This is a genomic window from Achromobacter sp. JD417, from assembly GCF_041879325.1.
In the GTDB taxonomy this organism is placed as follows: Bacteria; Pseudomonadota; Gammaproteobacteria; order Burkholderiales; family Burkholderiaceae_B; genus Achromobacter; species Achromobacter mucicolens.
The window spans coordinates 628,153-685,562 of record NZ_CP087159.1; the positions used below are offsets into that span (position 1 = coordinate 628,153).

Annotated in this window: 49 protein-coding genes (2 of these 49 only partly in view); 22 read left to right on the forward strand and 27 right to left on the reverse strand. The window is 66.1% G+C overall.

Translation table 11 applies throughout. The annotated features are described in order from the left end of the window. The 3 genes in view from LN047_RS02820 to LN047_RS02830 are tightly spaced (each overlapping or abutting the next) and all read left to right on the forward strand, a layout consistent with a single transcriptional unit that may run on beyond the window. A protein-coding gene (locus LN047_RS02820; RefSeq protein ID WP_373981124.1) for an aspartate carbamoyltransferase crosses the window boundary here: on the forward strand, nt 1–84 show its final stretch. Its footprint begins 837 nt before the window's first position; the window shows 84 of its 921 coding nt (coding positions 838–921); its start codon lies off the left edge, out of view; the stop codon is at nt 82–84. After that, nucleotides 81–1,370, forward strand: coding sequence for a dihydroorotase (locus LN047_RS02825; RefSeq protein WP_373981125.1), 1,290 nt, complete (start codon nt 81–83; stop codon nt 1,368–1,370). Before LN047_RS02820 ends, LN047_RS02825 begins: the two co-directional genes overlap by 4 nt. Further along, the gene (locus tag LN047_RS02830) at nt 1,367–2,107 is read left to right on the forward strand and encodes a 1-acyl-sn-glycerol-3-phosphate acyltransferase (protein WP_152383320.1); all 741 of its coding nucleotides are present in this window, start codon (nt 1,367–1,369) and stop codon (nt 2,105–2,107) included. Before LN047_RS02825 ends, LN047_RS02830 begins: the two co-directional genes overlap by 4 nt. A gap of 1,358 nt (nt 2,108–3,465) precedes the next feature. Here the strand turns inward: LN047_RS02830 and LN047_RS02835 are convergent. From LN047_RS02835 to mpl, 13 genes are all read right to left on the reverse strand, one after another. Beyond that, on the reverse strand, nt 3,466–4,299 hold the full coding sequence (locus LN047_RS02835; RefSeq protein ID WP_062841565.1) for a symmetrical bis(5'-nucleosyl)-tetraphosphatase: 834 nt from the start codon (nt 4,297–4,299) through the stop codon (nt 3,466–3,468). After that, nucleotides 4,296–5,474, reverse strand: a complete 1,179-nt coding sequence (gene lptG / locus LN047_RS02840; protein ID WP_373981126.1) for an LPS export ABC transporter permease LptG — start codon at nt 5,472–5,474, stop codon at nt 4,296–4,298. The genes LN047_RS02835 and lptG overlap by 4 nt, the downstream gene beginning before the upstream one ends. A gap of 93 nt (nt 5,475–5,567) precedes the next feature. Continuing rightward, the gene (gene mtgA / locus LN047_RS02845; RefSeq protein WP_056327793.1) at nt 5,568–6,302 is read right to left on the reverse strand and encodes a monofunctional biosynthetic peptidoglycan transglycosylase; all 735 of its coding nucleotides are present in this window, start codon (nt 6,300–6,302) and stop codon (nt 5,568–5,570) included. A gap of 5 nt (nt 6,303–6,307) precedes the next feature. After that, nucleotides 6,308–7,171 (reverse strand): shikimate dehydrogenase, encoded by an 864-nt coding sequence (gene aroE, locus LN047_RS02850; RefSeq protein ID WP_373981127.1) that lies wholly within the window; start codon nt 7,169–7,171, stop codon nt 6,308–6,310. Continuing rightward, a complete protein-coding gene (locus LN047_RS02855; protein WP_056327795.1) occupies nt 7,168–8,040 on the reverse strand; it encodes a TonB family protein in 873 nt (290 codons plus the stop codon). The genes aroE and LN047_RS02855 overlap by 4 nt, the downstream gene beginning before the upstream one ends. Nucleotides 8,041–8,148: 108 nt before the next feature. Beyond that, nucleotides 8,149–9,237 carry an ABC transporter ATP-binding protein gene (locus LN047_RS02860; protein ID WP_373981128.1) on the reverse strand — a complete coding sequence of 363 codons (1,089 nt, stop codon included), beginning with the start codon at nt 9,235–9,237 and terminating at the stop codon, nt 8,149–8,151. Then, nucleotides 9,230–11,008 carry an iron ABC transporter permease gene (locus LN047_RS02865; RefSeq protein ID WP_062841569.1) on the reverse strand — a complete coding sequence of 593 codons (1,779 nt, stop codon included), beginning with the start codon at nt 11,006–11,008 and terminating at the stop codon, nt 9,230–9,232. The genes LN047_RS02860 and LN047_RS02865 overlap by 8 nt, the downstream gene beginning before the upstream one ends. 137 nt (nt 11,009–11,145) lie before the next feature. After that, nucleotides 11,146–12,243 (reverse strand): ABC transporter substrate-binding protein, encoded by a 1,098-nt coding sequence (locus LN047_RS02870; RefSeq protein ID WP_056327798.1) that lies wholly within the window; start codon nt 12,241–12,243, stop codon nt 11,146–11,148. Nucleotides 12,244–12,392: 149 nt separating this feature from the next. Next, on the reverse strand, nt 12,393–14,930 hold the full coding sequence (locus LN047_RS02875; RefSeq protein WP_373981129.1) for an extracellular solute-binding protein: 2,538 nt from the start codon (nt 14,928–14,930) through the stop codon (nt 12,393–12,395). Then, nucleotides 14,917–15,588, reverse strand: a complete 672-nt coding sequence (locus tag LN047_RS02880; protein ID WP_056327800.1) for a response regulator transcription factor — start codon at nt 15,586–15,588, stop codon at nt 14,917–14,919. The genes LN047_RS02875 and LN047_RS02880 overlap by 14 nt, the downstream gene beginning before the upstream one ends. A 1,227-nt stretch (nt 15,589–16,815) precedes the next feature. Then, nucleotides 16,816–18,711 carry a ribonuclease catalytic domain-containing protein gene (locus tag LN047_RS02885; protein ID WP_223574178.1) on the reverse strand — a complete coding sequence of 632 codons (1,896 nt, stop codon included), beginning with the start codon at nt 18,709–18,711 and terminating at the stop codon, nt 16,816–16,818. A gap of 75 nt (nt 18,712–18,786) precedes the next feature. Next, nucleotides 18,787–19,386, reverse strand: coding sequence for a YqiA/YcfP family alpha/beta fold hydrolase (locus LN047_RS02890; protein WP_373981130.1), 600 nt, complete (start codon nt 19,384–19,386; stop codon nt 18,787–18,789). A 110-nt stretch (nt 19,387–19,496) separates the two neighbouring features. Continuing rightward, nucleotides 19,497–20,867: a UDP-N-acetylmuramate:L-alanyl-gamma-D-glutamyl-meso-diaminopimelate ligase gene (mpl, locus tag LN047_RS02895; RefSeq protein WP_373981131.1), complete on the reverse strand. Its 1,371-nt coding sequence runs from the start codon at nt 20,865–20,867 to the stop codon at nt 19,497–19,499. A gap of 97 nt (nt 20,868–20,964) precedes the next feature. On the opposite strand from mpl, the gene LN047_RS02900 reads away from it, so the two are divergent. The 13 genes from LN047_RS02900 (at nt 20,965) to LN047_RS02960 (ending at nt 32,702) form a co-directional block, all read left to right on the forward strand. After that, a complete protein-coding gene (locus tag LN047_RS02900; RefSeq protein WP_373981132.1) occupies nt 20,965–21,498 on the forward strand; it encodes a TlpA family protein disulfide reductase in 534 nt (177 codons plus the stop codon). Between the two features lie 89 nt (nt 21,499–21,587). Continuing rightward, nucleotides 21,588–22,022: a type II 3-dehydroquinate dehydratase gene (gene aroQ, locus LN047_RS02905; RefSeq protein ID WP_056327805.1), complete on the forward strand. Its 435-nt coding sequence runs from the start codon at nt 21,588–21,590 to the stop codon at nt 22,020–22,022. Between the two features lie 88 nt (nt 22,023–22,110). Next, a complete protein-coding gene (gene accB / locus LN047_RS02910) occupies nt 22,111–22,566 on the forward strand; it encodes an acetyl-CoA carboxylase biotin carboxyl carrier protein (RefSeq protein WP_063951929.1) in 456 nt (151 codons plus the stop codon). Between the two features lie 9 nt (nt 22,567–22,575). Further along, entirely contained in the window at nt 22,576–23,922 is a 1,347-nt protein-coding gene (accC, locus tag LN047_RS02915) for an acetyl-CoA carboxylase biotin carboxylase subunit (RefSeq protein ID WP_217618991.1), read from the forward strand. 111 nt (nt 23,923–24,033) lie between these two features. Then, complete coding sequence (gene prmA, locus LN047_RS02920) at nt 24,034–24,966, forward strand: 50S ribosomal protein L11 methyltransferase (protein WP_152383328.1); 933 nt, start codon at nt 24,034–24,036, stop codon at nt 24,964–24,966. A 24-nt stretch (nt 24,967–24,990) separates the two neighbouring features. Further along, nucleotides 24,991–26,457, forward strand: coding sequence for a DUF3426 domain-containing protein (locus tag LN047_RS02925; protein ID WP_373981133.1), 1,467 nt, complete (start codon nt 24,991–24,993; stop codon nt 26,455–26,457). Between the two features lie 12 nt (nt 26,458–26,469). Continuing rightward, a complete protein-coding gene (locus tag LN047_RS02930; protein ID WP_152383330.1) occupies nt 26,470–27,411 on the forward strand; it encodes a carbohydrate kinase family protein in 942 nt (313 codons plus the stop codon). A 205-nt stretch (nt 27,412–27,616) separates the two neighbouring features. Then, nucleotides 27,617–28,120: a glycine zipper 2TM domain-containing protein gene (locus LN047_RS02935; RefSeq protein ID WP_056327811.1), complete on the forward strand. Its 504-nt coding sequence runs from the start codon at nt 27,617–27,619 to the stop codon at nt 28,118–28,120. 407 nt (nt 28,121–28,527) lie between these two features. Continuing rightward, nucleotides 28,528–28,767 (forward strand): acyl carrier protein, encoded by a 240-nt coding sequence (locus LN047_RS02940; RefSeq protein ID WP_008159625.1) that lies wholly within the window; start codon nt 28,528–28,530, stop codon nt 28,765–28,767. Continuing rightward, complete coding sequence (locus LN047_RS02945) at nt 28,745–29,932, forward strand: D-alanyl-lipoteichoic acid biosynthesis protein DltD (protein WP_175236551.1); 1,188 nt, start codon at nt 28,745–28,747, stop codon at nt 29,930–29,932. The genes LN047_RS02940 and LN047_RS02945 overlap by 23 nt, the downstream gene beginning before the upstream one ends. Further along, a complete protein-coding gene (locus LN047_RS02950; protein ID WP_128829895.1) occupies nt 29,929–30,102 on the forward strand; it encodes a hypothetical protein in 174 nt (57 codons plus the stop codon). The genes LN047_RS02945 and LN047_RS02950 overlap by 4 nt, the downstream gene beginning before the upstream one ends. 7 nt (nt 30,103–30,109) lie before the next feature. Then, nucleotides 30,110–31,237, forward strand: a complete 1,128-nt coding sequence (locus tag LN047_RS02955) for an MBOAT family O-acyltransferase (protein WP_062841582.1) — start codon at nt 30,110–30,112, stop codon at nt 31,235–31,237. Nucleotides 31,238–31,253: 16 nt separating this feature from the next. Continuing rightward, entirely contained in the window at nt 31,254–32,702 is a 1,449-nt protein-coding gene (locus LN047_RS02960) for a D-alanine--poly(phosphoribitol) ligase (protein WP_373981134.1), read from the forward strand. A gap of 4 nt (nt 32,703–32,706) precedes the next feature. On the opposite strand, the gene LN047_RS02965 is transcribed toward LN047_RS02960, so the two are convergent. From LN047_RS02965 to LN047_RS02985, 5 genes are all read right to left on the reverse strand, one after another. After that, entirely contained in the window at nt 32,707–33,267 is a 561-nt protein-coding gene (locus LN047_RS02965; RefSeq protein WP_056327927.1) for a YggT family protein, read from the reverse strand. A gap of 188 nt (nt 33,268–33,455) precedes the next feature. Further along, complete coding sequence (locus LN047_RS02970; RefSeq protein ID WP_062841584.1) at nt 33,456–34,184, reverse strand: histone H1-like DNA-binding protein; 729 nt, start codon at nt 34,182–34,184, stop codon at nt 33,456–33,458. 350 nt (nt 34,185–34,534) lie between these two features. After that, complete coding sequence (locus LN047_RS02975; protein WP_056327816.1) at nt 34,535–35,734, reverse strand: ribonucleotide-diphosphate reductase subunit beta; 1,200 nt, start codon at nt 35,732–35,734, stop codon at nt 34,535–34,537. 20 nt (nt 35,735–35,754) lie between these two features. Further along, nucleotides 35,755–38,685 carry a ribonucleoside-diphosphate reductase subunit alpha gene (locus tag LN047_RS02980; protein WP_373981135.1) on the reverse strand — a complete coding sequence of 977 codons (2,931 nt, stop codon included), beginning with the start codon at nt 38,683–38,685 and terminating at the stop codon, nt 35,755–35,757. Between the two features lie 304 nt (nt 38,686–38,989). After that, the gene (locus LN047_RS02985; protein WP_373981136.1) at nt 38,990–42,496 is read right to left on the reverse strand and encodes an indolepyruvate ferredoxin oxidoreductase family protein; all 3,507 of its coding nucleotides are present in this window, start codon (nt 42,494–42,496) and stop codon (nt 38,990–38,992) included. 130 nt (nt 42,497–42,626) lie between these two features. On the opposite strand from LN047_RS02985, the gene LN047_RS02990 reads away from it, so the two are divergent. Then, nucleotides 42,627–43,076, forward strand: coding sequence for an Lrp/AsnC family transcriptional regulator (locus tag LN047_RS02990; RefSeq protein ID WP_008159001.1), 450 nt, complete (start codon nt 42,627–42,629; stop codon nt 43,074–43,076). Between the two features lie 63 nt (nt 43,077–43,139). On the opposite strand, the gene LN047_RS02995 is transcribed toward LN047_RS02990, so the two are convergent. Further along, nucleotides 43,140–44,105 (reverse strand): tripartite tricarboxylate transporter substrate binding protein, encoded by a 966-nt coding sequence (locus LN047_RS02995; protein WP_226848001.1) that lies wholly within the window; start codon nt 44,103–44,105, stop codon nt 43,140–43,142. 66 nt (nt 44,106–44,171) lie between these two features. Next, nucleotides 44,172–45,011: an alpha/beta hydrolase gene (locus tag LN047_RS03000; protein ID WP_373981137.1), complete on the reverse strand. Its 840-nt coding sequence runs from the start codon at nt 45,009–45,011 to the stop codon at nt 44,172–44,174. 84 nt (nt 45,012–45,095) lie between these two features. On the opposite strand from LN047_RS03000, the gene LN047_RS03005 reads away from it, so the two are divergent. From LN047_RS03005 to LN047_RS03015, 3 genes are all read left to right on the forward strand, one after another. Continuing rightward, the gene (locus LN047_RS03005; protein WP_056327821.1) at nt 45,096–45,980 is read left to right on the forward strand and encodes a LysR family transcriptional regulator; all 885 of its coding nucleotides are present in this window, start codon (nt 45,096–45,098) and stop codon (nt 45,978–45,980) included. A gap of 204 nt (nt 45,981–46,184) precedes the next feature. Then, complete coding sequence (locus tag LN047_RS03010) at nt 46,185–46,691, forward strand: hypothetical protein (RefSeq protein WP_056327822.1); 507 nt, start codon at nt 46,185–46,187, stop codon at nt 46,689–46,691. A 98-nt stretch (nt 46,692–46,789) separates the two neighbouring features. After that, nucleotides 46,790–47,989 (forward strand): MFS transporter, encoded by a 1,200-nt coding sequence (locus LN047_RS03015; protein ID WP_373981138.1) that lies wholly within the window; start codon nt 46,790–46,792, stop codon nt 47,987–47,989. 123 nt (nt 47,990–48,112) lie between these two features. Here LN047_RS03015 and gltX read toward each other — a convergent pair whose 3' ends face one another. Beyond that, nucleotides 48,113–49,519, reverse strand: a complete 1,407-nt coding sequence (gene gltX, locus LN047_RS03020; protein WP_373981139.1) for a glutamate--tRNA ligase — start codon at nt 49,517–49,519, stop codon at nt 48,113–48,115. A gap of 134 nt (nt 49,520–49,653) precedes the next feature. On the opposite strand from gltX, the gene LN047_RS03025 reads away from it, so the two are divergent. Further along, a complete protein-coding gene (locus tag LN047_RS03025; RefSeq protein WP_373981140.1) occupies nt 49,654–52,095 on the forward strand; it encodes a GNAT family N-acetyltransferase in 2,442 nt (813 codons plus the stop codon). Nucleotides 52,096–52,117: 22 nt separating this feature from the next. Here the strand turns inward: LN047_RS03025 and LN047_RS03030 are convergent, their stop codons facing one another. From LN047_RS03030 to yjgA, 6 genes are all read right to left on the reverse strand, one after another. Next, nucleotides 52,118–52,810: an isochorismatase family protein gene (locus tag LN047_RS03030; RefSeq protein WP_373981141.1), complete on the reverse strand. Its 693-nt coding sequence runs from the start codon at nt 52,808–52,810 to the stop codon at nt 52,118–52,120. Nucleotides 52,811–52,819: 9 nt separating this feature from the next. Then, on the reverse strand, nt 52,820–53,656 hold the full coding sequence (locus tag LN047_RS03035) for an ABC transporter permease (RefSeq protein ID WP_056327827.1): 837 nt from the start codon (nt 53,654–53,656) through the stop codon (nt 52,820–52,822). Between the two features lie 3 nt (nt 53,657–53,659). Next, complete coding sequence (locus LN047_RS03040) at nt 53,660–54,475, reverse strand: ABC transporter ATP-binding protein (protein ID WP_056327928.1); 816 nt, start codon at nt 54,473–54,475, stop codon at nt 53,660–53,662. Then, nucleotides 54,475–55,479, reverse strand: coding sequence for an ABC transporter substrate-binding protein (locus LN047_RS03045; RefSeq protein WP_373981142.1), 1,005 nt, complete (start codon nt 55,477–55,479; stop codon nt 54,475–54,477). Before LN047_RS03045 ends, LN047_RS03040 begins: the two co-directional genes overlap by 1 nt. A gap of 367 nt (nt 55,480–55,846) precedes the next feature. Further along, entirely contained in the window at nt 55,847–56,521 is a 675-nt protein-coding gene (locus LN047_RS03050) for an alpha/beta hydrolase (RefSeq protein WP_056327829.1), read from the reverse strand. Nucleotides 56,522–56,538: 17 nt separating this feature from the next. Beyond that, entirely contained in the window at nt 56,539–57,090 is a 552-nt protein-coding gene (gene yjgA / locus LN047_RS03055) for a ribosome biogenesis factor YjgA (RefSeq protein WP_056327830.1), read from the reverse strand. Between the two features lie 58 nt (nt 57,091–57,148). On the opposite strand from yjgA, the gene pmbA reads away from it, so the two are divergent. After that, nucleotides 57,149–57,410 carry the 5' portion of a metalloprotease PmbA gene (gene pmbA / locus LN047_RS03060; RefSeq protein ID WP_056327831.1) on the forward strand. 1,103 nt of this gene lie beyond the right edge of the window, so the window shows 262 of its 1,365 coding nt (coding positions 1–262); the start codon lies at nt 57,149–57,151; the stop codon falls past the right edge of the window.

Genomic DNA, 57,410 nt, shown 5'->3' on the forward strand with positions numbered 1-57,410 from the left:
GAACCCACCGAGGCGGGTGTCGCGGCGCTTGAACAACCGCTGCGCACGGCGGTGTTGCGCGTGCTGGCCGGAGCGGCGCCATGAGACTGCACATTGCCAATGGCCGGTTGATCGACCCCGCAAATGGCGTGGACGGTCAGCACGATCTCTACATCGCATCGGGCCGCATCATTGCGGTCGGCGCGGCGCCGGACGGATTCCAGGCCGATCGCCGCATCGACGCCAGCGGTTTGGCGGTGCTGCCGGGCCTGATCGACCTGTCCGCGCGCGTGGCGCAGGCGGGCCACACCGGATTCGCGCCCGCCGAGTTGCGCGCGGCGCTGGCCGGTGGCGTGACACGCCTGGTGCTGCCGCCGGACGCGGAAAGCCCGCTGGATGAGCCCACGAAGGTCGAGGCGCTGATGCGTCACGCGCAGGCCGGGCAGTGCGCCGTCCACCCGCTGGGCGCGATGACCGTGGGTTTGGCGGGCGAAACGTTGACGGAAATGGCGCTGCTGGCGCGCGCGGGCTGCATCGGCTTTTCGCAAGGCGAGTCCATCATGGCCGACACGCGCGTGCTGTGGGGGGCGATGCGATACGCAAGCGGACTGGACCAGACGTTGTGGTTGCGAGCGCAGGATCCGTGGCTGGCGCGCGGCACGTCGGTGGCAAGCGGTCCGTACGCGGAGCGTCTGGGCCTGGATGGGATGCCCGCCCAGGCGGAAACCGTGGCGCTGCACACGATCTTCGAATTGCAGCGCGCAACGGGCGCGCGGATTCATCTGGCGCGCCTGTCGAGCGCCGCCGGTATCGACCTGCTGCGCAAGGCCCGCCGCGAAGGCTTGCCGGTCACGGCAGACGTGTCGGTGAACAGCCTGCTGCTAACCGACGTGGACATCGGCTTCTTCGACACGAATCACCACCTGACGCCGCCGCTGCGGGGGCAGCGCGACCGCGATGCGATCCAGTCGGCGCTGGCTGACGGCGTGATCGACGCGCTGTGCTCGGATCACACGCCGGTTGACGCCCGAGGCAAGGCAGAACCGTTCGCGGCGTCCACGCTGGGCGCGACGGGGCTCGAACTGCTGTTGTCGCTGGCATTGAAATGGTCGCGCGACAGCCGCCGTCCCATCGGCGACGCCCTGGCGCGCGTGACGTCCGGCCCGGCCGCGGTGCTTGCCGCCGTCGCCCCGCAGCTCGGCCCGTGCGGCCATCTGGGCGTGGATGCGCCGGCGGACCTGTGCCTGGCGGACCTGGACGCGGAATGGATGGTGATGCCCGCGGCGCTGCAAAGCCGCGGCGTCCATACACCTTTCGCAGGTATGATGCTGCCCGGTCGAGTACGAGCCACCATGGTTGGTGGCCAACCGGCCTGGGAGACTCCAGTTTGAAGCTGCTGCGCTTTGTCCTACGGCTGAGCCTTGTCCTGCCCCTGATCATTTTCGGCCTGCTTTGCGTGGGCCTGGCCTTCCCCCTGATGCGCCCCGCCGCCCGCGCGCGGCTGAACCGCCGCTGGTCGCGCTGGCTGATGGCAGCCTGTGGCCTGCAGGTGATCCTTAAAGGCGAGCCGCGCCTGGAAGGCCCGGTGCTGCTGGTGGCGAACCACGTGTCCTGGATCGACATCTTCGTACTGAACTCGGCGCGAGCGACGTCATTCGTGGCCAAGAGTGAGATCCGCTCCTGGCCGGTGATCGGCTGGCTGGTCGCCGGCGCCGGCACGCTCTTCATCGAACGCGGCCAACGCCACGCGGTCCACGCGATGGGCGAGTCGATGCAGGACCGCTTCAAACAGGGCGACGCGGTCGGCCTGTTTCCCGAAGGGACCACGAGCGAAGGCTTCGAACTGCTCCCTTTCCACGCCAGCCTGTTCGAACCGGCTCGCGCAGCCGCGGTGGAAATCCAACCCGTGGCGCTGCGCTTCATGCAGCACGGCAAACGCAGCGGCTACGCGGCCTTCGTGGGCGAGGAGTCGCTGGTGGCCAACCTCTGGCGCGTGCTGGGGGTTACAGGATTGGCAGTCGAAGTGGTTTTCCTGCCCCCGCTGGCGGCGCGGCATCCGGATGGGTCGCTGCCGACGCGATTGGAACTGTCGCATCAGGCTAGAGAGGCGATTTTGCGGGTGCTTTGAGGGTGCCGGTGAGAGCGGGCTTGGGTTGGGGAGCCAGCGGTTAGGACGTCAGAGGCTTTAGGCAATCGCTCGAGTCGGAGGGGCGTCTTTTTTGAAGGGCCTCTAGTGAGCTGGGGCTGAAGGCTAGCTTGGTATTTTCGGTTGGCGGGTTGGGTTCTTAAGGAGTCCGGCACGGTGTCGTCCCGGGGCGCGCGGGGCCACGATTGCGGTCCGGAGCCTTCGCTCCGGACTTGCCTAGGCGGCCCCCCCTTCGTCATCTTCGTCCGCCTTCGGCTCCCTTCAGATTCCCTCGGGCTTATCGACGCCCCGCGCACCCCGGGCCGCCACCGCACCGGACTCTGGCACTAGAAATCTGATGGGCGGCGGGGCGGTCGGTGTGCTTGGCATTTTTGCGCAGAGACTTTCTGGCTAGAAGCATCTTGCGTTGCCCGTCTCCGTTCGGCCGCGCGGGCGGCCTCCGGAGACTTACGCGGCGTCTTGCGGCGTGGTGATGACGCTTCGCGCGTAGGTGCGTGCGTCTCACCAGGTGTCTGACACCCGTATAGACGGCCTTCAAGCTTGAAAGAGCGTTTCAGGGGTGTCAGACACCTTTGCGATGACGCTTCGCGCGTAGGTACGTGCGTCTTACCAGGTGTCTGACACCCGTATGGATGGTCTTCAAGCTTGAAGGAGCGTTTCAGGGGTGTCAGACACCTTTGCGAGAGAGATCAGCACCCGCGCGATAACGTCACCAGTCGCCCTTAATCGTCACTTGAACTCAAGTGCCCGATGGGCGGCGCGAACAGATCGGCAAGCTGTGGCAACCCGTCGCCGCGCCGCCCATCACCGCCCACCCCCCATCGTGACGGCGGCCATTAGCAAACCAATCACCGCTAGCGCGAAGCGCACCCCCTCACGACGTCCCACCGACCCGATGCCGATTGCCGCCGCCCGGGCGGCAGCAATTCGGCGGCCCCGCAGATCTCCTGCCCTGTCCACAGGTCTTGTAGCGCGCAAACCAAAGACCCTGGCAGCACGGCGTCGCGGTCACCGTGGGTGCGAGCGCCGTCGATGCGCCCGAGGGAATCTGAAGGGAGCCGAAGGCGGACGAAGATGACGACGGGGCAGTCCGGAGCGAAGGCTCCGGACCGCAATCGTGGGCGATCGTGCCCACGGTGACCGCGGCGTCGGGCGACCTACGAAGACGGTACGCGACCTACGAAGACGGTACGCGACCTACGAAGACGGTACGCGACCTACGAAGACGGTACGCGGCCCACGAAGATCAGTCGCCGTCTGGCGACCTACGAAGATCCAACCGAGAACAGCCTAAGAAAAACAGAAAAACGAAAAAACCCCGCCAAAACACCCGCCAGCCCTCACTCCGCCATCGGATCCTGAAACTGAGAACACTTAACCTGCACGACCTTCCGATCCTGCAACCGCAAAGCCGTCAACGACCCGCCCCACACGCATCCTGTGTCCAGGCAGATCACATCCGGCCGCTGCAACAACCCCAGCGTCGACCAATGCCCGAACACCGTCGTCACGTTACGTGTCGCCCGGTTAGGCACATCGAACCAAGGCACCAACCCAGGCGGCCAAGCCCCCGGCGTCACCTTCGTCGCGAACTCCATGTGTCCGTTGGGCGTGCACAGGCGGATCCGCGTCAGCGCGTTGATGATCACCCGCATCCGCTTGCCGCCCTTGTGGTCTTCCTTCCAGGTGGCCGGCTCGTTGCCGTACATCTTTTGAAGCGCCTTCTGCCAGTTGGGGCCGCGCAGCGCGTCCTGGACTTCGCCGGCCAGGGCCAGCGTCTTGGCGACGTCCCACTTGGCCAGCGTGCCCGCGTGGACCAGCAGGTGGTTCTGTTCGAAGTGCGCCAACGGGCGGGAGCGCAGCCAGTTGAGCAGGTCCGTGGCGTCCGGTGCGCGCAGGATGGATTCCAGCGTGTCGGACTTGGACGGCTTGCGTACACCAGCGGCCGCGGCCAAAAGGTGCAGGTCGTGGTTGCCCAGGACCACCGTGGCGCGGTCGCCCAGGTCGATGATGCGGCGCAAGGTTTCGAGCGACTGCGGGCCACGGTTGACCAGGTCGCCAGCGAACCAGAAGCGCGACTTGGGGTCGCCGACGAGTTCGGGGTGGGACAGCAAGCGATCCAGCGGCGAGCAGCACCCCTGCACGTCGCCGATCATCCAGATACTGCCGTTCATGCGGGACTTTTGCTCCAAGGCCAACGTTGCTGGATGAGACGGGTAATGGTGTGGCGGTATTCCATGTAGCTCATGGCGCCCAGCGCCAGCGCCATGGCGCCCAGGTTCGGGCCCAGGGCGGTAAGCCAGGGCGGCCACTTGCCCAGCATACCCACGTTCAGCGCAAGCTGGTTCAGCATGAAGAAGGCCACGCCCAGCAGGATGCCCACGAACACCTTGGCGCCGACGCCGCCGCGGCGGGTCTGCATGAGGCCGATGGGGGCGGCGATGGTGATCATCACGATCAGGGTGAAGGGGTAGGCCAGTTTGCGCCACAGGGCGACGACCTGGCGGCCGTATTGAAGCTGGTTGTCCCGCAGGTATTCCACGTAGTCGAGGAGCGTGACGATCGACATGCGTTCGGGGGTCAGCACGCGGGCCAGCAGGCGTTCGGCGCTGAGGGTGGTGTCGATGGAGCGTTCGGGCAGGGTGACGACGGTGGCGGGCGGATTCTTGGGCGGCCGGGCGTTGGCCAGCGCCTCGGCGGCCTCGGCGTCCAGGCGTGTCTCGGAGACGTCCTTGAGCACCAGGTCGCCCCGCGTGAACGTGCCCGTGGGGGCGGTGGACAGCGCCGTCAGCGTCAGGTCTTTCTTGAATTCGTAGAGCGTGACGCCCGCCACCTGGCCGTCGCCCTTCAGTTCGGCGATGTTGATGATGCGGGTGCCGCCGTTGGCGGTGGGCTCTTTGAACCAGTAGCCGCTCTTCAAGCGATCGCCGCCGGCCTTGCCGCGGAACATCAGGTTGGCCTCGCCGGTCTTGACCTCGGCCCAGGGCGTCACGTATTCGGACAGCAGGCCCGCGCCGATCATCAGCGGGATGGTGACGATCCAGAGCATCCGCAGAAGCCGCATGCCGCTGACGCCGGAAACCCGCAGGATGACGAGTTCGTTGCGCTGGGCCAGGCCCGCCAGCGCCAGGATGGCGCCGATCAGGAGCCCGATGGGCAGAAGATCATAGAGACGGGTGGGGATCGCCAGCGCCTGCATGTACAGCAGGGCCATCATGGAGAACTTGTCGCCCACGTTGTCCAGGTCGTCCACCAAAGCGAAGAACGTGAAGAGGCCCAGCAGGGCCAGAAGGACCACTGCGCAAGAGCGATAGACCTCGCGGGCCAGGTAGCGACGTGCAGTACGCATGGAGGAAAAAGGAGTGGAGCGCGTAAACGTGAAAGCTTAACAAATCCCGCAGCCCGAAGACGGCCGGGAGGATCGAATCGTCCCATTCCCCTTTCAGGGGATGTCGACCAGTTGCATCCGGCGCGTCAGGATGCCGACGCGGGAGTTCAGGTAATTGGACTTGCGATGGCTGTCGTAGAAGCGCGGATTGGGCAGCATGGCCGCCAGCCGGGCGGACTGGGCGTTGCCCAGGTTGGCGGCGGTGGTATTGAAATAATGCTTGGCTGCGGCCTGGGCGCCGAATACGCCCACGCCCCACTCGGCGACGTTCAGGTAGAGCTCAAGGATCCGTTCCTTGCTCATGACGTGTTCGATCATGTAGGCCAGGACCAGTTCCTGGCCCTTGCGCAGGTAACTGCGCGAGCCGGACAGGAACAGGTTCTTGGCCAGCTGCTGGGTGATGGTGGAGCCGCCGCGCCGCTTGGATCGCCCGGCCTCTTCCTGTTTCTGGTTGTATTGCCAGGCCTTGCGGATGGCGTCCCATTCGATCCCGTCGTGGTCCGTGAAATTCGCGTCCTCGGACGCGATCACCGCGCGCTTGAGCGAACGGTTGATCTTGTCGTAGGGCACCCATTCGTGCTTGAGCTCGATCCCCGGGTCTTCCTTGCGCAGGCGCGACAGCTCTTCGCGCATCATCGCGCTGCTGCCCGGGTCGCGGTAGTTGTACCAGACCACCTGGGCGAACAGCCAGAATTGGTACAGCAGGACGGCGCACACCAGCGCCATCAGCAAGCCGGTGGTGATACGGAACCAGTTTCGGCCGCCGCTGCGGCCAGTTCGGGTCGCCATGCCGTTCAGCTACCGGCGGCCAGCGCCTCGCGCAGCGCCGTCAGGACGGGCGCCGCATCCGGGCGCACGCCGTGCCAGATGAAAAAGCTCTCGGCCGCCTGGCCGACCAGCATGCCCAGCCCGTCGGCGGTCAGCGCGGCGCCGTCGGCCTCGGCCTGCTGCATGAAGGCGGTGGGCTGCGCGCCGTACATCATGTCGTAGGCGGCGGCGCCGTCGGCGTACAGCCCCGGCGGCAGGTCGGGGGCGGCGTTCTGCAGCCCGCTGGCGGTGGCATTGATGACAAGATTCCAGCCGCCGGGCAGGGCGGCGCTCGCCAGGGCGCCGACGGTGACTTGGGTCTGCGGCGACACGCCGCTGGCGCGCCAGGCCGCGGCCAGTTCCTCGGCGCGGGCGGCCGTGCGGTTCACGATGTGGATGCGGGCGCAGCCGGCCTCGGCCAGCGGCTGCAGGACGCCGCGCGCCGCGCCGCCGGCGCCGACCAGCAGCACGTTGGCGCCCGACAGGCGCACGCCCAGCCGCAGCAGGTCGTTGACCAAGCCCACGCCGTCGGTGTTGCAGCCGTGCCAGACGCCATCGCGCCACGACAGGGTGTTGACGGCGCCGGCCAGCCGCGCGCGGGCCGACAGGTGGTCCGCCGCGAGGGCATAAGCCTCAAGCTTGAACGGCACGGTGACATTCAGGCCCAGCCCGCCATCCGCCACGAATTCGGCGACGGCGCCGGCAAACCCATCCACCGGGGCAAGCAGGCGCTCGTAGCGCAACGGCTTGCCGGTCTGCTGCGAAAACATGGCGTGGATCTGAGGCGAGCGGCTATGCGCGATGGGATTGCCGATGACGGCGTAGCGGGCTTGAGGAATCGCCTCGGTCATGGGGCCTGTGTTTCCAGAGTGTCGTTGACGAAGTGCCAGGTGCGGGTGATGACCAGCACGTCCGTATCGCGGGCGATATCGGGCGGGAAGGGGGGGAAGGGCGCGGCCAGCTGGACGATGCGGCGCGCCGCCTGGTTCAGGACCGCATGCGGCGAAGGCTGGTCGATCTCGACCTCGGCGATGCTGCCGTCGGCGCGGACCGACACCGTGATGCGCAGCGATCCGTAGATGCGGCCGCGGGCCTCGTCGGGGTAATGCTGGGTGCCTACCGTCTCGATGCGCGTGCGCCAGGCATCCAGATACGCGGCGTAGCGGGACGCGTCGGCGGAGGGCGCGATGAACTGTTTGCGCGGTTCGGCGCTGTATTGCTGGACCCGCGCCGCCAGCGCCGCCACCTGGGCGTTCTGGATGACGCTGGCCTGATCCTGCGCGTCCTGGCCGACATCGGCGCCATCGGGCCACGGATTGACCGCCTGGCGCTCGGGGCCGGCGTTGTGCGGCGACTGCAACTGGGTCATCAGCCGGGCCTGTTCAGCTTCGAGCTGCACCTGGCGCTGGCGCATGGCTTCCAGCACGATGGTCTCGGCCGAGCTGCCGGTCTGGGGGAGCGGGGTGGTGGACACGCCGCGGTCGGCGTTGCCGCCGCCGGTCATCTGGTTCTGCGCCACGGTGCGCGGGGTTTCAGGCGGGGTCTCGCTGCGGGCGTTCAGCAGCACGACTTCCAGGCTGGTCACGGGCGGCCGCGTCTGCGCAGGCGCGCTGAACCGCCACGCCAGCGCGCCGGCGTGCACCAACAGCGATATCGCGATGCCGATACGCAGGTAGTGCTGGGCGGGTTGGCCCAGCCACCACAGGTAACGGCTCAGCATCGAGGGGGAATCTGCGTGTTGCACCAGCGCATTGTAAGGCGAGTCCAGCGGCGCGGTGCGCTCCGTCCGACGGCTGTAACAGCCCTCGGACGGACGGTCTAGACCGGATCAGGCGGTCGGCCGGGGAAAGATCCAGACCTTGCCGGCGGGCAGCGCAAGCCGGCAGGGGCCGGGCTCGCGGCCTTCCGGACCGTAGGCGCGCAGGGCGAGGCCGCGGGCTGGATCGGCGTCCGGCGTGCGGAACAGGTATTCCCAGCGGTCGCCCAGGTACATGCTGGTCAGCAGCGGCATGTCGACGTGGTTGCCCTCCGGGTCGTCGGCCAGGCGCACCTGCTCGACCCGGATGACCGCGGTGGCGTCCTGGCCCGCCGCGACGTCCGCGCCGGCCTTGCCCCACAGCGACCAGCCGGGGCCCTCGATGCGGGCCTGCCCGTCGCGCAGCTCGGTGACCTTGCCGTCCAGCCGGTTGTTGCTGCCCATGAATTCGGCCGTGAACAGGGTGGACGGTGCGCCGTACATTTCCTGCGGCGTGCCCTGCTGCTCGATCTTGCCGTTGTTCAGCAGCAGGATGCGGTCGGAGATCGCCATGGCTTCGCTCTGGTCATGCGTCACCATCAGCGCTGACAGGCCCAGGCGGATGATGAGTTCGCGCAGGAAGGCACGCGCTTCCTCGCGCAGCTTGGCGTCCAGGTTGGACAGGGGTTCGTCCAGCAGGATGACGGGCGGGCTGTACACCAGCGCCCGGCCGATGGCCACGCGTTGCTGCTGGCCGCCGGATAGCGCGTGCGGGTGGCGCTGGCCAAGCTTGCCCAGGCCCAACTGGTCCAGCACGGCCTGCACGCGCTCGCGCACCTCGGCGCCCGGCGTCTTGCGCAGCTTGAGCGGATAGGCAACGTTCTCGAACACGGTCTTGTGCGGCCACAGCGCATACGACTGGAACACCAGTCCCAGGTTGCGCTCTTCGGCCGGGATTTCCTGGCGGGCCGCGCCGTCGTACACGACGCGGTTGCCGATGGTGATGCGGCCGCGCTTGGGGCCTTCCAGGCCGGCCACGGCGCGCAGCAACGTGGTCTTGCCGCTGCCCGAGGGCCCCAGCAGGGACACCACTTCGCCCTGGCGCAGCTGCATCGACACGCCCTTGAGCACCGGGTTGTCGCCGTAGTCCAGGTGCAGGTCTTCTACAGAAAGCTCAATCATGAAGTTTGACTCCGAATCGCAGGGCGATGCCCAGGCCGATCACGACCAGAACGATATTGATGAAGGAAAGCGCGGCCACGATGTCGATGGCGCCCGAGGCCCACAGCGACACCAGCATGGAGCCGATGGTCTCGGTGCCGGGCGACAGCAGGTAGACGCCGGTGGAGTATTCGCGCTCGAAGATCAGGAACATCAGCAGCCACGAGCCGATCAGGCCGTACTTGGCCAGCGGCACCGTGACGTGGCGGGTGACCTGGCCGCGGCGCGCGCCGGCGCTGCGGGCGGCCTCTTCCAGTTCGGGCCCCACCTGCAGCAGGGTCGACGAGATGAGCCGCAAGCCATAGGCCATCCACACGACGGTGTACGCAAGCCACACGCTGAAGATGGTGCTGCGCAGGGCGCGCAGCCATTCGACGAAGTTCTCGCGCAGCCATTCGGCGAAGGGCAGGGCCGACAGCCAGCCGCCTTCGTCCACGTCCAGCGCCTTGTCCAGCCACATCGGCACGAACAGGAACACCCACAAGAACGCCAGGCCGGCCAGCAGGCCCGGCACGGCGCGCGGCACCAGCACGCTGTAGTCCATGAAGCGCGTGACGTTGTCCGGCTTGCGGTGCATGGCCAGGCCCACGAACATGTAGCACATGACCGCAAGCGCGCCGCCGAAGACGCCGATGGCGACCGAGTTGACGATGGCGCGCATCAGGTTGGGCTGCGAGAACACGGTACGGAAGGCGTCCAGCGACAGCACGTCAAAGAGCGACACCCCCAGGCCCCAGTTGGACACGAACGCGCGCAGCAGCACGCCCGTCAGCGGCACGATGATGGTGACGAACAGCCAGAACGCCACGACCCCGCCCGCGACCCAGCGCCACTTGCCCAGCGGCAGCGGCCGCGCGCGCGAGGCCTTGCCCTTGACGGTGACGAAGCGGTTGGCGGTGCGCATCAGGCGGCGTTGCAGCATCACCAGCGGGATCGTCATGCAGATCAGCACCACGGCCACCGCGGCCATCAGGTGATAGGACGGGATGCCCAGCTTGTTGGTGAGCTTGTACAGGTAGGTGGCCAGCACCAGGTTGCCTTCCGGGTCGCCCAGCACCAGCACCAGGCCGAACACTTCCAGGCCCAGGAAAAAGAGCAGCACGGTGGCGTACAGCATGGCCGGCCGCACCATGGGCAGGCTGACGGACACCATCACCCGCAGCGGCGAGGCGCCGGTCACCCGCGCGGCCTCTTCCACGTCGGACCCCATGCTGCGAAGCGCCGACGAGATGTACAGGTAGGCGTGCGGCACGTGCGTCAGGCCGGCGATGATGACGATGCTGGTCAGCGAATAGACGTTCCAGGGCACGAAGCCCAGGATGTTCTGCGTCCAAGTCGAGAAAAAGCCCACGGGGCCAGCGGCGACCACGTAGCCGAAGCCCAGCACCATGGGCGACACGAACACCGGCACCAGGATCAGCGGCTCGATCCAGCGGCGGCCCGGCAGGTCGGTGCGGATCATCAGGAACGCCAGCATGCCGCCCAGCGGAATGGCGATGGCGGCCAGCCCGAACGCGAGGATGAAGCCGCTGCGTAGCGCCTTGTAGAAATCGGGATCCGCGAAGATGAAGCGGAAGGCGTCCAGACTCCAGGTCTTGGACGGGGCAAAGAAGGGCGCCGAGAGAAAACTCTGGATGATGATGAACGACAGCGGCACGTAGATGGCGAGCGCCGTGATCAGCACCACCACGCCGCGTGGCAGGGACTGCCATTTTCTGCGCAATGACTGCATGGGAAATCCTGTGGTCTTGAAGGACGCGGTGGCCGCGCCGCCGGGGACGAGGGCCCCGGGGCAGGGTCAGGCGGACGGCGCGCCGTCCGCTGCGTTTGCGGCGGCTCCGGGCAGCAAGGCCACCCGGAGCCCGGGCATCACTTGCCCGCTGCGGCCCGCCATTGCTTGATGAATTCCAGGCGCTTGTTCTGCTCCAGGTAGTCCAGCAGCGTTTCGTCGACCGGAATCGGCTTGAGCGAGGCACCCAGCTTCTTGGTCATGCCGTCCACGTCGTTGTCGCCTTCGATGTCGTCGCGCACGGACGCCAGGTCGGCCTGGTTGGCCATGATTTCCTGGCCCTTCTGCGACAGCAGGTAGTCCATCCACAGCTTGGCGGCGTTGCGGTTTTTCGCCTTCTTGCTGATGAACGCCACGCGCGACAGCACCAGCGCGTAATCCGTGGGGTAGGCCACGCCCAGCGACGGATCGTTCTTGGCGCGGGTCTCCGCGTAGGAACCCAGGATGTTGTAGCCGATCAGGTTTTCGCCCGAGGACACGCGTTCCATCATGGTGCCGGTGGACGACTGCACGACCAGGCCGCCCTTGGCGATGTCCTTGAGGGTCTCGAAGTACTTGGGATCGTTGGCCTTGTCCTGCACCGCCAGCATGAAGCCGACCGCGGACTTTTCGATGTCGTAGGTGGTGACCTTGTTCTTGAACTTGTCGGGCTGGCTGGCGATCAGCTTGGCCAGCGCGCCGTGCGTGGTGGGCACTTCATTGGCGGGAATGAGCCGCTTGTTGTAGATGAAGACGGCCGGCTCGTAGGTCGTGCCGTAGGCGGAATCCTTCCAGACGGCCCAAGACGGCAGCTTGCCGGCCTCGGGCGACTTGTACTTCAGCGCGTAGTCGGTGGCCAGCTTCAGGGCCGAGTCCATCGACGAGCTCCAGACGATGTCGCCGCTGCCGCCGCCCGCCGCCTGTTCGCTGATGTAGCGGTTGTAGAGCTCGGTGCTGTTCATGTCGTTGTATTCGACCTTGACGCCCGGATACATCGCTTCGAAGCCCTTGATGATGGGGCCGGCGGCCTTGGTGTCGGTGGTCGAATAGATGACGACCTTGCCTTCCTTCTTGGCGCCGTCCAGGACCTTCTGATAGTCGGCCGGATAGCCCGCCGGCACAGCCTGCGCGAAGGCGCTGCCCGAGGCGATGGCGAATGCGGCGGCGCAGGCGGCCGCCAGTTTGGACTTGGCAAGCATGGGTGTTGTCTCCGATTGGATTTGGCTTGATGCGGGCTCTGGGGCCCGCGTGCAGCCATCTTAGGAGTGCGCGTCTGTCGTCGTCCTGTCATGGCGGCAGGCGGCGGCTAGGGGAAATCTCTGGGCCACGCCGGCGCCTGCGCGTCGCGTTACGGACGCTGTGGCGTGTCGGTGACGAGCCGGATCCAGTTCTGCACGAACCGGGAATGGCGGCGCTGGTCCAGGCCAACGAGCAGCGCGGGGCTCAGCACCACGGGCTGCACGATGCCCTGCGACCGCGCGAGCACGGCTTCAGAGGTCCACCGTCCCGGCGTGTCTTCCATGATGGAACCCAGCGCGGCGTGGCTGGACGCCACCTGCTGGCCGGCGGGCGACAGCAGCCAGTCGACCAGGGCGCGGCCGAGGTCGGGGTTGGGGGCGGTGCGCGCGATGAGGACCGAGCGCGCCAGCACCAGCACATAGTCCTGCGGAAACACCACGCCGATGGGCCGGCCCGCCGCCTGGCGCGACAGCGCGTAAGAGCCAAGGACGTTGTAGCCGATGTCGAGTTCGTCGCGCTCGATGGCGTCCAGGATTTCGGCGCTGGTGGCCGCCAGCCGCACGCCGGCCTGGCCCATGGCGTTGGCCAGCCCCCAGAAGTTGGAAGAGACGAGCTCATCCTGTTCGGCCAGCAGATAGCCCAGGCTGCTGGCAGCAATGTCGTAGGTGCCGATGCGTCCGCGCAGGCGCAACGGATCCTGCTCCAGCAGGCGCAGCAGGTCCTGGCGCGAGCGAGGCACTTCAGCTTCCGCGAAACGCTTGGGGTTGTAGACGAAGACGGCGGGCTCGAACGTGAAGCCGTAGACCTCGTGCCGCCAAATTGCCCACGACGGAAGCCGCGCGGCGTAGGGCGAGGCATAGCTCAGCGCATAGCCATCGTTGGCAAGCCGGATCTGCAGGTCCGACGCGGAACTCATGAGGACGTCCACATCCTTCAATCGCCCTTCGATGGCAGCTTCGTAGAGCTCGCGGCTGCCCATTTCGCGGTACACGACGCTGACGTCGGGGCGATGCGACTGAAAACCCTGAATCAGCGGGGCGACGACGGGCGTGTCCGTGGGGCCGGCGATGGTGAGGACGCGAGAGGACGGTTGCGGGGCAGGATAGCGGGTGATGATCTCGGGGATGCCGGCAACCTGCGGTGCGGCGGGCGGGGCTGCCGCGCCGGTCACCTCGACGCCCGCGGCCCGCACGTCGGCGGACGGCGCGGCCAGCAGCAGGCAGGCGGCGCAGACCGCGGCGGCGGCCGCCATCAGCGCGCGGTTGGCCCCGGCACGCGCCAGCGGCAGGACGACGCGGGCCGTCAGGCCGCCGCCGGGCCGGTCCAGCAGCCACAGCGACCCGCCGTGGGCGACAGCGACGGACCGCACGATTGCCAGTCCCAGTCCGGATCCTGGCAGCGTTTCCCCGGCGCGGCCGCGCGAGAAACGTTGCTGCACCGATTCCTTTTCGTCGTCGGCCACGCCGGGACCGCGGTCCGAGACAGTGAGCGCGACGCGATAGCCGGCAACGGGCGTGGCCTGGATCTCAACCGGCCCGTCCGGCGCGTAGCGCAGGGCATTGTCGACCAGATTGCGCAGCATTTCGCGCAGCGCGATCCGATCGCCGGCGATGCGCGCGCGGCGCACTTCGGGCGCAATGGCGATGCGCAGCCGCTGCGCCTCCAACGGGCCAATGCGGCGGCGCGTTTCGTTGACGGTTTCAGCCACGCCGACCATCGCACGGGCGCCCTTGCCGAGCCGGTGGGTGATGGTGGCGTCCATGAGCAGCTGGTTGATGAGCTGGCTGGCGTGGGTGGCGTTCAGATGAATGCGTTCGAGCCGGGCGTGCAGGCGCTGGGGATCGGTCTCGTCCAGCGCTACCTCGGCTTGGGCGCGCAGCGAGGCAAGGGGTGTGCGGACCTGGTGCGCGGCATCGGCGACCAGGGTGTTAAGCGTGTCCATGGCGCCAGACAACCGCTGCATGAAGCCGTTGAGCGCTTCGATCAACCGCCGCACTTCGCGCGGGACGGGTTTGACGAGCGGCTCCAGGTCATCCGGCGCGCGCCGCCGCAGTTCGCGTTCGACGACGGCAAGCGGCGCGAAGGCGCGCTGCACGCCAAACCACAACAGGCCCAGCGCGACCAAGGACACGACGACAAGCGGCAGCACGCTGCGGCCAAGAATCTCGCCGGCCAGCGCCTCGCGCGAGCCCAGCGTCTCGGCGACACGCAAGGTGACCCAGCCGGCATGCTGGCTGGCCGAGACCAGGCGGCCAACGGTCGCGACGCGGATGGGTTCGTCGTGATAGCTGAGATAGGTGAAAACGGGCGTGGCCGACTGCGCGAGGGGCAGGCCGGGCGCAAGGTCGCCGTACCCGGTGATGAGCCTGCCGTTTGAAGTGCGCGCTTCATAAAACACACGCTCGCCGCCGGAAAGCATCGCCAGCGAGGACACGGGCGGCTCGACGGTGACTTCGTTGTCTTCGATCTGGACGGACCCGGCAATGGTCAGCGCCGAGGCCGCGAGCAGCCGGTCAAACGCCTGTTCGGCGGCGCGCTGGGCATAACCGCGCAAAAAGAACACGAGCCCGATGAGCGCGCAGGCGAGCAGCACCGCGCCCAACGTGAAGACGCGCTGCCGGATGGAAAAGCTTTCAGGGATGTTCATGGCTGCGGGCCTGATACCCGACGCCCCGCACGGTGACGATATCCACGGACGCACCCGCAAGCTTTTTGCGAAGCCGCGAGATAAGCAGCTCAAGCGCATTGAGCGAGCCGTCGTCCAGATCGAAGATCTGGTTCATGAGGCGTTCCTTGGCAACGGTCTGGCCCAGCTTGCCGACCAGGATCTCAAGCAACCGGAATTCCCGCCGCCCCAGCTCCAGCGGCGTGCCGGCCAGTTCGACATGCCGATTCGCCAGATCCAGACTGAGATTGCCGTAATGCGCCACACTGGTGGTCTGCCCCGCAGGCCGCCGCAACAAGGCGCGCAGCCGGGCCTCCAGCTCGCGCAGATCGAACGGTTTGACCAGGTAGTCATCGGCGCCCAGATCCAGCATGTCGATTTTGTCTTCGATCTCGGCGCGCGCGGTCATGACGAGCACAGGCGCCTCAAGACCCGCCGCCCGCAACTCTCGGATAAGCGTGAATCCATCCTTGCCGGGCAAATTGATATCCAGCACGAGTGCGTCCCAGGTCTCATCCAGCCCCCAACGCAACGCCTGCACGCCATCACGCACCCACTGCACACTATGACCCGCCGAACGCAGCTTGCTCTCAACGGCATCGCCAAGATCGAGATTGTCCTCGACCAGCAGAATGCGCATGTTTGCTCCTCCTTTGTTGTGCTTTTTTCTGGGGAGTTTAACGGGGGGCGTTGATGCGCGGGGGTGTTGATGGTGCTTGGAAGCTTTTTGGCGGTTGAGGGTTGAGTTCTTAAGGCGTCCGGCACGGCGGCGACCCGGGGCGCGCGGGGCCACGATTGCGGTCCGGAGCCTTCGCTCCGGACTCCCCCTTCGTCATCTTCGTCCGCCTTCGGCTCCCTTCAGATTCCCTCGGGCTTATCGACGCCCCGCGCACCCCGGGCCGCCACCGCACCGGACTCTGGCAATAGAAATCTGGTGGGCGGCGGGGCGGTCGGTGTGCTTGGCATTTTTGTGCAGAGACTTTCTGGCTAGAAGCATCTTGCGTTGCCCGTCTCCGTTCGGCCGCGCGGGCGGCCTCCGGAGACTTACGCGGCGTTTTGCGGCGTGGTGATGACGCTTCGCGAGTGGGTGGCGCTTTGGTGTCTGACACCCACATAGACGGGCTACAAGCTTGAAAGGTGCTTCTTGGGTGTCAGACACCCATCCTGGCGAGGTGTCTGACACCCTCATAGACGGGCTACAGGCTTGAACGGTGCTTCTCGGGTGTCAGACACCGTCGGGGACGTAGACGGCGTCTTGCGGCGTGATGATGACGCTTCGCGAGTGGGTGGCGCTCTGGTGTCTGACACCCACATAGACGGGCACCAGTCGCCGCTAATCGTCCCTTGAACTCAAGTGCCCGATGGGCGGCGCGAACAGATCGGCAAGCTGTGGCAACCCGTCGCCGCGCCGCCCATCACCGCCCACCCCCAACGTGAGGCGGACCATTAGCAAACCAATCACCGCCAGCGCGAAGCGCACCCCTCGCGACGTCCCACCGACCCGATGCCGATTGCCGCCGCCCGGGCGGCAGCAATTCGGCGGCCCCGCAGATCCCCTGCCCTGACCACAGGTCTTGTAGCGCCACATACCAAAGACCCTCGCAGCACGGCGTCGCGGGCACCGTGGGTGCGAGCGCCGTCGATGCGCCCGAGGGAATCTGAAGGGAGCCGAAGGCGGACGAAGATGACGACGGGGCAGTCCGGAGCGAAGGCTCCGGACCGCAATCGTGGGCGATCGTGCCCACGGTGACCGCGGCGTCGGGCGACCTACGAAGACCGGACGCGACCTACGAAGACCGGACGCGACCTACGAAGACCGGACGCGACCTACGAAGACGTTACGCGACCGACGAAAACCAACCGCGACCTACGCAGATTCCCCTTTAACTTCGCCCACAAACCGACAATCCAACTCCAGAGACAATTCATCCATCCCCAGAATATCCACTTCAACAGCCGTCCCCCGCTCAAACTCAGGCATCCCACCCACCCGAGTCACCAGCGGCGCATTCGCAAACCGCACGAGATCCTCGCGCAGCACATGCGCCACCGTCCGCGTCACGCCGTTCTGTTTCAGCCAGCGCAGGCACCAGTAGCGTTCCATCGCGCTCTGGAACTCGGCCCAGGCGGCGTATTGCGCGTCGAAGGCGCCGATGATGGCGAACAGGTCTGCGTCGCGCGGCTTGAAGGGGGCGATCAGGCGGGCGGAAACGCCGTGTTCCACCGCGGCGATCAGCTGCCACTGGTTGACCAGGTCGACATAGCGGCGCAGCGGCGACGTGCTCCACGCGTATTGCGGGACGCCGATGGCTTCGTGCGGCAGCGCCTGCGTGCTCATGCGCACGCGGCCCGCTTGTTGCGAGCGGTAGATGCCGGGCACGCCGTGCTGGTTCAGCAGGCCGCCCCACAGGTTGTTGGCCAGGATCATGTACTCGGCGACCATGCGGTCCAGCGGCGCGTTGCGCTGGCGCGGGACCAGGCGCACGGGCGTGTCGGGATCGTCGGGGTTGCCGTCCAGATAGAAGCTGTATTCGACCCGGGAGTTGTTTTCCGGCTTGCCGCGCACATTTTCACGTTGCGCCGACAAGGCCTGGGCCAGCTTCCAGAGCGGACGCAGCCAGTGCCCGTAGGGCAGATCGGCCGCCGGGTCCGCGAGGCTTGCCTCGGTGACCTGGGTGTCCAGCATGTTGTGGCGCAGGTTTTCGCGCACGACGATGCGTTCCAGGCGGGTTTCCGATTCGATGACTTCGCCGGTTTCGGAATTGGCGATGACGTACAGCGACAACGCGGGCACTTCGCGGCCGGCGTCCAGGGAGAACGCCTGGATGACGCTGTCCGGCTGCATCGGGATCTTGTCGCCGGGCATGTAGACGGTGGACAGGCGGGCGCGGGCCAGCTTGTCCAGTTCGCTGTCGCGGGTGACGGACAGGCCCGGCGCGGCGACGTGGATGCCGACGCGCACGCGGCCGTCCGGCAGGGTCGAGACCGACAGCGCATCGTCGATTTCCGTGGTGGTGACGTCGTCCACGGAGTAGATCTCGGCATCGGCCAGCGGCAGTTCGCGGTCGATGGGGGGCAGTTCCACGTCGGGGAAGGCCAGTCCGCGCGGGAAGTTGACGGCCAGGAAGCGGCGCTTGTGCAGCGCAAGCGCGTGCGGCCAGGCGCCCAGTTCGAGCAGCAGGCGGTCCGGGGTCTTGCCCAGCTTGGCGCATGCGGCGTCCAGCGCCTTCCATTGCTGCGAGTTCTTGTCCGGGCGGATCAGCAGCGATTCGGCGGCCTGCGCGATCGGCTCGGGCAGTCGGCCGGCGGCCATTTCGTCGACCCATTCCTGCTGCTGCTCGGCCTGACGCTGCTTCTTTTCCAGCGCGGCCAGCGCGGCGGCCAGGATGTCGGGCGGGGCAGGGCGGTAGCGGCCCTTGCCGCGGCGATGGAAGTAAGCCGGCGCGCCGTGCAGGCGCATCAGCAGCGCGGCCTGTTCGACGGGCGTGGGGGCGTGGCCGAAGTAGTCGGCTGCCAGGGCGGGCGAGTCGAATTCTTCCTGAGGCGCGCATTCCCACAGGAATTGCAGGTCCAGCGTCTCGGCCGTGGCGGCCGCCTGGCTCATCAGGGCCGCCGGGTCCGGCGAGGCGAAGTTGAACAGGGTGTTGGCGCGCTTGATTTTGCTGCGCTTGCCCGATTCCGACTCCACCTGCAGGCTGGCGTCGGTCTCGGACAGGATATGGCCGGCCTTGAAGCTGCCGTCGTCTTCGTAAAACACATACATGGTGGGGATCGTCCTGGGCGGCGGCCTTGCGCCGCCTTGCGCAGCTTTAGGGGTGTTGAAAGTCGATATTGATTATCAAGGGCGTACCGGCTTGCCGCCTAGGGCGAACTCAAGCACTTCCGGCATCCAGTCCGCGAAATCGGACAAGCCGTGGTCGCTGCCTTGCACGATACGCTGGCGGCAGCCTGCGTACCGGTCGCGCATTTCGCGCCAGTCCAGCACTTCGTCGCCCGTTGCGGCGACCAGGAAATACCGGTCGGGCTGCGTGATGCGCGGCGCATGGATGGCGGCCAGTTCAGCCACATACTCGGGCAAAAAAACGAACGGCGCGCCGGAATGATACATGTGGTGCTCGCCGACCTGGGTGGCAAGGTCGCGCGCGGCGTTGACGGCGGGGTTCAGCAGCACGGCTTTGCAGCCCAGCTGCTCGGCGATCCAGGTGGCGTAGAAACCGCCCAGCGACGAGCCGATGACGGTCAATTCGCGCGGCGAGTCGGCGTTGGCCAGCCGTTCGCGCGCCATGCCCATTGCCAGGTCGATCGCTTCCCGCGGGCTGGCGGGCAGTTGCGGGCAGGCCCAGGCCTCGTTCAGGCCGCGTTCGGCCATGGTGCCCGCCATCATGCGTGCCTTGAAGGAATCAGGCGACGACCGGAAACCGTGTAGATAGAGAATCATTGCTTGCTGTTTCCGTCTGCGTTGCGGGAGGCCGGCTGGAGCTGGCCTTGAGGCCGGTCGGGTGGGTCTGCCAGTTCCGGCTGGGCCCGCGCGATCGGCCGGCGGCGGATTCAGCCGCGCGCCTGCAGCGCTTCCAGCAGCTTGCCATGAATGCCGCCAAAGCCGCCATTGCTCATGACCAGCACCTGGTCGCCCGGGCGGGCGGCGCCGGCGACCGCGGCCACGAGCGCGCCGATGTCATCGTAACTGGAAGCCCGGCCGCCCAGGGGCGCGAGCACCTCGTCCGGGTTCCAGCCCAGCGCATGCTTGCCCTCGTTGGCGCCAAAGCAGAACACCAGGTCGGCGTCTGCCAGGGCCTCGGGCAGACGGGCGGCCATGGTGCCCAGCTTCATGGTGTTGGAACGCGGCTCCAGCACGGCCAGGATGCGCGCGGCGCCAATCTGGCGGCGCAAACCTTCAAGGGTGGTGGCGATGGCGGTGGGGTGGTGGGCAAAGTCGTCATAGACCTTGATACCGTTGACCGTCCCGCGCAGTTCCATGCGGCGCTTGACGCCACCGAAGCGGGTGAGGGCGTCGATGCCCTGTTCTGCCGGCACGCCGACGTGCTCGGCGGCGGCCAGGGCGGCCAGCGCGTTCATGCGGTTATGTTCGCCCGTCAGCGTCCAGCGCACCGTGCCGGCACGCTCGCCGGCGCGGATGACTTCAAAGGCGCCGTCCGCGTCGGGCGGCGAGGCCTGCCAATGGCCGTCGGCCCCGAACGTGACGGTATCGGACCAGCATCCTCGCGCAATCACGCGATCCAGGGCGTCCGAGTGCGTCGGCCGGACGATGCGGCCCGACCCGGGGATCGTGCGCACCAGGTGGTGGAACTGGGTTTCGATGGCAGCCAGATCGGGGAAGATGTCGGCGTGATCGTATTCTAGGTTGTTCAGGATGGCGGTCCGGGGTCGGTAGTGGACGAACTTGGACCGCTTGTCGAAGAATGCCGTGTCGTATTCGTCGGCTTCGATCACGAAGGGGCGGCGCGCCGGATCGTAGCGGGCGGAAACGTGCAGGTCCTGCGCCACGCCGCCGATCAGGAAGTTGGGCGCCAGGCCCGCGGCTTCCAGCACCCAGGCCAGCATCGAGCTGGTGGTGGTCTTGCCATGCGTGCCGGCCACAGCCAGCACATGCGCGCCCGGCAGGATGTTGTCGCCCAGCCATTGCGGACCCGACACGTAGCGCGCCCCGGATTCCAGAATGGCTTCCATCAGCGGATTGCCGCGGCTGACCACGTTGCCGATGACGTACAAGTCCGGCTTGAGCGCCAATTGTTCCGCGCCGAAGCCCTCGATCAGCTCGATCCCCTGTTCGGAAAGCTGGGTGCTCATCGGCGGGTAAACGCCCGCGTCGCAACCCGTGACTTTGTGGCCGGCGGCGCGCGCGATCAGCGCCAGCCCGCCCATGAAGGTGCCGCAGATGCCAAGAATGTGCAGGTGCATTGATAAATCTCCTGCCCTGCATTGTATATATAGCGCCGCGACAAGCCGGCGCCGCGCGGGTGCGGCGTAAAACGGCCGCAACGGTTATCATCGCGCCATGAATCGACGCCTACTTCTTTCCGCCGCCGTGGCCGTGGCCGCGACTGTCGCGGGCGGCTACACGTTGATGGGACGCAAGTCCCAGGACGCCGCGGCGCCAGCCGACGCCGGCGATCCGGTGGCCGCCTTGAAGCAGATGAAGCTGCCCGATCTGGCCGGCGCTTCGCATTCGCTGGAAGGCTGGAAGGGACAGCCCATCGTGGTCAATTTCTGGGCCACGTGGTGCGCGCCGTGCGTAAAGGAAATGCCGGCGCTGGATGCCCTGCAGAAAAAATACCCGAATGTGCGCTTTGTCGGCTTCGGTGTCGATACTGCAGCCAACATGCAAAAATTTGTCGAGAAAGTACAGGTTTCGTACCCGCTGTGGGTGATTGGCGCAGGTGCCATCGATACCCTGCGTAAATTGGGAAATCCCAGCGGAGGCCTGCCTTTTACTATCGTTTTCAATGCAGATGGCAGCATTAACCGAAAGATATTGGGTGAAGTCCAGCCCGATGACCTGGATCGCACCCTGGCGGCTCTGAAGGCGTAAGTCTGTTGGACAAATAGTAGGAATTGGCGTAAAAAGCTGGTTTATCGGCTGTTTTGCCAACAATTGGCAATCCACAATTTGGCACGCGCATGGCGCAAAACATACTGGTATTGCATGGCCCGAACCTGAACCTGCTTGGCACCCGGGAACCTCATATCTACGGCAGTCTTACTCTGGCCCAGATCAATGAGCGTCTCGAGTTGCTCGCGGGTGAATTGGGCGCCACGTTGACTGCGTGGCAAAGCAATCACGAAGGTGCGCTGGTTGACCGCATTCAGGCGGCACGGCAGGACGGCACGGACTTCATCATCATCAACGCAGCGGCCTACACGCACACCAGCGTCGCAATTCGCGATGCGCTGGCCGGGGTCGCGATCCCATTTATTGAAGTACATTTGTCCAATCTGTATAAGCGAGAGCCGTTCAGGCATCACTCTTATCTGTCCGACTTGGCGCAGGGCCTGATCAGCGGCCTGGGCGCGGACGGCTACGAGGCCGCGCTGCGATACGCAGTGCGGCACTGATCTCGCACCAAATTCAACGCTTTTACATCTTATACGGCGCGAACCCGACGCTGGGGCGACGCCGACACTATCTCGGGAAGCAGCTTCTATGGATCTTCGAAAACTCAAAACCCTGATCGACCTGGTGGCTGAATCGGGCATCGCCGAGCTGGAAATCACCGAAGGCGAAGGCAAGGTCAGAATCGTCAAGTTCTCGCAGACCCTGCAGCCGGTGGCCTACCACCAGCCCGAAGCCGGCGTGCCCGCCGCGCCCGTGGCTGCCGCCGCGCCCGCCGCCGCACCGGCCGCGCCCGCTGCCCCGGTCATTCAAGGCCACGTCGTGAAGGCCCCGATGGTCGGCACGTTCTACCGCTCGCCGAACCCCGGCGCCGCCCCGTTCGTCGACGTCGGCGCCACCGTCAAGGAAGGCGATCCGCTGTGCATCATTGAAGCCATGAAGCTGCTCAATGAAATCGAAGCCGACAAGGCCGGCGTCATCAAAGAAATCCTGGTCGAAAACGGTGAGCCCGTCGAGTACGGTCAACCCCTCTTCGTCATTGGCTGATAGCTGAACATGTTCGAAAAAATCCTGATCGCCAATCGGGGCGAAATCGCCCTGCGCATTCAGCGCGCCTGCCGCGAGCTGGGCATCAAGACCGTGGTCGTCCACTCCGAGGCCGACCGCGAAGCCAAGTACGTGCGCCTTGCCGATGAATCCGTGTGCATCGGGCCCGCGCCGTCGCGTGAAAGCTACCTGAACATGCCGGCCATCATCTCGGCCGCCGAAGTCACGGATTCCGAGGCAATCCACCCGGGTTACGGGTTCTTGTCCGAAAATGCCGACTTCGCCGATCGCGTCGAGAAGAGCGGCTTCGTGTTCATCGGCCCGCGTCCGGACACGATCCGCCTGATGGGCGACAAGGTCAGCGCCAAGCGCGCCATGATCGAAGCCGGCGTGCCGGTGGTGCCGGGTTCGGAAGGCGCGTTGCCCGAAGATCCGCAGGAAATCCTGCGCACTGCGCGCGAAGTCGGCTATCCGGTCATCATCAAGGCAGCAGGCGGCGGCGGTGGCCGCGGCATGCGCGTGGTGTACACCGAGGCCGCGCTGCTCAACGCCGTCACGATGACGCGTTCCGAGGCAGGCGCCGCGTTCAACAACCCGGAAGTCTATATGGAGAAGTTCCTCGAGAACCCGCGCCATATCGAAATCCAGGTGCTGGCCGACGGCGGCCGCAATGCGGTCTGGCTGGGCGAGCGCGACTGCTCCATGCAGCGCCGCCACCAGAAAGTGATCGAAGAAGCGCCGGCGCCCGGCATTGCCCGCCGCCTGATCGAGCGCATTGGCGATCGCTGTGCCGACGCCTGCCGCAAGATGGGCTATCGCGGCGCGGGCACGTTCGAATTCCTGTATGAAAACGGCGAGTTCTATTTCATTGAAATGAACACCCGCATCCAGGTGGAACACCCGGTCACCGAACTGATCACGGGCATCGACCTGGTGCAGCAGCAGATCCTGATCGCCGCCGGCGAAAAGTTCGCGCTGCGCCAGCGCGACATCGCGTTCAAGGGTCATGCGATCGAATGCCGCATCAACGCGGAAGATCCGTTCCGTTTCGTGCCCAGCCCCGGCCGCATCACGAACTGGCACACGCCGGGCGGTCCTGGCGTTCGCATCGATTCGCACGCGTTCAACGGCTACTTCGTGCCGCCGAACTACGATTCGATGATTGCCAAGGTCATTACTTACGGCGACACGCGTGACCAGGCGCTGGCCCGCATGCGCATCGCGCTGTCGGAAATGGTGGTGGAAGGCATTTCCACCAACATCCCGCTGCATCGCGAAATGCTGCAGGACGCCCGCTTCATCGAAGGCGGCACCAGCATCCATTATCTGGAACACAAGTTGGCGCAGCGTCCCTGACCGACTTTGGGGCCTCACGGCCCCTTTTGCGTTTTGCCTTGTAGATGTTTTAAGGTTGATCGGGCCGCGGCGCATGCCGCGGCCCGTTGACCAGATGGAAGAGAAATTATCATGCGTGAACTCGTGCTCCATTGCTCGGAGGCGCAGGCCGAAGCGTTGTCGGATGCGTTGCTCGAAGCCGGCGTGCTGTCGGTCTCCGTCGAAGACGCCGACTTCGGCACCGACGTCGAGCGTCCCCTGTTCGGCGAGCCCGGCACCGAGCCCGACGTCCAGGCCTGGGACCGCAACCGCGTCGTCGCCTTGCTGCCGGACGGAGCCGATCCCGCGCAGATCATGGAAGAAGCCGCGCAATCCGGAGAGCTCGAAGCGTCAGTCTTTGACGGCTGGAGCCTGCGCGACGTGCCGGACGCCGACTGGGTGCGCCTGACGCAATCGCAGTTCGGCCCGATCCACATTGCCGAGCGGCTCTGGATCGTCCCCAGCTGGCATCGCGACAATCCCGACGTGCCGGGCATGGACGCCGCGGCCGCGCCGGACCAGGACGGCGCCATCCATATCGAACTGGACCCGGGTCTGGCCTTTGGCACCGGCAGCCATCCGACCACGCACCTGTGCCTGGCCTGGCTGGAAGCCGAATTGCCTGCCGGCGCGACCGTGCTGGACTATGGCTGCGGATCGGGCATTCTGGCCATCGCCGCGCGCAAGCTGGGCGCTGGCCCCACGCAGGCGGTCGACATCGACGCGCAGGCGGTGCAAAGCACGGTCTTCAACGCCGAGGTCAACAAGGTCGAACTGCAGGCCATGCTGCCCGATGCGCTGGCCGACGGAACGTTCGAAGTGGTTGTCGCCAACATCCTGTCCAATCCGTTGAAGGTGCTGGCGCCCATGTTGGCCGGCCGCGTCGCCGCGGGCGGCCATCTGGTGCTGTCGGGCGTGCTAGAACGTCAGGCCGAGGAAGTCGCCGCCGCTTACGCGCCGTGGCTTGCCATGTCGGTCTGGCGCGCGCGCGACGGCTGGGTGTGCCTGCACGGCCGCAAGCCTTAAGCTGCGGCAGCAGGAGCACGCCTCATGGCTCTGACCACCCGCTGCCCGCAGTGCGGCACGTCTTTCAAGGTGGTGCCCGACCAGCTTCGGGTCCGCAATGGGTTGGTGCGTTGCGGCGCCTGCTCCACCGTGTTCGACGGCCGCGCCTGCCTGGTGTCCGCGCCGGGCGCGCCCGTTGCCGCGACAGCGCCGGCCAGTGCGCCGCTGCCGTCTTCCGCCGCGGCCGTCGCCGCGCCGGTCCTGGCCGCGCCCGAGCCGCACCCGCCCGCCGCCCCGATTCCTGAACCCGCCTACGCGCCGTCCGCCATCCCTGCGCGAGCGCCAGCAGACGCGCCGGCCAAGCCGCCCGCGCCTGCAGCCGCGCCGCCCGCGCCGCCCCAGCCCCAAGAGCCACGTATCGTCCTGCCTTGGGAAGACGAACCCGAGGCGCCGCCCGCGCCCATGGTCCGGTCCGCACCCACGATGCCGTCCGCGCCGGCGGTTCCGCCCGCGGTGCTGCGTGGCCGTGATGACATTCGCAAGCGCACCGAGCCGCAAGCCGTCGCCGACGACGACATCGAAGACGACGATTACGCCGACGATGACGGCGAACCGTTCCTGCGCGCGCCCGAGCCACCCCGCGCCGCGCCCGCGCACCCGCTCCCGGCGTATCGCCAGGAACCCATCGTTGCCCGCCGATCGGACGAGCCGACGCTGGATTGGCGCGCCGGCCGCGCGTCAACCGGCGAGCGCAACAACCTGTACAACGATCCGCGCGAAGATCTGCGCGATGACTCGCACGACGACCCGCACGACGACCGGCACGACGACACTTACGACGACGCGTACGACGGCGTGCGGGACCTCGAGCGCGACGACGAATACGATCAAGACGACGACCGGGATGCCGGCGCGCACGAGCCGGTGCTGGGCGACACCCGCACGCGTTATTCCAGCGCCACGGACGTGGGCCGGGCGCCGCCCGAATTCCTGGACCAGGACCGCATAGAGCGCAGCGGCCTGGTGCGCAAGCTGTGGGGCTACGCCTGCCTCGTGGGCCTGATCGCACTGGCGATGCAACTGCTGTACGCGTATCGCACCGACATCGCCAACTCCGTGCCGGCGCTGCGCCCGGTCCTGGAAGCTGTCTGCAAGCCGCTGGACTGCACCGTTGGCTACGCGCGCCGGCGCGATCTCATCAGCATTTCCTCGTCGTCGCTGCAGCCGCCAACGGGCGCCGCCGCCATCGACGATGGCCGTACCCGCCTGGTGCTGACTGTGATGCTGCACAACCGCTACGACAAGCCGCAATATTGGCCGGCGCTGGTGCTGGAACTGAATGACCTGTCGGACACGGTGGTCGTGCGCAAGGTGTTGATGCCCGAAGACTACCTCACGCCGCAGCAGCTGGCCGGCCCGTTCGGCCCGCAAGGCGCCCTGAAGATTTCCGTCCCCATTGAAGTGACCGGCGTTCAGGTCAATGGCTACCAACTCGACAAGTTTTTTCCGTAAAGGATGACAAGCATGGCAACCCCTGTTCTGGTCTGCGGTTCGATGGCGTTCGACACCATCGCGGTGTTCGAAGGACGCTTCAAGGAACACATTCTTGCCGACCGCATTCAGTCGCTGAGCGTGTCGTTCCTGGTGCCCAGCATGCGCAAGGAGTTCGGCGGCTGCTCGGGCAACATCGCCTACAACATGAACCTGCTGGGCGGCAAACCCGTGCCGGTCGCCACCGTTGGCGAAGACGCCGGCGAGTACATGCAGCGCCTGTCGGACCTGGGCGTCGACGTCAGCCGCGTCAAGGTCATCCCCGACACCTTCACCGCGCAGTGCTTCATCACGACCGACCTGGACGACAACCAGATCACCGCGTTCCACCCGGGCGCCATGTCCTTTGCCGCGCAGAACGACCTGAGCGACGCCGACGCCGCCTGGGCCATCGTCGCGCCGGATGCGAAGGAAGGCATGTTTGCCCACGCCGAGCGCCTGAACAAGCGCGGCATCCCCTTCATCTTCGACCTGGGCCAGGCCATGCCGCTCTTTGACGGCGCGGACCTGGAGCGCATGCTCAAGCTGACCCAGGCGCTTACGGTCAACGACTATGAAGCCGGCGTGGTCGAGCAGCGCACCGGCCGCAGCGTCGCGGACATCGCCCGTTCCCTGCAGGCCGTCGTCGTGACGCGCGGCGCCGAGGGCGCCACCCTGCACACCGAAGGCAAGACCATCCAGATCGAACCGGTGCGCGCGTCGCAGGTGGTCGATCCCACGGGCTGCGGCGACGCACAGCGGGGCGGCCTGCTGTATGGCTTGACCAGCGGCTGGAACTGGGAAGACAGCTGCCGTCTGGGCAACGTGATGGGCGCCATCAAGATCGCCTCGCGCGGCCCGCAAAACCACGCGCCCACGCGCGGCGAGATCGACGCCGTGCTGCACGCCACGTACGGCATCCATCTGCCCGCCTGACCGTAAAAGGACGCCGGGGAACCGCCGTACGCAGCACGAGTCGAATGCCAATCCATGCGCAATGGCAACGGGCTGTAGCCCGTTGTTTCCCGGCCCGTTTTGCAGCTTCTGGCGGAGGGTTTCAGTCTGTTGCTGGCGCACTTGCCGGGCGTTGCGCTCGGAGTATCATCAGTTACCGTCGGCCGTGCCCGAATGAGGAGTCCAAATGAATCATATAAAGTCTATTTCCCTGGTGACGCCGCGCACTGGCCGCTGGTTGGCTGTCGCGGCCGTGGTGACGTCGATGGCCGTGCTTGGCGGTTGCGCCAATCGCAGCGCCTCCAGCGGTGTCTATAGCTACGATCAAGCACAGCGCGAACAGATCGTCCGCACCGGTACGGTCACTGGCGTGCGTCCGATCGTCATTCAGAACGACAAGTCCAGCGGCGTAGGCATGGTGGCCGGCGGCGCGCTGGGCGGTGTGGCCGGTAACGCAATCGGTGGCGGCACGGGCCGCACGATCGCCACGGTGGGCGGCGTCATCCTCGGCGCCCTGGCCGGTAACGCCGTCGAAAACCGCGCGCAGACCAACTCCGGCCTGGAGATCACGGTGCGCCTGGACAACGGCGAAACGCGTGTCGTCGCCCAGGAAGCCGACGTGCCCGTCAGCGTGGGCCAGCGTGTCCAGGTCATCAGCGGCGCCGGTCCGACCCGCGTCACGCCGATGTAATCCACGCGACCGTTTGGAAAGCTCGCTGTACGAAAAAGCCCGCGCAAGCGGGCTTTTTTTCATGGCGGCGGCGGCCGCCGGGAATCAGGGTCAAATGCAGCAGGAGGCCGACAGGTAAAAATATGTCGCTCGCTCACAACGCGGCCCCCCGGATTTACCCGCGAACGTTACCTTTCCCAGCCTTTTCTCGCCATTTCCACCATAAGTTTCATGGCGATTCGACGGCCGAAGTGCAATGATTGCGACGGCGCGGCAGTCCGGATTTAATGTAACCACGTGCATCCGGCGGCCGTTCTGGCTGGCTGGAATTTTTCAGTTTGGTTTCAGCTGTTTTCTGTATCCTCAGCGCCTGAAATCCCGGGGCGGGGGATGGTTTGCCGAACAGGCAACGTAACGCTGCAAGATCTATGCACACCGAGCAAGAACTCCACACCAAGATCGGCGAGATCGTCGAGTCGATCGTCATGAAGAAAGTCACCCCCGACACGCAACTGATTGCCACCGGCCTGGTCGATTCGCTCGCCGCCGTGGACATCACGCTCGCGGTCGAGTCCGAGTACGGCTGCAGCATTCCGGCTCCCGAAATCGCAGAGCACCTTCAGTCGGTCCGCGTGCTTGCCGGCTATGTCGCTGCCCATACTTCGTAATACCCGGTTCCTGTCGCACGTCGCGGCGGCAGCGACGGCGGTGGCGTTGGCGGTAGGCACGTATTGCGGCGCGGATGACCTGCTCAGCCGTGTCGTCAACCCGGCGTCCTCGCCTTCGGCCCTGGCGGCCAACAAGAGCAATTACCTGCCCAACCTGGGCCCCGACTGGGGCACCCAGCACGTCAACCTGAACCGTCTGGGCAATGCCCTGAGCGACGGCACGCTGGTGGTGCTGGGATCCTCGGAGCTCTCCAGCCACGACCTGCGTTTCGTCCCCTACCGCTTTTTCCCGGAAGAGCTGAAGGTGCCGACGCTCGCTTACGGCCATGCGATGTTCCAGTCGTATGGCATCGTCAGCGTGCTGGAATCGGTGGCCGATTCGCTTACGCCCAACACGCGGCTGGTCATCATGCTGTCGCCGGCGTGGTTCGCCTCCGGCGGCCAATTGCCGCGCAGCGCATTTGCCGAGCACGTCACCGGCCCGGTCTGGGACCGTCTGTGGGACCAGCCCAGCACGCGCGAGCAGATGCAGAACTGGATCAGCGACAACGCGAACTGGGGGCTGCTGTGGCTCATCGCCAACGGCCAGGTCTCCGAGCTGAAGGACAAGCTGGCGTTGTGGTGGCAAGCCCGCAAGGAACCGGCGCCCGACAAGCCGCGCAGCAAGTTGTCGGTGCCCGCGCACCGGTACGTGTCGTGGCCGATGTCCGCCCGCCTGAATGCCGGGCAGTGGTCCCGGATCACGCACGAAGCGCGCGAAGTCGAACACACCCTGGGCGGCAACAATCCCTACGATGTGCGCGACGACTACTACCAGCAATATCTGGCGCCGCTGTACTCGCCGGCGCGCAACGAGTTCGCGGATGTCGATCCGATCACGCGCACCGAGCTGGGCGACCTGTCGCGTGTGATGGCCTTGCTGCAAAAGCGCAAGGTCAAGGCGTACTTCGTCATCCAGCCGTTCAACCCCAAGCTCATCCTGGACGTCGAACGGTTCGACCCCGTGGTGGCCGCCATCACCGGCATGTGCACCCGCTATCAGATGGGGTGCCTGGATCTCTACAGCATTCCCTTCGAGCCGGGGATGCTGCGCGACGACATGCACCTGGCCGAACTCGGCTGGGCCATGGCCGATCAAGGCATTGCGGAGTATTTTTCCCGATGAAATTCTTTCGTAAAGACGAAGCCCGCAATGCGGGCGCGCCCTGGGCGCGCCGCTTCTTCTGGCATCTGTGCCTGTACGTGGGCGTGATCCTCGTGTTCGTGCTGCAGGCGCAGCCCACGACGGGCAGCGGCGGACCGATCAAGGTCGAATTCCAATACCAGCAGTTCTGAGCGCACCATGGAACTCTTTGCTAGCTTGAGCTTCTTTGGCGGCGCGCTGTTCGGCGGCCTTGGCCTCGTCGCATACCGCTCGTCCGGCATGCCGCTGCGCATCGGGTACCGCCACATCATCGGCGTCATCTGCCTGGGCGTCTGGATGGCGGTCTTCTGGGCGCGGCCCTATCAACCCATTGCGCTTTTGGCCATTTCCGGCGGCGCGCTGTGGGCAATGCGCCGCAACTACATCCCCACCTGGCTCGCCGTCATCATCACGATGACGCCGTTGCTGCTGGTCAAGACCGGGGTCTCGCACCTGGGCGCGATGCTCGGGCTGTCCTTTGCCACGTTCCGCGCCATCGACGTGCTGCTGTTCGCGCCGCGCAACGAACGCGTCTCGCCGCTCGACTATTTCATCTACCTGTTCTTCCCGCTGACGCTGCTGGCGGGGCCCATGTACCGCTGGCGCGCCTTCCAGGCCGATCTGAAGCGCGGCTACGAAGGGGTCAACCTGAACACGTGGCTGATCGGGCTGGAACTCATCATGGTGGGCGTCATCCAGAAATTCGGCCTGGCCGAGCTGATCTGGCGCTACGGACTGGCCACGCTCGACGCGCACGATTATTCGTTCACGGGCGTGGCGCTCAATGCCTCGCTCTACAGCGCGTACCTGTTCTTCGACTTTGCCGGCTATTCGACGATGGCGATCGGGATCGGGATGCTGTTCGGCTTCACGCTGCCGATCAACTTCCGCAATCCGCTGGCCACGCTCAACCCGCAGGATTTCTGGCGCCGCTGGCACATCAGCCTGTCCGAATGGCTGCGCGATGTCGTGTTCATGCCGATCTACAAGGCGCTGAGCAAGACCCGCTTCTTTGGCCGTCACCGCCTGGCGGCGCAGAATATCGGCATTTTCGCGACCCTGCTGGCGATGGGGGTGTGGAACGGACTGTCGCTGCATTACATCGTCAGCGGCCTGATGTTCGGCCTGTATTCGGTGGGGCACAACCTGCTGATCAATGCGGCGCGCACCCGGCCTGCATTGCAGGCCGCGCTGGCCAAGCCCGTCATGCGCTTTCTGGGGCGCGTGCTCACCCTGATTCTGGCCGCGCTGGCGCTGTACGTGTTCAGCGGCCGCAGCCCTATCTGACGCCGGGAGTCACGGCATGCGTTTCGATCTGAAGTCCTTCCAGTTCGCCGACGAAGGGCGCGCGCCCGACGCGCTGGCGGTTGCCGCCGCCGACCGCAGCCTGACGTGGGCCCAGTTGCGCACCGAGGCGCACGCCTGGGCCGACGCCGCACGCAAGCACGGCGTGGCACCCGATGTGCCCGTGGCGATCTACGGCCACAAGGAAGCCGCCTTTTTCGTCGCCATGGTCGGCGCGCTGCTGATCGGCGCGCCGTTCGTGCCGGTGGACACCATCTATCCGCCTGAGCGCCTGCGCCGCATCGTGGAGATCGTGCAAGCGGCCGCCGTGTTCGACGCTGCGGCCGGCAGCTTCACGGCGGGCGAGGGCGCCATGCTGGAAGAACGCGGCCTGGCCTACGTGATGTTCACCTCGGGCAGCACGGGCGACCCCAAGGGCGTGCAGATTGGCCGCGAAAGCGTCGGCCTGCTTGGCGACTGGATGCTCGGCAGCTTTGGCCTGGGCGAGGCGCCCGTGTTCATGAACCAGGCGCCCTTCAGTTTCGACCTGTCCATGTACGAGGTCTTTGCCACCCTGGCGTCGGGCGGAAGCTGCGTGCTCAACGCGCGCGAGCAGATTGCCGCGCCCGGTCCGTGGATGGCCCGGCTGGCCGCCCACGGCATCACGGTGTGGGTGTCCACGCCGTCGTTCGCGCATCAGCAGCTGGCCAACCGCGACTTCTCTCCGGCGACGCTGCCCACGCTGCGCACGTTCCTATTCTGCGGCGAGCCCCTGCCGGCGGCGCTGGCGAAAAAGCTGCGGCAGCGCTTTCCGGATGCGTCCATCCTGAACACCTACGGTCCGACCGAAGCCACGGTGGCCACCACCTGGATCGAAGTCACCGACGCCGTGCTGGCGGCGCATGACCCGCTGCCGGTCGGCCATGCCAAACCGGACAGCGTGCTGCTGGTGGACGAGGGCGAGATCTGCATCGTGGGCGACCACGTGATGCGCGGCTACCTTAATCGCGCCGACCTGAACGCGGCCAAGCTCTACACCTACGACGACGGCCGCCGCGCGTTCCGCACAGGCGATCTGGGGCTGATGGAAGAGGGCGGGCTGCTGTTCTGCCGCGGCCGCATGGACGACCAGATCAAGCTCAACGGCTACCGCATCGAGCTGGCGGAAATCGACGAAGCCCTGCATGGGCTACCGGGCGTGGAGGCTAGCGCCTGCGCCGTGCTGCGCCGTCCCGACGGCACGGCGGTGCGGCTGATTGGTTTCGTGACGGGCTCGGAAGCAGCGGGCGAGCAAGCCGCGCTGCTGGCGCCGCAGGCCCTGTCCGGCTGGAAGGAGCGGCTGGCCGAGCGCCTGCCGCCCTACATGGTGCCGTCCGAACTGGTCGCCTGCCCGGCGCTGCCCATGTCGAACAACCACAAGATCGACCGCAAGAAGCTGATCGAGATCTACAGCGCGATTCCCGTGTAGGCGATCACACGCCCATCATGCCATAGCTCAGGCGAGCCAGGACCATCAGCAGGATCTGGGCCGCGATCAAGAGGATCAGCGGCGAGAAGTCGATCGAGGTGCGCGGCAGGATGCGGCGGATGGGATCGAGCAGCGGCGCGGTCAGCGATTGCAGCAGCGGCATCATCGGCGCCATCGGGTTGACCCACGACAGCACGGCCTGGATCAGCGTCAGCCAGACCACCAGGTTCAGCGCCCACTTTGCCGTCATGATGAGGGCCGAGCCCATCGCGGCGGGCAGCAGCGCGGCGGGGATCAGTGCGCCAATGGCCACCAGCCACAACAGGACCAGATAGACCAGCGCCGACAACCACGCGCACACCAGGCTGGTCCAATCGATCTTGTTGCCTGCGGGAATGATCTTGCGCAGCGGCAGCACCAGCCAGTTGGTGGCTCCGTAGATCGCGCGCGCCAACGGGTTGAAGGGGTGCAGCCGTATCGCGTGCATCCAGGCGCGGGCAATCAGCGCCGCGCCAAACAGCGTGAACACGATTTCGAGAAGGAAGCGGAAGATTTCACCGAGCATGGACGCGATCACCCCAAAAAAGAGGAATCAATTGTCGCACGGCCAGACGTAAAAATTGCGTACGGTCCTAGTGCATCGGGCCCGGTGCAGGGGTCAGCCATTTGGATGGCATGATGCGCAGACATTAAAAAAGCCGCCCGGTGCAAACCAGGCGGCTCTGATGAAGCTAACGCTTCGGCGCGTCCGGATTAAGGACGGCCACCCGTCGGGAAGGGCCACGACGCGGCGGGGTTCAGCGCGGTCTTCGCGCCCGGGGCAGCAGCCGTGGTGGGCGGCGTGGCGGGCTTCTTCGGAGCGGCTTTCTTCGCAGCGGGCTTCTTCGCGGCGGCAGGCTTCTTGGCGGCAACAGCCGGCTTGGAAGCGGGAGCCTTCTTGGCGGCGGGCGCCTTCTTGGCAGCCGGGGCCTTCTTGGCTACGGCCTTCTTGGCAACAGCCTTTTTGGCGGCCGGGGCCTTCTTGGCGGCAGCCTTCTTGGCAACAGCCTTCTTGGCGGCGGGCGCCTTCTTGGCTACGGCCTTCTTGGCGACTGCCTTCTTGGCAACAGCCTTCTTGGCAACGGCCTTCTTCGCAACGGCCTTCTTGGCTACGGCTTTCTTGGCGACGGCCTTCTTGGCGACTGCCTTCTTGGCAACGGCCTTCTTGGCGACAGCCTTCTTAGCGACAGCCTTCTTGGCGGCCGGAGCCTTCTTGGCAACGGCCTTCTTGGCTACGGCCTTCTTGGCAACCGCTTTCTTGGCGGCGGGAGCCTTCTTGGCGGCAACCTTCTTCACGGCCGGCTTCTTGGCGGCCGCGACTTTCTTCACTGCAACTTTCTTGACGGCAGCTTTCTTGGCCGGAGCGGCCTTCTTTGCTGCTGCCTTCTTGGCGGCGGGTTTTTTCACCGCTGCTTTCTTGACGGCTTTCTTGGCTGTTGCCATGGTCATGCTCCTTAGGTTCAGGGGTCCCAGAACTTAAACCCGTGCCCCGACCCGCCAATCGGCGGACCGTGCCCGGGCTATTCATCGGCGCATGCCGCTGTTCTGTGCGAGCAACAGCTACTACGGTTTGCGCTAATGAATTCGGCACAGCCATTTGATATGGCCCCCGCCCCTTTGGCGCGAGCCATTTCAAATGGCGCCGGCAGGCGGCCTGTTCACAGGCCGCCGACCGCTTGTTCTACGTGTTCGAAGACACCCTGACCAAGGAGCTTGCCATCAAGCCTGTCGCGAACGCGACGCCCATCGGAAAGAGAAGGGCGTGCCCGCGCCGGGCTCGATGGCGTACTGCGTTACTCCCAGCTCAGCGTGCCACCGGTTTGGTATTCGATCACGCGAGTTTCAAAAAAGTTGCGTTCCTTCTTAAGGTCGATCATTTCCGCCATCCACGGGAAGGGGTTTTCTTCCTGGGGGTACAGAGGTTCGATACCGATCTGCTGGCAACGACGGTTGGCGATGAAGCGCAGGTAGGATTTGAACATGGGTGCGTTCAAGCCCAACACGCCGCGCGGCATCGTGTCTTCGGCGTAAGCGTATTCGAGTTCGACCGCTTTGCGGAAGAGTTCTCGAATTTCTTCGCGGAATTCCGGCGTCCAGAGATGCGGATTTTCCAGTTTGACGGTGTTGATCAGATCGATGCCGAAGTTGCAGTGCATGGATTCATCGCGAAGGATGTACATGTACTGCTCGGCAGCGCCGGTCATCTTGTTCTGGCGGCCAAGCGCCAGGATCTGCGTGAAGCCAACGTAGAAGAACAGGCCTTCCATGAGGCAAGCGAAGACGATCAGGGACTTGAGCAGCGTCTGGTCGGCTTCGGGCGTGCCCGTCTTGAAGTTGGGATCAGCGATCGCGTCGATGAACGGGATCAGGAACTCGTCTTTTGCCCGGATGGACGGCACTTCGTTGTAAGCGTTGAAGATCTCGGCTTCGTCCAGGTCCAGGCTTTCGACGATGTATTGATAGGCGTGCGTGTGAATGGCTTCCTCGAATGCCTGGCGCAGCAGGAACTGGCGGCATTCGGGGGCCGTGATGTGGCGGTAGGTGCCCAGCACGATGTTGTTGGCGGCCAGCGAGTCGGCGGTCACGAAGAAGCCGAGGTTGCGCTTGACGATGCGGCGCTCGTCCTCGGTGAGCCCGTTCGGGTTCTTCCAGAGGGCGATGTCGCGCGACATGTTGATCTCTTGCGGCATCCAATGGTTGGCGCAAGTGGCCAGGTACTTTTCCCACGCCCACTTGTACTTGAAAGGCACAAGCTGGTTGACGTCGGTCTGGCCGTTGATGATGCGCTTGTCGGCAACCTTGACGCGCTGCGAGGTTGCCGCGCCGCTGGCAGCCAGGCCGGCTGCGTGCTGAGGCGCGGCCGGCGTGGGCATGGCGGTGTCGCCGAACACACCCGTCGCCGCCCGGACTTCCGGGGCAGCCTGACCGCCCGCCGCGGGCGCGGCAGGTTGTGCAGGTTGCGTGGCGGTGGTGTCGTCGTCCCAATTAATCATGATTCATTCTCCGGAGGCGGTTATTGGCAGGCTTCGCACTCTTCGAAGCCGGGGTCGCCCGGCCGCATGGTGCAAACCGCCCCGAGAACTTCGGGTTCCGGCAAAACAGGTGCTGCGGCAACGGCGTTGGCGGTGGACGGATTGCCCGCGCTGACGGCGTTCAGTTCGCCGCCGCGTCCCGTGGACTTCTCGGCGCTGGTGGCGCCAAGGGTGCGCAGGTAGTACGTGGTCTTCAGGCCACGCGTCCATGCCAGCTTGTAGGTGTCGTCCAGTTTCTTGCCCGATGCGCCAGCCATGTAGATGTTCAACGACTGGGCTTGATCGATCCACTTCTGGCGGCGCGACGCGCATTCAACCAGCCAGCGCGGTTCGACTTCGAACGCGGTGGCGTAGAGTTCGCGGAGTTCGGAAGGTACGCGATCGATGCGGGACAGGCTGCCGTCGAAGTACTTGAGGTCGGCGACCATGACTTCGTCCCAGAGACCGAGTTTCTTCAGGTCACGCACGAGGTAATCGTTAACGACCGTGAACTCGCCGGAGAGATTCGATTTGACGTACAAGTTCTGGAAAGTGGGTTCGATGCACGCAGATACGCCAATGATATTGGAAATAGTGGCGGTTGGGGCGATTGCGATGCAATTGGAGTTGCGCATGCCGTGTTCTTTGATGCGCGTACGCAACGTATCCCAATCGAGCGTGCTCGAATCATCAACGTCAACGTGACCACCACGTTCATCACGCAGCATCTTCAACGTGTCTTGCGGCAAGATGCCACGCGACCACAGCGAGCCTTCATACGATTGATAGCGGCCACGTTCTTCGGCGAGCAGGCTCGACGCGAAGTAGGCGTGATAGCACACCGCTTCCATCGAACGATCCGCGAATTCAACAGCGGCTTGCGATGCGTACGGCACGCGCATCATCTGCAGGCAGTCCTGGAAGCCCATGATGCCCATGCCCACCGGACGATGGCGCGCGTTGGAATTGCGGGCCTTGTCGACGGCGTAGTAGTTGATGTCGATCACGTTGTCGAGCATGCGCATCGCGATGCTGACGGTGCGCTTGATCTTGTCGTGGTCCAGCTCGAAACCGCCGCCGGCAGCCGGCTTCATGTGTGCGACCAGATTCACGGACCCCAGATTGCAAACTGCGATTTCGGATTCATTGGTGTTCAGCGTGATCTCGGTGCACAGGTTCGAGCTGTGGACGACGCCCACGTGCTGCTGCGGCGAACGGATGTTGCACGGATCCTTGAACGTGATCCACGGGTGGCCGGTTTCGAACAGCATCGACAGCATCTTGCGCCACAGCGTCAGCGCCGGCATCTTCTTGAAGAGCTTCAGTTCGCCGCTGGCGACGCGCGCTTCGTAGCCCACGTAGGCTTCTTCGAACGCGCGGCCATACTTGTCGTGCAGGTCGGGGCAGTCGGACGGCGAGAACAGCGTCCATTCACCGCCTTCCATGACGCGCTTCATGAACAGGTCGGGAATCCAGTTCGCCGTGTTCATGTCGTGCGTGCGGCGGCGCTCGTCGCCGGTGTTCTTGCGCAGTTCCAGGAATTCTTCGATGTCCAGGTGCCACGTTTCGAGGTACGTGCAGACCGCACCCTTGCGCTTGCCGCCCTGGTTCACGGCGACGGCCGTGTCGTTAACAACCTTCAGGAACGGAACGACGCCCTGGCTTTCGCCGTTGGTGCCCTTGATGTGGCTGCGCAGCGCGCGGACCGGGGTCCAGTCGTTGCCCAGGCCGCCGGCGTACTTGGCCAGCAGCGCGTTTTCCTTGATGGCGTCGTAGATGCCTTCCAGGTCGTCCGAGACGGTGGTCAGGTAGCACGACGACAGCTGCGAGTGCAGCGTGCCCGAGTTGAACAGCGTGGGCGTGGAGCTCATGAAGTCGAACGAGGACAGGATCTCGTAGAACTCGATGGCGCGCGCTTCGCGGTCGCTCTCGCGCAGCGCCAGGCCCATGGCCACGCGCATGAAGAAGACCTGCGGCAGTTCGATGCGGGTGCCGCGGATGTGCAGGAAGTAGCGGTCGTACAGGGTCTGCAGGCCGAGGTAGCCGAATTGCAGATCGCGCTTGGCGTTCAGTGCCTTGCCCAGCTTGGTCAGGTCATAGCTGGCCAGTTCGGGCGACAGCAGGCCGCCTTCGATGCCGCGGGCGATGAACGTGGGGAAGTATTCAGCGTAGCGCGTGGCCATGCCGTCTTGCGAGACTTCCTCGCCCAGCACTTCCTTGCGGATCGTGTGCAGCAGCAGACGGGCGGTGACCTGGCTGTAGGCCGGATCCTTTTCGACCAGCGCGCGCGCGGACAGGATGGCGGACTTGAACACTTCGTCGACAGGGATGCCGTCGTACAGGTTCTTGACCGTTTCCTTCAGGATGGCTTCGGCGTCGATGAACTCGGACAGGCCTTCGCCGGCGGCGACGATGGTGGCGCGCAGTTCGGCCACGTCCAGCGGGCGGCGCACGCCGGCATCGGTGACGTTCAGCACGTGTTCCTGCGGCGCGGCGTCAGCCTTTTGCTGGCCTTCGGCGGCAGCGGCGGCGGCGCGTTCCTGCGTGCGCTTTTCGCGGTACAGCACATAGGCGCGCGCGACGTCATGCTCGCCCGAGCGCATCAGCGCCAGTTCGACCTGGTCCTGGATGTCTTCAATATGGAAGGTGCCGCCGTTGGGGCGGTTGCGAACCAGCGCGTTGACGGCCTGGCCGGTCAGCGTTTCGACCAGTTCGCGCACACGCGCGGACGCGGCGCCTTGGCCGCCATTGACGGCCAGGAAGGCCTTGGTCATGGCGATGGCGATCTTGCTGGGCTCAAAGCCAACCACCGAGCCATTGCGGCGGATGATGTTGTAGCTGGCCCATTTGCCGCTGTTGGCGTCGGCGGGGGAATCGGTTTGGGAGGGCGGCACGGCCGAAGGCCGGGTCACAGAGGCGATCGTAGTCTGCATGGAAGCTCCTGTGCGAAAAAGCGCGTAGATGAAGACATGACGACGTCATGTCTGGTCAAAATTGGATCTTGTAATGGGGGTCGCAACGTCCGGACAGGCTAGTCCGTAAGGCGTGGCCGGCGGGAATCAGCGCTTAGGCGACCACAAGATGTAGTGTAGCACCCCTCGTTGGCCACTAATTCTAGTGATCGAGGTTTACAGGGACAAGAAGAAGATAAGACGAATCCCACAAAAGATTGTAACCAAATGCACTAGGCGCGCCCCGCAAGGCGCGCCCAGGTCAGTGACCACTCAGACCGGCTGTTTATGCGGTTTTCCGCAAGGCGCTGGCGTGCGGGGCCGGTGCTGTATAGCTCTGCATGAGCCGGGCCAGATCGGTCCGGTACTTCTCGACATTGGCGGCCTTCACGTGGCCAAAGCCGCGAATGTTTTCAGCCAGGGCGGCGATTGTAGCCGCTTGCGCGAGGTTGTCCGCAGTCAGCCCTGCAAGCAGTTGATCGATGGTCTGGCGGTACTCCGTGACCAGCGCCCGTTCCATCTTGCGCTCGGCGGTATGGCCGAAGGGATCGAACCAGGTGCCGCGCAGGCCCTTGAGCCGCGTCAGCAATTTCAGTGCCGACATCGTGCGCGGACCCAGCGTCATCTTGCGCGGCACGCCGGTGCGCGGATCCTTGCGGGCGAAGATGGGCGGGGCCATGTGAAAGCGCAGGCTGTAGTCGCCCTCGAACTGGCCTTCCAGCTGCGCCTTGAACGTCTCGCCGGTATAGAGGCGCGCCACTTCATATTCGTCCTTGTACGCCATGAGCTTGTACAGGCCGCGCGCCACGGCCATCGCCAGGCGGGGCGTCTTGGCATCGGGCGCCAGGGCTCGCTCGCGGGCCGCGACGGCGTCGACGACGTCCCGATACGCCTGCGCGTAGGCCGCATCCTGATAGGCCGTCAGGTCTTCGACACGGCGCGCCACGGCGCGCTCGAAGGTTTCGGGGATGTGCAGCTGCACGACCTGGGCCCGCGGGCGCAGCGCGCCTTCCAGGGCGTCGGGGCGATGCGCGGCAAGCCGGCCGCTGTCGAAGGCGGCGCGGTTGGCCGCCACCGCCACGCCGTTCAGTTCGATCGCGCGATAGATGGCAGCCTGCGAAAGCGGCACGCCGCCGCGCTGCCAGGCGTAGCCCAGCATGAACATGTTCGACAGGATGCTGTCGCCAAACAGCGCCAGCGCCGCTTCATGCGCGTCGATCGCGGCCGTGTGCGCGTCGCCCGCCGCGTGACGGATCTTGGCCAGCAGCGCCTCGGGGCGCATCGCGGCGTCGGGATTGCGCGTGAATTCGGACACGGGCGCCACGTACGTGTTCACCGTGACCTGAGTGTGGCCGTGGCGCAAGGCGCCCAGCGAGTCCGGCGCGACCGCGGCAACCGGATCGCACAGGATGGCCGCGTCGGCTTGCTGCCAGTCCAGCCGCACGGGGCCAGCGGCCGAGCCCGCCGGGGCAAGGCGAATGTGGCTCACGACGGTGCCGCCTTTCTGCGCCAGCCCGGTCAGGTCCAGCACCGCGGCCGACAGGCCTTCCAGGTGCGCGGCCATCGACACGATGGCGCCGATGGTGATGACGCCGGTGCCGCCCATGCCGGCGACCAGCAGACGATAGGGATGGTCCAAGGCAGGAAGGGCTGGCTGCGGCAGGCCGGCGATCATGCCCTGCAGGCGGTCCTGGTCGGCCTTGGGCGCCGCGCTCTTTCTGGGCTTGCCGCCCATGACGGACACGAAGCTCGGGCAGAAGCCTTCCGCGCACGAGTAGTCCTTGTTGCAACTGGACTGGTCGATCGCGCGCTTGCGGCCGTACGGCGTTTCCAGCGGAACGACCGACAGGCAGTTGGACTTCACGCCGCAGTCGCCGCAGCCTTCGCACACGGCGCTGTTGATCAGCATGCGGCGCGCCGGGTCCGGGAACTGGTTCTTCTTGCGGCGGCGGCGCTTTTCGGCCGCGCAGGTCTGGTCATGGATCAGGACCGTCACGCCCGGGATCTCGCGCAGCTCGCGCTGCAGCGCGTCCAGCTCGCGGCGGTGGTGGACCTTGATGCCGGGGCCCAGGTCCACGCCCTGGTATTTCTCGGGCTCGTCGGTGGTGACGACGATGCGCGCCACGTTTTCGCCGCGCAGCTGCTGGCAGATCTGGGGCACCGAGATCGGGCCGTCCACCGGTTGCCCGCCGGTCATGGCGACGGCGTCGTTGAACAGGATCTTGTACGTGATGTTGGCGCGCGCCGCGACGGCCTGGCGGATGGCCAGGTAGCCTGAGTGGTAATACGTGCCTTCGCCCATGTTCTGGAAGATATGCGGCATCTTCGTATAGCGGGACAGGCCGATCCAGTCGACACCTTCGCCGCCCATCTGCGTGAGGCCGCCGGTGTCGCGGTCCATCCACGCGGCCATGTAGTGGCAGCCCACGCCGGACAGCGCCTGGCTGCCCTCGGGCACCTTGGTCGACGTGCTATGCGGACAGCCCGAACAGAAGTAAGGGCGGCGGCGCATGCCGTCCGCGTCGTTGGATAGCGGCGCCTGGCATTCGAAGGCCGACAGGTCGCGGTTCACGGGCAGCCCCGCGGCGCGCGACAGCCAACCGGCCAGCGGCGCGGCCAGCAGCGACGGGCGCAGCTGGCCGGCAGACGTCACCATCGGCTCGCCGTCCAGCCCCTTCTTGCCCACGACCGTCGGCCGCTCGGGCAGGTTGAACAGCATGTCCTTGATCTGGCTTTCGACCACCGCGCCTTTTTCCTCGATGACGAGGATGTGCGACAGGCCGCGCGCGAAGTCGAGCAACCGGCCTTCGTCCATCGGCCAGGTCAGGCCGGGCTTGTAGATCCGCACCGGCGCATTCGCCGTGACCGTGTCCACGCCCAGGCGCGCCAACGCTTCCATGGTGTCCAGGTGCGCCTTGCCGACGGTGACGATGCCCACCGTCGCCTTGGGCGCCGGACAGGTCAGCTTGTCGATGCTGTGCCGGCGCGCGAAGGCGGCGACGGCCTTCATGCGCTGGTTCATGCGCGTTTCGACCGCCAGCGACAGGAAGTCGCGCGCGGAGTATTCCAGCGATCCGGCCGGCATGTCCGGATCATCGGGCATGTCGTAAGTCTGGATGGCGGCTGGCGTGAACGAATGGCCGCTTTCGATGGTTTCGGACACGGCCTTGAAGGCGACCCACGTGCCCGCATAACGCGAGAGCGCCCAGCCCCAGAGCGCGAAGGTCTCGTATTCGTCGATGGACGTCGGATGCACGATGGGCATCTGCCAGCCGATCAGCGACGCTTCGCTGGCGTGCGGGATCGAGGACGACACGGCGGTGTGGTCGTCGCCCACCACCACCAGCACGCCGCCGTGGCGCGAGGCGCCCGCGGCATTGCCGTGATGCAGCGCGTCGCCGGCGCGGTCCACGCCGGGTCCCTTGCCGTACCACATGGCAAACACGCCATCGACATTGCGGTCAGCGCGCACGCCGGCCTGCTGCGTGCCCATGACCGCCGTGGCGGCCATGTCTTCGTTGATGCCCGGCAGGAAGGTGATCTGGTTGGCGTCCAGCGCCTTCTGCGCCTTCCACATGGCCATGTCGACGCCGCCCAGCGGCGATCCGCGGTACCCCGATACGAAGCCGGCGGTGTTCAGGCCGCGTTCGCGGTCCACCCGGCGCTGCGTGAGCATCAGGCGCACCAGGGCCTGCGTCCCGGTCAGGAAGATGCGTCCGGACTCGCGGGTCAGGTTGTCGGCAAGCTGGTAATCAAGGTCCAGCTCGGGTGCGGCGGCGGGGGTACCGTCCATAGTCAATGCTCCTGGTATTTGGCACCATGATAGGTTCGCGAGGGATCAGGTTTATTGCGTTTTTGGATCGTGCTATCCCTATAATTCGCAATGAACATTTCGTATTCCAAGAAAACCAGGAGACAAACGAATGGACAAGACCGATATCGGCATCCTCAAGGCGCTGCAGGAAGATGGCCGCGCCTCTGCGCAGCAGCTTTCCGAGAAGGTGGGGCTGTCCGCCGCGCCGGTGTGGCGGCGCGTGAAGGCGATGGAGGCGAGCGGGGTGATCCAGGGCTACAGCGCCCAGGTCGACCGCAGCAAGGTGGGGCTGGGCTGCATGTTTGCGCAGATCAGCCTGGAGCGGCATTCGGCCAACACGGTCGAGAACTTCGAGCGGTCGGTGCGCGACGCCCCGGAAATCCTGGAGTGTTATGCCGTGACCGGCGATTCGGACTTCCTGTTGAAGATCCTGGTGGAAAGCCCGGAAGCCTACGACCGCTTCCTGCACCGGTTCCTGTTCAACATGCCGGGCATCCGGCAGACGCGCACCATTGTGGCGCTGCGTGAAATCAAGCACGAGCAGCGGCTGCCGCTGTAGAAAGGCGCGCCTTCTCTATATAGATATAGAGAAAGGGCGCGCCGCCGTGCGCAAGGGCCAGGTTTATTGGGGCTGGATGCCGGCGATCCGGATCCATTCCTTCCAGCGGGCCGTGTCTTCCTTCACGAACGCATCAAAGCGCGCCACGTCCATCGCTTCCGGCGTCAATCCCAAGGCGCGCAGCTTGCGCGCCGTGGCGTCGTCCTGCACCGCGGCCTGCAGGTAGGCGTTCATTTTGGCGACGATCTCCGGCGGCGTGCGGGCGGGCGCCGACAGCCCCAGCCAACCCGCCACGACGAAGTCAGGATAGTAGGTGGCCATGGTCGGCACGCTGGGCCAGGCATCATGCTGCCGGGCGCCGGTCACGGCGATGGGGACGAGACCCTTGCCGTCGATTTGGCCCATGGCGGTCAGGTAATCCACGAACGCGAAGCCGATCTGCTTGCCGCGCAGGTCGGTGATGATCTGCGTGATGTTCTTGTACGCCGCCCCGGTGATGTTGATGCCGGCCCGCTGCTTGAAGAGTTCGGACGGCACTTGGGAGGACGAACTGTAATAGCCGAAGAAGACGTCGCCCGGATGTTTCTTGGCGTACTCGACCAATTCGGGCACGGTCCGGTACGGGCTGTCCGGCGAGACGACGCCCACCGTGCCGAACGTGCCCAGCATGCCGACCTGCACGAAATCCTTTTGCGCGTCGTACGGCAGCGTCTTGTACAGGAACTGATTGGCCGAATGCGTGGAGTTCGTGGACAAGAGGAACGTGTAGCCGTCGGGCGCGGCGCTTTTGCTGGCGTTGGTGCCCACGATGCCGCCGGCGCCGGGGCGATCCTCCACGATCACTGTCTGCCCGGTCTTCTCGCCCAAGTACTGCGCGAAGGTGCGGGCGGTCAGGTCGGCCGCGCCGCCCGCCGCGGAGGGCACGATGATCGTCACGGGCTTATCGGGCCAGCCGGCGGCGTGCGAGGCCGCGGCCCACAGCAGGCAGGCGCCGGCGAGCGCCGGACGCAGCAAGCGGGAAATGGTCATGTCTCTGTCTCCTGAGTGCGCCTGGGCGCGTCGTTATCGTTGTGGTCGTCGTTGTCTTGCGGGGGCTCAGCCAAATTGCTTGCGATGCCAGTCCAGGATGGCGCCGGCGCTGATCTGCCAATGGTCTGCGTACATCATGCAGTGCGGTTGTCCGGCAAGCAGGGCATGCGAAAAGCCGTAGCGGCGCGCAATGGCTTGGTCCTGTCCCGGTGGATGGCGGTCATGCGTGTCCAGGCCCGCTTCCAGGCAGAGGCCGGGCGCGCGGATCGATGCCGCGCCGATGGCCACGCGCAGCAGGTATCGGTCGTTCAGGACCTGGGGGCTTTCCGCGCACAGCCGCCGCGCCACCGCGCGAACGTCCCGGTCCGGTGTGGTCGCCAGAAAACGTGAGCGGATTTCCGCCTCGCCGGGGGCGGTGCGCGGCGCGTCCTCGGGCACGGCAGGCAAGGCCAGCGCACCGGGCAGATCGCCTGGCGGCGAGGGCGCCAGCAGCACGACGCCAGCCACGGGCCGCCGGCTGGCGGCCAGCAGCGCCGGCAACGCGCCCATGCTGTGGCCCACGACAACGGTCGGCGCATCCAGCGCATCCAGTGCGCTGACGACGTCCTGGCCCAGGTCCTCAATGGTGACGTTCGGAAATCCGGCGTCTTGCGGCAGGTCGCCGTGGCCGCGCATGTCCAGCGCCGCGCACGCCAGACCGGCGGCCGCGAAGTAATCCAGATAGTGCGCGTAGCACCAGGCGCCGTGGTAGGCGCCCGGCACGAACAACAGGCCGGGCCGGCCGTCTTGCGGGACGGCGCCGATGCGCAGGCGGCCATGCCCCGCATCGCGCACGGGCAGCCGATCGGCCACGCCAAAGTCCAGCGGGTCCGTGGCGGGGGAAGAGATAAGGTTGGCGGTAGGCATATTGCGGCCATCTTAAGAGGCGGCCTATGATCAGAAAACTTTATTTTTCATATGGATTGATAAGTTCTACTAATCCGCCGCCCCATGCGCCCGCTTCCCGATCTCTCCATTTCCCATTACCGGCATTTTTTGCTGGTCGCCGAGCTGGGCAGCTTTCGCGCCGCAGCCGTCCGGGCTTTCCGATCCCAACCCGCGTTGTCCCTGTCGATCCGGGAAATGGAACAACGCCTGGGACAGCCGCTGTTCGAGCCCGGCAACCGCGGCACGCTGACGCGCTTCGGGCAAGACTGCCTGCCCTTGGCGCGTGAACTGGTTGACCACCACGACCGGGTCGCCGGCGCCTTGTCGGGGCTGGCCAACAATGGCGCCGGCAGCTTGACGATGGCGTCCGTTGCGTCCGCCGCCACGCACTGGCTGCCCGAACTGGTGGCCGCCTACCGGGCGCAGTATCCCGCGGTGTCGCTGCGCCTGTTCGACGACAACTCCGAGGGGGTCGAGCGCATGGTGCTGGCGGGCGAGGTCGAACTGGGCGTGTGCAGCACCGTGTCGCGCGACCGCCGCCTGTCGTTCGAACCGCTGATGCGCGACGCCTTTGGCCTGGTCTGCCATCGCGGCCATCCGCTGGCTGGCCGCAAGTCCGTGACGTGGCGCGAGATCGCCGACCTGCCATTGGTGGGCACCATTGCGCACCGCCAGCTTGCCGGTCATCCGCAGGCGGCGTTCATGCTGGACCGGCAGGTGTTCGTCTCCAACATGATGTCGCTGCTGGCCATGCTGGAGCGCGGCGTGGGCGTGACGGTGCTGGCCCGCCTGGGCGTGCCGCCGGATTCGCCGGGACTGGCGTTTGTGCCCTTGTCGCGGCCGCGCATCGAACGCGAGCTGGGCATTGCCCGTCTGGCCGGCAGAAGCCTGTCTCCGGCCGCCGCGCGCATGGAGGAAATGCTGCGCGAGAAGGCGCGTCGCGGGTGAGCCGCTGTCGCTAGAAACCAACGCATTTTTGCGGATTCCGCGCGGATTCCGGGCGCGTCCGCACCCGCACTGTTGCGCATTTGCACACGGCGCGGATCGTCGTTGATTCTTCCCTGACGCCTATTTAGAGTGCGTGAAGTCCGCTGCGCCTGGGACGGGCCGGTGTGATCGGCGCGGCGCGTCGGCGGACGTCTTGAGGAAGTCATGAGCAGTGTGTTTTTGCGTACGGCAGGCATTGCCTGCGCCATCGTGATCCTGGCCGGTTGCGCCGCCAGGAAGCCAGCCGCCATCACCGAGGCCCAACCCGCTGAACCGCCCAAGCCGGTGGCCTGCACGCCCGCCAAGACCGGCGACCCGATGATCGGCACCTGGTTGTCCAATTCGCGTCCGCGCGATGTGGCGGGCGACATGCAGTCGCTGATCGTGCTGTCCGCCGACGGCACCATGTCCTACGAATCTCTGCTCAAGATCGGCCGCAAGACTCGCCCCGCGCTGCGCGAGACGGGCTGCTGGAGCGTGGCGGACGGCGTCTACACGATGCGCACCACGAAGTCGGCGGGCGAGCCGGTGGATCCCACCGATCCGATCTATCTGAATCGCTACCGCGTCGAGAAGGTCGAGCAGTCCAAGCTGTCGCTGCGCGAACTGAAGTCGGGCGGCATGCTGCTGACCGCGCGCCGCATGCCCGCGGGTTACCGTCTGGCCTACTGACCGTTGCGCCGGGCGGACATTTCGCCCGGCGGTCAAGCCAAGCGGGCCAGGCTGCGGTAAGGTGCGGGCTTCGACTTTCGCCCCGCAGCCGGTTTTCCATGCCCGCCCTGTCCTCCGAAGCACGCGCGATCGCGCTGCTCGCGTTGGCCGCCTTCGTCAGCGCCAGCGCCTTCCGAATCTGTGATCCCATGCTGCCGCAACTGGCGGCGGAATTCGGCACCACCACCGGTCAGGCCGCGCGCGCCGTCACGGCCTTTGCCGTGGCCTATGGCGTGCTGCAGATGTTCTTCGGTCCGGTGGGCGACCGCTACGGCAAGTACCGCGTCGTCAGCGTGGCGACCGTGGCGTGTGCGCTGGGCAGCGCCGGCGCCGTCATGGCCGAAACGCTCGACATGCTGGTCTTTTGCCGCGCCTTGTCCGGCGCGGCCGGCGCGGGCATCGTGCCCCTGTCCATGGCCTGGATCGGCGACAACGTTCCCTATGAACGCCGGCAGGCGACGCTGGCGCGCTTTCTGACCGGCACCATCCTCGGCATGTCGGCCGGCCAGCTTGCGGGCGGGCTCTTTGCCGATACCGTCGGCTGGCGGTGGGCCTTTGCCGCGCTTGTGGCGGGATATCTGATCGTGGGGGTGCTGCTGCATCTGGAAGTGCGGCGTCAGCGGGCGGCCGGCTTTGCGCAGGTCGATCCCAGCGCGCCTCGGCAAGGCTTCGTCGCGCAGGCGCGGCTGGTGCTGGGCGCACCGTGGGCGCGCGTGGTGCTGGCGACGGTGTTCATCGAAGGGCTGCTGGTGTTCGGCGCGCTGGCCTTTGCTCCCTCGTACCTGCATGAGCGATTCGATATCTCGCTGACGGCCGCGGGCGCGCTGGTCGCCGTGTATGCGGTGGGCGGACTGATCTATACGGTTGTCGCGGGCCGCATCCTGAAACGGCTGGGCGAGCGCGGCCTTGCCGTCGCGGGCGGGCTGGTGCTGGGCGTGGCGTTCCTGTCGTACTGGCTGGGACCGGTCTGGATATGGAGCCTGGCGGCCAGCGTGCTGGCGGGCTTCGGCTATTACCTGCTGCACGCGACGCTGCAGACGAACGCAACGCAGATGGTGCCGTCCGCGCGCGGCACGGCGGTGGCATGGTTTGCCTCGTGCCTTTTCATGGGGCAGGCGGCGGGCGTGGCGCTGGCAGGGGCCGTGGTGGACGAGATCGGCGCGGCCGCGCTGTTCGGCGGTTCGGCCGTGCTGCTGCCGCTGCTGGGGGCGTTCTTTGCCCGGGCGCTGAAGGCGAGGGCCGCGATGCAGCGGGCGTGAACGGCGTTGGCGTCACGCCGGATTGAAAACACCAGGGCGGCAGGCTTATGCAGGTGTCAGACACCCCGCCGAGACCGCGGCGGGTTCGGGGCGTCAGCTCTCGAGGGTGTCAGACACCCGGGTTTAAATCGCCGACAGCCGCTTGAGCACCGTTTCCTTGCCCAGCAGCGCCAGCACCGCATCCACCGCAGGCGTCTGCGTCTGGCCGGTGACGGCCACGCGCAGCGGGATGGCCAGTTGCGGCATCTTCAGGCCGCGGTCGGCCAGCACGCCCTTGATGAGCGCGGACAGCGCTTCGCGCGTCCAATCCGCATCCTTGGCGCGCTGCGCGAAGTCGGCCAGCGCTTCGCGGGCGGGGGCGGTCAGGTGCTGCTCGGCCAGGTCGGCCGGCGCGCCCTTGAATTCGCCGCAGAACAGCATGGCGCCGTCGGCCAGCTGCTCCAGCGTTTCGGCGCGGTCCTTCAAGAGACCCATGACGCCCGGCAGGTCGATCTTTTCGGGGTAGCCGCCGCGGGCCGCGACGCGCGTGGCCACGCGCTCTGCCAGTTCGGCGTTGTCCATCTGCTTGATGTAGTGGGCGTTGACCCAGTTCAGCTTCTTGGGATCCCACTGCGAGGCGGACTTGGACAGGTGCTTGGTGTCGAACCAGGACACCAGCTGGTCGCGCGAGAAGAGTTCGTCGTCGCCGTGGCTCCAGCCCAGGCGGGCCAGGTAGTTGATCATGGCCTCGGGCAGGTAGCCCTCGTTGTCGTACTCCATGACGTTGACCGCGCCGTGGCGCTTGGACAGCTTTTCGCCGTCCGGGCCCAGGATCATCGGCACGTGGCCGTATTCGGGCAGCGTGGCGCCCAGCGCGCGCAGGATGTTGATCTGGCGGGGCGTGTTGTTGACGTGGTCATCGCCGCGCAGCACGTGCGTGATGCCCATGTCCCAGTCGTCGACCACGACGCAGAAATTGTAGGTGGGCGTGCCGTCGGGGCGCGCGATGATCAGGTCGTCGAGCTCGGTGTTGTCGAAGCTGATCGTGCCCTTGACCATGTCGTTCCAGGACGTGGCGCCGTCCTGGGGGTTCTTGAAGCGCACCACCGGCTTGCGGCCTTCGGGGATGGCGGGCAGCGTCTTGCCCGGTTCCGGGCGCCAGGTGCCGTCATAGCGCGGTTTGTCGCCGCGGGCGCGGGCGGCCTCGCGCATGGCTTCGACTTCCTCGGGCGAGCTGTAGCAGTGGTAGGCGGTGCCGGCGGCCAGCATCTGGGCGACAACTTCGCGGTACCGGTCCATGCGCTGCATCTGGTAGAACGGGCCCTCGTCCGGCTGCATGCCCAGCCATTCCATGCTGTCCAGGATGGCCTGCACCGCTTCCGGCGTGGACCGCTCGACGTCCGTGTCCTCGATGCGCAGCACGAAAGTGCCCTTGTGATGGCGCGCGAAGGCCCAGGAGAACAGCGCGGTGCGCGCGCCGCCCAAATGCAGGAAACCGGTGGGCGAAGGCGCGAAGCGGGTGCGAATGGGAGTAGAGGCGTTGGAAGTCATAGGTGGCAGTGTTAGCGGCTGCGGCGCCACAAAGCGGCGTCGGGCAGTGTCCTCATCAAGCGGACAGCGGGCTTGTCTTGATACGATGAACGCTATTTTAGATTAGTGTGAACAGGCCCTGGCCCGACCTCCCCATGTTGAGACACGCTCTTGCGCCCATGTTCGAACCCGGCTCGCTGGTGATCGTGGCCGACCGGCCCCTGCCCGCGGCAAGTTCCCTGTCTCCCGTCCTGAAGGCGAAGACCACGGTCGTCACGGTCGAACCCGGCGCGGCACCCGACCTGCCGGACAGGCTGGAAGGCCTGGCTGCGGGCGACCGTCCTGATCTGGCCCTGGTTTGCGTCTCGCCCGCCGTGCTGCCGGAAACCTTGCGCCGGCTGGCGCCGCTGTCGCCCCGCGCGGTCATTCTGCTGCCCCACGAACTGCCCGACCCGTACCCGCGCGGCACGCTGGCGCTGTGCCGCGCCTGGGCCGAGGAAAACCACTGCGAACTCCTCGGGCCGCGGTCCTTCGGCGCGCAGCGGCCGCACGCGGGCCTGAATTTCAGCCAGCACCCGGTGCTGGCGCGCGCCGGCCGCGTGGCGCTGGTGGCGCAGTCGCGCTCGATCATGGCCGCCGTCATGGACTGGGCCGAGGACGTGCATATCGGCTTTTCCACCGCCGTGTCGCTGGGCGACGAGGCCGTGGTGGGCCTGCCCAAGCTGCTGGACTACCTGGCCAGCGATCCTCGCACCGACAGCATCGTTCTCTACCTTGAAGACGTCGGACCCGCGCGCGAATTCATGAGCACGCTGCGGGCCGCGGCCAGCATCAAGCCGGTCATCGTGCTCAAGGCAGGGCGCTCGGACGCCGACAGCAGCGATGCCATCTTCGACGCGGCGCTGCGCCGGGCCGGCGCCGTGCGCGTGCGCTACTTCGTGCAGCTGTTCTCGGCCGTGAAGGTGCTGGGCTACACGCGCCGCCCCAAGGGCCGCCGCGTTGCACTGATCTCCAACGGCAGCGGGCCTCCGCAGCTCGCCATGGACCTGATCGGCCCGGACGCCGCCGTGCTGCGCGCGGACCTCGCGCCCGCCACGCAGCGCGCGCTGGCCGACATGCTGGAGCCCGATGCCGCCATCGCCAACCCCGTCATCACCTACCTGCCCATGACGCCCGAGCGCATTCGCGCCATGCTCGACGTTGTCCTGGACGACACGGGCGTGGACGGCGTGCTGGTGCTGCTGGCGCCCGACGCCCTGGCCGACATGCCCGCCGTCGCGCGCGAACTGGCGCAGATTGCCCCGTCGGCCAAGAAGCCGGTGGTGACCTGTTTCATGGGCGATGCGGGCATGCGGCCCTTGCGGCGCATGCTGGACGATGCCGGCACGTCGGCATTCCGTACGCCCGAATCGGCCGCCGATGCCTTCGGCGTGCTGGCCTCGCACCACTACAACCAGCAGTTGCTGCTGCAGACGCAGCCGCCCGAACCCGCGAGCCACGTGCCCGACCTGACGGCCGCCCGCGAGATCCTTGCGCGGATGCGCGCCGAATGCCGGCGCGAGCTGAACACGTCTGAGATCCGCACCTTGCTGGCGCTGTTCTACGTGCCGCTCAGCGAATTCTCTGCCGATGCGGCGCGCGGCGAAGCGGAATCCCGCCCCATGGCGATCCGGGTGCGGCGCGATCCGAAGTTCGGCCCCGTCATCCGGTTTGGCGCGGGCGGGCCGGACGCGGTGCTGTCGCTGGCCGATCGCGGCATGGACCTGCCGCCGCTCAACGGCTACCTGGCGCGCCAGCTCATCGAGCGCAGCCGGCTGTGGCGCCGCGTGCTGGCGCCGCGGGTCGGCCACATGGCCGCCGAGGCGCTGCAGCAGGCGCTGGTGCTGGTGTCCGAGCTGGTGTCCGAACTTCCCGATATCGAAACGCTCGACATCGATCCCCTCTACGCAGGCGAAACCCACCTGCGCGCGGGCGGCCTGCGCATGACGCTGACCGAGACGCCCGGCTGCGCCTCGCCGCAGACCACCGGCTATCCGCACATGGCGATCCACCCGTATCCGGCCCGGCTGGTGCAGGTGCGCCGATTTGCAGACGGCATTCCGTGGGTGTTGCGCCCCATCCGTCCCGAAGACGGCGAGGCGTTGCAGGAATTCATCCGCGGCCTGTCGGAGCGCTCGCGCTACATGCGGTTCGTGTCGATGATGCGTGAACTGACGCCGCGCATGGTGTCGCGCTACACCCAGGTGGACTACCACCGCGAACTCGCGCTGGTGGCGGCCACGCAGGTGCCCAATCCCGCTAATCGCGGCCATCCGCGCGAGGTGCTGGTGGGCTTTGCGCACTACCTGCGCAATCCCGATGGCCGCGGCGCGGAATACGCGCTGGTGATCGGCGACGACTGGCAGCGGCGCGGGTTGGGGCGTCAGCTCATGACGGCGCTGATCGACGCCGCGCGCGAGCAGGGGCTGGAATACATCGACGGCCTGGTGCTGTCGACGAACCGGCCCATGCTGGCGCTGATGACCAGCCTGGGCTTTACCAACGATCCCGACCCCGAGGATCCGACCATGCGCCGGGTCTGGCTGAACCTGGCTTAAGGCCCGCGGCCGCCGGAACGGTTCAGGCGGTCTTGCGGGACGGCTGCGCGGGCGTCAACCGCGCGGCCGCCTCGTCCACCGACAGCACGTCGCCGAAGAACAGCATCCACCCGTGCAGGGCGTTCTCGTGCTCGGCCGGCGTCACGGCCGCCAGCGCGTCGTCCACCATGATGGTCCGGAAGTCCCGCATCATCGCATCGCGCGCGGTAGATTCGCAGCAGACGTTGGTGACCGTGCCGGCGATCAGCAGGGTGTCCACGCCCAGGCCGCGCAGCACCGGCTCCAGCTCGGACGAGCCCGGGGCCATCGCACTATAGAAGCGCTTGACGATCCGCAGGTCGCTGGCCTGCGCATGCAGGTCCGGGTGCAGCGCAAATCCGGGCGAGTCGCGGCGCAGCGTCTCCAGGCGGCGGGCGCTGCGTTCGGGCGTCAGCATCACGCCGTGGTGATGCGACCAGAACACATCCGCGTTGTCCGAGGCCGTCTGCACCCACACCACCACGCCGCCCGCGTCGCGCACCGCGCTGCAAAGGCGGTTGATGGGGCCGATGATTTCCCGCGCCGGGGCGCATTCGCCCTGGTAGCCGGGCAGCAGGAAGTACTGCTGCATGTCGATCACGACCACCGCCGTGCGCGCGGCCGGCAGCTCGTCATACGGATGCAGGCAGCCCTGGCGGGCCACGACGCGATCCTTCACCCATTGGGGGAATTGCATGCTGCCTCCTTAGCCGTAGCGCCGCGCCACGGCGGACTCGACGCGGTAGATGATGAGGTACATGACGCTGGAGATCAGCGCCAGCATCACGATGGCGGTCATGACGATGTTCAGCTTGAACACCTGGCTGCCGTTCATGATGAGAAAGCCCAGCCCCGAATCCGCCGACTGGAATTCGCCCACGATGACACCCACCAGCGCAAGACCGATGTTCATCTTCACCGCCGCGATCAGCGTCGGCACGCTGCCTGGCAGCACGACCTTGGTCAGCACCTGCCAGCGGCTGGCGCCAAAGGTGTGGGCAAGCTTGACCTTGTTCAGGTCGATGCCGCGGAACCCCGCATACACCACCATGATGGTCACGAACACCGCAATGGCGACCGCCATGCCGTACACCGCATAGTCTGACCCCAGCCACAGGTAGAAGATGGGCACGAACGCGATCTTGGGCATGGCGTTGGCCACCACCAGGAAGGGGTCGAGCACTTTGTAGAGAAACTCGGACCACCACAGCGCGGCCGCCACCACGATCCCGATGACCATGCTCAGCACAAAGCCCACCAGCGTGGCCGACAGCGTCGTCATGATGTGCTTGCCCAGGCTGCCGTGATTCCACAGTTCGATGAAGGTGGGCCACAGCGCGCTGGGATAGCTGGTGAGCAGCGGATTGACGATGTGCATGCGCGGCAGGATTTCCCATGCGCACAGAAAAACGACCAGGAGCAGCGCCTGGGCCACACGGATGTTTCGGCGGCGCGCGCGGTCGCGGCGCAGGTAGTTCAGGTACTTTTCGCTGGGGCCGGGCACGGCGCGCAGCGGGACGGTATTGGCAATCGGCGCGTTCATGGCTCAGCCCTCCACATGGACGTCCAGCTCGTCCCAGAGCTGTTTGAAGTAGGTGTTGAATTCCGGCCGCGAACGCGCCTGGAACGGGGTAGGGCGGACCTGGCCGTCGCCGTAGTGGATGCGGTACTGGCTCTTGAGCCGCCCTGGCCGGCGCGACAGCACGATCACCCGATCGGTCATGGCGATGGCTTCGCCGATGTCGTGCGTCACCAGCACCACCGTCTTGCCCTCGCGGCGCAGGATGTCCACGACTTCGTCGGAGATGGCCAGACGGGTCTGCGAGTCCAGCGCCGAGAACGGTTCGTCCAAGAGGATCACGTCGGGCTCGGTGACCAGCGTGCGCGCCAGCGCCGCGCGCTGGCGCATCCCGCCCGAGAGCTGCCGCGGCGTGTGCGACAGGAACGCGCCCAGACCGCATTTTTCAAGCAGGTGCACGGCGCGCGCCTCGCTGCGCGCGTCGCGCCGCCCCTGAATCTCGGCGCCCAGCATCACGTTGTCCAGGATGGTGCGCCACTCGAACAGGTAGTCCTGCTGCAACATGTAGCCGATGCGCGCGTTCGGCTTGGTCACCGCCTGCCCGTCGACCAGCACCGCGCCCGAGGTCGGGGGAATCAGGCCCGCAATCAGCGACAGCAGCGTGCTCTTGCCACAGCCGCTTTGGCCGATCAGGCTGACGAACTCGCCCGGCGCCAGGCTGAACGACACGTTGGACAGCGCTTCGGTCTCGCCTTCCGGCGTGAAGTACGACAGACAGACGTCGCGCAGTTCGATCTTGGCCGTGGCGGGCGCCGGCTTGAGGTTGTGGATGGCGGCTCCCATCATTGGGCCTTCTTGGCAAAGTCGGCGATCACCACGTCCTCGTACTTCACGCGTGCGCTGTCCTTCATGACCGCGCTGGCGATCAGCATGTCCTGAAGCTGCGTCATCGCCTGCGCCGTCACGAGCGGCGTGGTCTTCCAGATCTGATATTGCTTGTAGCGCTCGATCGCCTCGGTCACCGCGGCCTGATCCATGCCGGGAAAGAAGGTCATGATCTGCGTGGCCAGCGTGGCCGCGGGCGTGTCCTTCACGTACTTCTCGGCGCGCGCCACCACGTCGGTCCAGGCCTGGATGACCTTGGGGTTGTCGCGGATGTACTTGTCGGTGGCGGTGAACACCGTGTAGTCCACCTGGCCCACCTCATGTCCCACGGACGCGACGATGTGTCCCTTGCCGTTGCGCACCAGCTCGCCGGCCTCGGGCTCCAGGAAGATGCCGTATTCACCCTGGCCCGCCATCCAGGCGCCGGCGCGCGCGGGGATGCCGATGTTGTTGAGCAGCTTCACGTCCTTTTGCGGATCCAGGCCATGCTTGCGCAGCGCGGTTTCCAGGAACACGATGGGATTCGATCCGGGGCGAAAGCCGATGACCTCCTTGCCCTTGAGCATGGACCAGTCGAACTTGTCGACCGGCTTGCGCGCCAGCAGGAAGAAGCCATCGGTGGCGGTGAGGCCGGCGAAGATCTTCGGTTTGACAGGCGATTCGCTGTTCTGCACGTAGATGGACGCCTCGGGCCCGATCAGCACGATGTCCGCGCTGCCCGACAACAGGGCGGTCATGCCCTTGTCGGTGCCTTGCGACGTCTTCATGGACACGTCCAGGCCGGCGTCCTTGAAGTAGCCCTGCGACAGCGCGACGTACTTGGGCACGTACAGGATGGATCGCACCACCTCTTCGTATCGCACCTTCACGGGGGGATTGAGGGCTTCGGCCTGAGCGGCCAAAGGGGCAAGCAGCGCGAGCAGCGCCGCGCCTGCCAGGCGGGGCAAGGGCGAGGTCTTCACGGGACTTTCTCCTGCGTCTTGAATGCCACGCCGACAATCGGCGCGACACGGCCAATGGGATGGATCGACTACAACAACAGGGAAGCCCGAACAGTGCACGCCCGGGCCGGTGAGGCTTGGATCGAATACTATATTCAAGACAAGCAGGCGACAAGCGTTTTGCGATTGGCGTTTTTCTCTATGGACGTACGCCGTCGCTGCCCCGAAAATTCGAGGCTGGAATACCAGTTGGTATACAGAATAAGATTTTGAGCCGCTGAGGCGGGCTCATTCCATCGTAGGCGGGGGCAAGCTTGACGCCCATCGGCCAGGAACACGGGCCGCGCGCGGCGCGCCGCCCGCCATCGTCCCTAGTCTGCCCGTCGCATCACACCAGGACTTCGTTCAGGAAGGCCGAAATGTCGGCCACTTCCTCGGCGCAGACCGAGTGCGGCATCGGGTACGTGTGCCAGCGCACGTCGTAACCCAGCCGCTTGAGTTCGGCCAACGACGCTTCGGCACGCGCCAGCGACACGACCGGGTCGTACTGGCCGTGGGCCATGAAGATGGGCGTGGCGTCGTTGGCGGGCTGGCGCTCGGCCTCGGCGCTGTCCACCAGCGGCAGATAACCCGACAACGCCATCATGCCCGCCAGCTTTTCTTTCAGCCGCAGGCCGGTGTGCAGGGTCATGGCGCTGCCCTGTGAAAAACCCGCCAGCACGATGTTGGACGTGGGAATGCCACGCGCGTTTTCGCGCGCGATCAGCTTGTGGATGGCCGCTTCCGAGGCGCGGATGCCGCGGCCGTCTTCCACCCGCACCAGGTCCATCACCAGGATGTCGTACCAGGACCGCATCGCCATGCCGTTGTTGATCGTCACGCGCTGCACGGGCGCGTTCGGGAACACGAAGCGCACGCCAAGTCCGGCGGGCAACTGCAGCTCCGGCACGATGGGCGCAAAATCGTTGCCGTCGGCGCCCAGTCCGTGCAGCCAGATCACGGCGTGCGTGGGGTTGGGGGCGGTTTCGATCTCGATGCAGTCGAGCAGGTCGGTTGCGGTCATGGATGGGCCGTAGGCAATTAGAGGGTGAGCGTCTTGAGGGCCTGGAACAGCGCGCGGTAATGCTTCTTTTGCGGCTCCTGGCCCTGCAACAGCGAGGCGTTGGCCAGCTTTTCCTTGCGGGCGGCCCGGATCAGCGTGCGCAGTTGCTGCACGTCGGCCTGAGGATTGTTGTTCAGCAGACGCGTGAAGGCGTCGTCGTCATCCAGCAGACGGTCGCGCAGCGTTTCCAGCCGGTGCATGGCGGCCGTTTCCTCGCGGGAGCCGTTCTCCCAGACGTCGAGTTGCTTGCGAATGACGTCGGCTGGCGCGTCGCGCATCAGCTTGCCGACGAAGTGGACCTGGCGCCGCAGGCCTTCGCGGCCGGTGGTGCGTTGCGCCATGCGGATCGCTTCGTACAGGCGCTCTTCGAGCGGCAGCTGCTTCAGACGTTCGGGCGACAGCGCGATCAATTGCTTGCCCAGGTCCAGCAGGGCGTGCATTTCACGCTTGACCTGGGACTTGCTGGGACGGTCGTAGCCGTTCTCGTCGTAACCGTCGTCGACGGAATCTTCTTGGGGATGGGAATTCATGGAAAACTGCGCAATGACAGACTTGGCTATGATAACCGTCTCTGCAAATTGGACTGCAATGGTTAAAACCTCCTCATCCTTGCCGCTGGCGGCGAATCACGCGCGTTTTTCCGAACTTGTCGAGCAAACCCTGGCCTACGCGCGCCAGATCGGCGCTTCCGACGCCGCCGCGGAAGTCTCGGAAAGCCTGGGACTGTCCGTCTCGGTACGCAAGAACGACATCGAAACCGTTGAGCAAACCCGCGACCGGGCGCTGGACCTGACGGTCTACGCCGGCCAGAGCCGCGGTTCGGCCTCGACGTCCGACTTCTCCGAGGCCG

Excerpts from the sequence above, each read along its gene's own strand:
- mpl (WP_373981131.1), bottom strand. The coding sequence starts at position 20,867 with ATGCACCTGCACATTCTTGGCATCTGCGGCACCTTCATGGGCGGGCTG.
- LN047_RS03050 (WP_056327829.1), bottom strand. The coding sequence starts at position 56,521 with ATGACCGCAACCGACCTGCTCGACTGCATCGAGATCGAAACCGCCCCC.
- LN047_RS02935 (WP_056327811.1), top strand. The coding sequence starts at position 27,617 with ATGAATCATATAAAGTCTATTTCCCTGGTGACGCCGCGCACTGGCCGC.
- LN047_RS02930 (WP_152383330.1), top strand. The coding sequence starts at position 26,470 with ATGGCAACCCCTGTTCTGGTCTGCGGTTCGATGGCGTTCGACACCATC.
- lptG (WP_373981126.1), bottom strand. The coding sequence starts at position 5,474 with ATGCGTACTGCACGTCGCTACCTGGCCCGCGAGGTCTATCGCTCTTGC.
- LN047_RS03040 (WP_056327928.1), bottom strand. The coding sequence starts at position 54,475 with ATGGGAGCCGCCATCCACAACCTCAAGCCGGCGCCCGCCACGGCCAAG.
- LN047_RS02900 (WP_373981132.1), top strand. The coding sequence starts at position 20,965 with ATGAATCGACGCCTACTTCTTTCCGCCGCCGTGGCCGTGGCCGCGACT.
- LN047_RS02945 (WP_175236551.1), top strand. The coding sequence starts at position 28,745 with ATGTCGCTGCCCATACTTCGTAATACCCGGTTCCTGTCGCACGTCGCG.
- LN047_RS02870 (WP_056327798.1), bottom strand. The coding sequence starts at position 12,243 with ATGCTTGCCAAGTCCAAACTGGCGGCCGCCTGCGCCGCCGCATTCGCC.
- LN047_RS02860 (WP_373981128.1), bottom strand. The coding sequence starts at position 9,237 with ATGATTGAGCTTTCTGTAGAAGACCTGCACCTGGACTACGGCGACAAC.
- LN047_RS02925 (WP_373981133.1), top strand. The coding sequence starts at position 24,991 with ATGGCTCTGACCACCCGCTGCCCGCAGTGCGGCACGTCTTTCAAGGTG.
- mtgA (WP_056327793.1), bottom strand. The coding sequence starts at position 6,302 with ATGGCGACCCGAACTGGCCGCAGCGGCGGCCGAAACTGGTTCCGTATC.
- gltX (WP_373981139.1), bottom strand. The coding sequence starts at position 49,519 with ATGACTTCCAACGCCTCTACTCCCATTCGCACCCGCTTCGCGCCTTCG.
- LN047_RS02980 (WP_373981135.1), bottom strand. The coding sequence starts at position 38,685 with ATGCAGACTACGATCGCCTCTGTGACCCGGCCTTCGGCCGTGCCGCCC.
- LN047_RS03005 (WP_056327821.1), top strand. The coding sequence starts at position 45,096 with ATGCGCCCGCTTCCCGATCTCTCCATTTCCCATTACCGGCATTTTTTG.
- LN047_RS02970 (WP_062841584.1), bottom strand. The coding sequence starts at position 34,184 with ATGGCAACAGCCAAGAAAGCCGTCAAGAAAGCAGCGGTGAAAAAACCC.
- accC (WP_217618991.1), top strand. The coding sequence starts at position 22,576 with ATGTTCGAAAAAATCCTGATCGCCAATCGGGGCGAAATCGCCCTGCGC.
- aroE (WP_373981127.1), bottom strand. The coding sequence starts at position 7,171 with ATGACCGAGGCGATTCCTCAAGCCCGCTACGCCGTCATCGGCAATCCC.
- LN047_RS02855 (WP_056327795.1), bottom strand. The coding sequence starts at position 8,040 with ATGCTGAGCCGTTACCTGTGGTGGCTGGGCCAACCCGCCCAGCACTAC.
- LN047_RS02955 (WP_062841582.1), top strand. The coding sequence starts at position 30,110 with ATGGAACTCTTTGCTAGCTTGAGCTTCTTTGGCGGCGCGCTGTTCGGC.
- LN047_RS02835 (WP_062841565.1), bottom strand. The coding sequence starts at position 4,299 with ATGAACGGCAGTATCTGGATGATCGGCGACGTGCAGGGGTGCTGCTCG.
- LN047_RS03000 (WP_373981137.1), bottom strand. The coding sequence starts at position 45,011 with ATGCCTACCGCCAACCTTATCTCTTCCCCCGCCACGGACCCGCTGGAC.
- LN047_RS02890 (WP_373981130.1), bottom strand. The coding sequence starts at position 19,386 with ATGATTCTCTATCTACACGGTTTCCGGTCGTCGCCTGATTCCTTCAAG.
- LN047_RS02865 (WP_062841569.1), bottom strand. The coding sequence starts at position 11,008 with ATGCAGTCATTGCGCAGAAAATGGCAGTCCCTGCCACGCGGCGTGGTG.
- LN047_RS03015 (WP_373981138.1), top strand. The coding sequence starts at position 46,790 with ATGCCCGCCCTGTCCTCCGAAGCACGCGCGATCGCGCTGCTCGCGTTG.
- LN047_RS02990 (WP_008159001.1), top strand. The coding sequence starts at position 42,627 with ATGGACAAGACCGATATCGGCATCCTCAAGGCGCTGCAGGAAGATGGC.
- LN047_RS02825 (WP_373981125.1), top strand. The coding sequence starts at position 81 with ATGAGACTGCACATTGCCAATGGCCGGTTGATCGACCCCGCAAATGGC.
- LN047_RS03010 (WP_056327822.1), top strand. The coding sequence starts at position 46,185 with ATGAGCAGTGTGTTTTTGCGTACGGCAGGCATTGCCTGCGCCATCGTG.
- LN047_RS02985 (WP_373981136.1), bottom strand. The coding sequence starts at position 42,496 with ATGGACGGTACCCCCGCCGCCGCACCCGAGCTGGACCTTGATTACCAG.
- prmA (WP_152383328.1), top strand. The coding sequence starts at position 24,034 with ATGCGTGAACTCGTGCTCCATTGCTCGGAGGCGCAGGCCGAAGCGTTG.
- LN047_RS02950 (WP_128829895.1), top strand. The coding sequence starts at position 29,929 with ATGAAATTCTTTCGTAAAGACGAAGCCCGCAATGCGGGCGCGCCCTGG.
- aroQ (WP_056327805.1), top strand. The coding sequence starts at position 21,588 with ATGGCGCAAAACATACTGGTATTGCATGGCCCGAACCTGAACCTGCTT.
- LN047_RS02965 (WP_056327927.1), bottom strand. The coding sequence starts at position 33,267 with ATGCTCGGTGAAATCTTCCGCTTCCTTCTCGAAATCGTGTTCACGCTG.
- LN047_RS02885 (WP_223574178.1), bottom strand. The coding sequence starts at position 18,711 with ATGTATGTGTTTTACGAAGACGACGGCAGCTTCAAGGCCGGCCATATC.
- LN047_RS02875 (WP_373981129.1), bottom strand. The coding sequence starts at position 14,930 with ATGAACATCCCTGAAAGCTTTTCCATCCGGCAGCGCGTCTTCACGTTG.
- LN047_RS03025 (WP_373981140.1), top strand. The coding sequence starts at position 49,654 with ATGTTGAGACACGCTCTTGCGCCCATGTTCGAACCCGGCTCGCTGGTG.
- LN047_RS03030 (WP_373981141.1), bottom strand. The coding sequence starts at position 52,810 with ATGCAATTCCCCCAATGGGTGAAGGATCGCGTCGTGGCCCGCCAGGGC.
- yjgA (WP_056327830.1), bottom strand. The coding sequence starts at position 57,090 with ATGAATTCCCATCCCCAAGAAGATTCCGTCGACGACGGTTACGACGAG.
- LN047_RS02975 (WP_056327816.1), bottom strand. The coding sequence starts at position 35,734 with ATGATTAATTGGGACGACGACACCACCGCCACGCAACCTGCACAACCT.
- LN047_RS02995 (WP_226848001.1), bottom strand. The coding sequence starts at position 44,105 with ATGACCATTTCCCGCTTGCTGCGTCCGGCGCTCGCCGGCGCCTGCCTG.
- LN047_RS03035 (WP_056327827.1), bottom strand. The coding sequence starts at position 53,656 with ATGAACGCGCCGATTGCCAATACCGTCCCGCTGCGCGCCGTGCCCGGC.
- accB (WP_063951929.1), top strand. The coding sequence starts at position 22,111 with ATGGATCTTCGAAAACTCAAAACCCTGATCGACCTGGTGGCTGAATCG.
- LN047_RS02940 (WP_008159625.1), top strand. The coding sequence starts at position 28,528 with ATGCACACCGAGCAAGAACTCCACACCAAGATCGGCGAGATCGTCGAG.
- LN047_RS02880 (WP_056327800.1), bottom strand. The coding sequence starts at position 15,588 with ATGCGCATTCTGCTGGTCGAGGACAATCTCGATCTTGGCGATGCCGTT.
- LN047_RS02960 (WP_373981134.1), top strand. The coding sequence starts at position 31,254 with ATGCGTTTCGATCTGAAGTCCTTCCAGTTCGCCGACGAAGGGCGCGCG.